The following is a 57,671-nucleotide window of genomic DNA, read 5'->3' as shown; positions in this document are numbered from 1 at the left end:
CCGACACCGGTCACCCGAGACGCCGAATGGGGACGAAGATCATGGATCACGGCACGCATCACACCGCCACCGGGCACGGGCACGCCTCCTGGGCGACGGCGGCGAAAGCGACGCTGCACTGCCTGACCGGGTGCGCCATCGGCGAGATCCTCGGCATGGTCATCGGCACGGCCCTGCTGTGGGGCAACGTACCGACCATGATCCTCGCGATCTTCCTCGCCTTCGTCTTCGGCTACTTCTTCACCCTCTTCGCGGTGATGCGCGCGGGCCTGTCCCTGAGGACCGCGGTCAAGGTGGCGCTGGCCGCCGACACGGTCTCCATCGCGGTGATGGAACTGGTCGACAACGCGATCATCGCCCTGACGCCGGGCGCGATGGACGCGCACCTGTCGGACGGGCTGTTCTGGTCGGCGCTGCTCGGCGGCTTCGCCGTGGCGTTCGTGGTCACCACGCCGGTGAACAAGTGGATGATCGGCCGCGGCAAGGGCCACGCCGTCGTCCACGCCCATCACTGATCCCGGAGCACCTAGCGCTCGCGGTCCAGGACGCGGCGGGCCGCCTCGGCCTCCGCCGCCGACGGGGACAGCTCGTCGAGGGAGTCGAGCTCGGTGTCGGACTCCAGCTCCCGTTCCCAGGCCGCCGCCAGCCGTTCCTGTTCCTCGCGCGGTCTGCCGCTGACGGCCTCCCGGTGGTGAGGGTCCAAGGCCGTGAGGAATCGTCCGACCGGGTCCGTGGGCATGCCGTGCTCCTTGTCGTTCGGAAGGGGCCGCGCTACCGACCCAGGATGGCCAGCCGGCCCCGGGACGGCCGCCCGACACGGCCTGCGACCACCCTGATGGCCCCGCCCCGCCGACGGCGGCCCGCGCGGGACCACCGGTGCCGGGCCGGTCGGGCTCCGCGGGGCGTCCCACCCGCCGAGCGCCCGCTCCACCGCCCCGCGCCACGGCGGTGCCCGTCCCGGGACGAGGCCCCCGGGACCCGTTGTCAGAGCCCTGCCCTACAGTTCCCGTCACTTGATCACTGCGGGTGCGGGAGGCACGCATGGGGTGGGTGTCGGCAGGCGACTACGAGGTCGCCCTCGACGACGGCAAGGTGGTGTGCCGCAACGCGGCCGGACGGCGGCTGAAGTCCGTACCGCCCAAGATCGCCGACGATCCGGCGGTGGTGGGGCTGCGTCAGCTCACCGAGTGGCTGGAGCGGCACGAACGGCAGTGCCTGGCCGATGTGGAGCGGTGGATGGTGCGCTCGCTGCCGGTGCCGTTCGCGGTCCTGGCGCGGGTGTGGCCGGACCCCGCCTGGCAGGCCGCCCTCCGCGACGTGGTGGTCACGGGCACGGACGGCGCGGTGGCCGGATTCCTGCGGGACGCCGATCCCGAGCGCGGCCTCGGCCTGGTCGACCTCGACGGCGACACCGTCCGTCTCACCCCCGGCCTGGTCCGCCTGCCGCACCCCGTGCTCCTCGACGACCTGGAGGAGCTGCGGGAGTTCGCCGTCGAGCTCGGCGTCGAACAGCGCGCCCAGCAGCTGTTCCGCGAGGTGTGGCACCGGCCCGCGGCACTCGACGCCGAGGCCGCCTCCGTCGAGGACTACGCGGGCGGCGCCTTCAAGGAACTGCGGTTCCTGCACGGCCGCGCGACCCAGCTGGGCTACCGCGTGCGCGGCGGCCACGCCGTGTGCTCCGTGGTGGAGGACGGCCACGCCGTCGAGGCCCGGGTGTGGGTCGGCGACTACGACGGCTACGAGGAGACGGAGACCGGCCCCCTGGTCTTCACCGACCCGGCCGGCCGGGTGCTGAAGCTCGGCCGGGTCGGGCCGGTGGCCTGGTCGGAGGGCATGCGCATGGCGGCCGCGCTGTACGCCGGACGCGACATCGAGGACGAGGAGCGTGCGGCATGACGACGTACGACGGATTCACCTACGACGAGACCACCTCCGCCGCGCTGCTCGACGCCGGCGCCGTACTGCCCCCGGGCACCACCGACCGGGAGGACGCCGACGTCCTCACCGTCCGCACGTACACGCACACCGCGCTGGACGAGCGGAAGGTCGTGCGGCTGGTGCCGGGCACGCTGGGCGAGGCGGAGGACCTCGCCCTGGACTTCCTCGGACTGGTCCGCGAGCCGGAGACCCGCGAGGTCGGGCAGGTGCGCCGGGAGACCCTCGGCTTCCCCGCGTGGGCGCTGGTCAACGACCCGGCGAACGGGCACCACGCGCTGGCGCTGGTCAAGGACGTCGAGCGGCTCGCCCGGCAGGCCAAGTCCCGCCCCGGCACCGCGAAGGAGGGCTTCGAGGCGCTCGGCGAGCGGCTCGGCCGGGCCGTGCCGCACTTCCTGCCCACCTTCTACGAGCAGGCCGCCCGCGTCTTCCTCCAGCACGAGAACACCACCTACGCGGCGGCGTTCTTCGGCAAGGCCCGCGACGCGGAGCGGGTGCACGCGCTGACCGTGGACGAGGAGCGGCAGCGGGCCGTGTTCCTGGAGTTCGCCTTCGCCGGGGCACTGACGGTCAAGGCGCTCAAGGAGCACGTGAAGGCCCTCGCGGCGCGGCTCACCCCGGCCGAGGCCTGGGCCCAGTTCCGGCAGCTGACCGTGGAACGCTGCGCGGCCGGCATGCCGCCGTACGCGTCGCTGCCCCAGGACGCCCGCGCCCTGATCAAGGCCGCAGGCCTGGACCGGGTCACCGAGGAGTGCGCCCTGGTCGCGGACCTGCTCGCGTCGCCCGCGGCGGTCCGGGCCCCCGCGTCCTTCTGGGACACCTACCGGGCGACCCTCGTCGTCCTGGCCGAGCAGCAGCCCGCCGTACGGGGGCGGCTGCTGGAGATCATGCCGGCCGGGCTGGGCCGCTCGACGCAGGACGACGAGTTCTGGCTGGCACTGCTCGCGGAAACCGGCGCCGACCGGCTGCTCACGGCCGAGGACGGGGCGGTGGAGGCGGTCGACTCGGCGGACTGGCTCACCCGCTGGGCCCTGCACCGCAAGCACGGCGGCACGGTCAGCGACCGCTCGCCCGCCACCCTCGCGCTCGTGGAGCGCATGGCTCCGCGCCTGCGCGAGCAGGGCCGTCCCGTCGACCTCTTCACCGGCCGCTGGCACGCCGGCGCCGACCTCGACCTGCTGGACCTGTGCGTGGCGCAGGACGTGCCGCTGGCCCCGCCCGGGGCCGACACGGACGTCCACCTCGACCTCGGCCGGTGGCTGAAGGACACCCGGCCCGGGCGGCGCGACCTGACGGCCGTCGCGGCGGACCGGCACGGCCGCCGCATGCTCTACGACGCCGTCGGCAACCAGCACCGCCGGCACACCGGCCGAGGGCTGCTGGAGGGAATCGCCGGCCACCCCGTGCTCGCCGACGTGCTCCGCGAGTGGCTGGACGACGCCGCCGGCGAGCTGGACGGCGCGGCCGGCCTGGCGGCCGCCCGCGCGGCGCTCGAGCGGCTGAGCCCGTTCCGCGGGATCGCCGCACGGATCAGCCCGGGGGCCGTCGCCCGGGCCGCCGCACTCGACATCGCCCCGCTGCTCGGCAACACCCTGCGCGCCGGCATCCCGGACGAACTGGGCTGGCCCGCCCTCGACGAGGCGCTGCGCCGCCTCGACGCCGAGACCCGGCGCGACAGCGAGGACACCCTCGCCGTCCACGAGGCATGGCCGGCCCTGATCCTCTCCCGCAGGCACAAGGCGATCGTCGTGGGACCGCAGGACGTCCTGCTGGAACACGACCTGCGGCTGCCCGTCGAACTGGACCGCTGGCAGCGCCCGTCGTTCCGCTACACCGACGGCGAACTGCTGGTGATGTGGCGGCAGGACAACAAGCAGTACGGCTACTGGTCGGCCCGCCCGACCGAGGTGTTCCCGCTGGGCGGCGAGAAGCTCCCGCACTGGTACAGCAGCGGTGACGCCGGCGAGACCTCGATCCCGCTGCCGGACGGCGGCCGTGCCACCGGCGGGCGCGCCCTGCACGCCGGTGACACGGTCCTGCCGCCCGCGCGCCGCATCCTCGGGGACGGCACCTCGTACTGGCGCCAGGGACGGCAGGGGCCGCGGCAGGTGTGGCTCGAGTACGACCCGGCCACCGGCACGCACGGCCGCGCCTCGCTGCCCGCGTTCCTGCGCTCCGGCATCCGCGAGGGCGCCACCCTGCTCCAGCAGGACTGCGCGGTGCTGCCCCTGCAACCCGGCCTGGAGCACAGCCCGTTCGGCACGGACGGCACGGTCCTCGGCCGCTGGGTGCGCACCGAGGGCGAGGGCGACGAGGCCCGCACCGTCGTCGGTACGCCGGACGGCCGGACCGTCACCCTGCCGACCGGCCGGACACCGGGCGTCCCGGTCGGCGCCCTGCGGCTGCCCGGCGGCGTCGAGCCCCTGGTCGTCGCCCACTACCATCACCGTCAGGTCACCCTGTACACGACGGACGACACCACCGGTGTACGGGAACTGGGCCGGCTGGCGCCGCTGCAGCGCGGCGGCGAGTTCGCCGCCGGCACGCGGCTCGTTCCGCCGGTCGACTTCTGGCACGCGCTGCGGCCGCGCGACGAGAGCGCCTCGGCGCTCCTGCGGGCGCTGAGCGACGAGCAGGCCGGGGAACTGCTGCGGGCCGGGGCCCGCGCGCTGGCGGAGCGGCAGGCGAAGGTGGCGGCCATCCGGGCGAACGCGGCGCCGGGGGACGGGAACAGTGCGGAAACCACCACCGGAAAGCCCGCCGTCCCGAGCGCCGACGAGGTCCTGAGAGAGATCGTCTCCCGTTCTCTGCCCGCCCTCACCGAGCCCCATGTGCTCACCGGCGTCACCTCCCTCGTGCACGCGGTGCTGCGTCTCGCGGAGTCCGTCGCCATGTTCGTGGCGCCTCCGGCGGAGCGGCCCAGGACGGAGCCCCGGCGTGTCGAGGGCATGTTCGCCGACTACAGCCCCGAGAACGGCGACGACCAGACGCTGCGCGAGGCGACCGCCGGTCTCGCCGTGCAGCACGGCTGGTGGAGCGAGCAGCGGTGGAGCGTGCTGCGTCAGATCCGCGCCGTCAACCACGTCCTGTCCGGGAAGCCCGCCGACGGCAAGCCGCTGCCCGGCACCGCCCGGCTCACCGGCCCCGCCGGCGGATGGCACAGCGACGAGTTCACCGTCCCGGAGATCGGTGCGCAGTGGCCGTCCCTCCTGGACGTGCTGCGCCCGCTCGCCTACCGGGCCGCCACACCCACCCTGACGGAGGCGCACCGCACGGCCCTGCTGCTGTTGTTCGAGGCGATCACCGAGGGCCCGCTGGCCGCACCCGGAGGCGCGCTGCGCGAGGTCGTCCTGAGCGAGCCGCGCGGCAAGCAGGAACGCGCCGGTCAGGTGCTGCGCCGGGAGGGCCGCACCGTCGTCGTCCTCGGCTGCCAGAACGTCGACCACCGCGCCGGACGGGTCAACTGGCTGGCCCTGGACCACGATCCGGCCGGCGCCTTCGGCGCCGTCGCACACTTCACGCTGGAGCGGGAGACCGCGCACCCGCCGGTGTTCCCGGCGGACGCGCTGACCGCCGTCGCCGGCCTGGTCCGGGACAAGGGCGCCGCGCCCTGGCAGCCGGAAGCGCCCGCCGCCCTGGCCGCCGCCACGCGGGACGGGCTGGGCCCGGTGCAGGCGGCCCTGCTGCTCGCCGGGCGGCCGTCGCAGCTCACCGACGAGGTGATCGCCGCCACCGGGCTGAAGCCGCGCCAGAAGCAGCTCGGCGACGCACTACTGGGCTCGCTGGAGCCCGGCGACCGCCTGGCGCTCATCGGCGCGCTCCTCCCCGAGAACCCCGGTGACCTGTGGACCGCCGGACCGGACACGGACGCGGCGGGCCGCGTGTGGGCCCAGCGCCTCGACGGGGTCGTCCGCCTGCCCGAGGACCTCGCCGCGGAACTCTCCCCGGCCGGTGTGCCCACCGACTCCGTCGAGGAAGTGCTCAACCCGCACCGCACCCCCTGGATCAGCCGCACCACCGTGCAGCGACCCGACAAGGACGGCAACCTCGTACCGGACGACCCCCGGGCCCTGCCCGGCCGGTACCACCTGACGCGTGCCGTGGCCGCCCTGGCCGGGCTCGCCTACTCCCTGCCGTACGGGCACCCCCTGCGCGCCGCCCTGCCCGGAGGGCTCACCGCGCTGCGCCGCCGCGTCGCGGACCCCGCACTGCTGCTCGACCTCGACCTGGAGTGGACCGAGAAGGGCACGCCGACCGCCGCCGAACTGCGCAAGGCGTACGGACTGCCCGCCACCGGCGGCGCCGACGCGCACGGACTGACACACGTCGGCGAGGCACTGGTGCTGCGCCCCTGGTACGGGGACCAGGAAGCCGTCCTGGTCCGCACGAGCGCCCTCAGCACGGTGGACGACCCCCTGTTCGGACTGATCGAGGGAATCGTCGGACCCGGACGGCGCGACGGCATGCACGCGCTGCGGACCATCCTGGGCGACGAACTCGCCCGCGCCCTCGCGGCCGGAACGGACCCCGGGGGACCCACCGGCTACGCCCAGGACCCGACCCTGAGCGTCCCCGCCCTGGTCACCGAGGTCGCCGAAACCCATGGCCTCGGCGAGGACGCGGCGGCGCTCTACCTGCAACTGCTGGCCCTGCCCGACCCGACGGACCGCAACCGCGCCCGCTGGACGGGCTGGAAGCCCGCCCGCACGAAGAAGGCCCGCACCGAACTGGCCGCCACCGGCCTGGTCGTCGAGGCGAAGCGGGCCCGCGCCGGACGCACCCTCTTCCTGCCGTGCGGCTGGCTCGACCTGAAGTCCCCCGCCCAGCCGGTGGAGGTCTGGAAGCAGGGCCTCTACCCGGTCCACGACCGCTCCCAGGCGGTGCCGCTGATACCGGTACCCGAGCTGTTCAGGCGCGCCTGGGACCGCGTCCGCGCCGGCGACGCACCCGCCTACGAGGAACTCACCACCCGCGCCACCCGCAAGGGCCGCCGCCGATGACCACCGTCCACCCGCACCCGGAAGAACCCGCACCGATGACCACCACCCTGTCCCCCTCCCCGGCCCGCCAGATCGTCCCGCCCGAGGACCGGTACGCCACCGAACTCGCCTTCCTCGCCGCGTACGACGACGGGCCGCGCCCGCCCGCCTGGCGGCTCAGCCCGCGCGCGGTCGTCACGTTCGTCATGGGCAGCGGGGGCCGGGCCCTGAAGCTCCCCGACGGCGCCGGGGCACCCGACGGAGTCCCGCACCGCCTGGTGATCGAGGACAAGTTCGTCGGCGACCGGGCACTGGTCGAGCGGTGCGTGGTGACCCTCGCCGGCGAGCGCGGTCTGCTGCTCGTCGGCGAGCCCGGCACCGCCAAGTCGATGCTGTCGGAGCTGCTCTCCGCCGCCGTGTGCGGCACCAGCGGCCTGGTCGTGCAGGGCACCGCCGGCACCACCGAGGACCAGCTCAAGTACGGCTGGAACTACGCGCTGTTGCTGGCACAGGGCCCCTCCCGCCGGGCGCTCGTGCCGTCCCCCGTCCTGACCGCCATGTCCCGGGGCGCGATCGCCCGTGTCGAGGAGGTCACCCGCTGCCTGCCCGAGGTGCAGGACTCGCTGGTGTCGTTGCTCTCCGAGCGCCGGATCGCCGTGCCCGAACTGGCCGGCACCGAGGACGCGCTGGCGCACGCGGCACCCGGCTTCAACCTCATCGCCACCGCCAACCTCCGCGACAAGGGCGTCTCCGAGATGTCCGCGGCCCTCAAACGCCGCTTCAACTTCGAGACCGTCGGCCCCATCGGCGACCTCGACGCGGAGACCGCGCTGGTGCGCGGCCAGGCGCGGGCGTCCGTGGAGCGCGCCGGGGCGCCGTTCCAGGTCGACGACGCCGTGCTGGAGGCCCTGGTCACCGCGTTCCGGGACCTGCGCGAGGGCCGGTCGGCGGAGGGCTGGGAGGTGGAACGTCCGTCGACGGTGATGAGCACCGCCGAGGCCGTGTCCGTCGCCGGCGCGCTCGCGCTCGCGGCGGCCTACTTCCCGGGCGACCGCGACGTCCTCGGACTGCTGCCCGGGCACCTGCTCGGCGTGGTCCGCAAGGACGACCCCGCCGACGCCGCCCGGCTGCGCGGCTACTGGGACGGTCCCGTCCGGCGCCGTGCCGAGCAGGGCTCCGCCACCTGGCGCACCCTGTGGGACCTGCGTACGGTCCTGGAGGGCTGACGGCCGTGTCCCTCTCCCACGGGGCCGCCGCCCCGGACGGCCCGCCCGTCCCGCCCGACGAGGCGCTCGCCGCCCTCACCGGCCCGTCCGCGCCCTACCTCGTCGGCGTACGGCACCACGCGCCCTCCCTGGCCGCCGCCGTGCCCGCGCTGCTGGACGAGGCGGAGCCGGAGGTGCTGCTCGTCGAACTGCCCGCGGAGATGCAGCAGTGGCTGCCCTGGCTGGGGCACGAGGAGACCAGGGCCCCCGTGGCGCTCGCCGCCGCCCCCGGCGAGGGCGGCGACGGCGGACCGGCGTTCTACCCGTTCGCCGACTTCTCGCCCGAACTGGCCGCCGTGCGCTGGGCCGCCCGGCACGGCGTGCCCGTGGTCGCCTGCGACCTGCCGCTCGCCGACCGGGCCTGGTCCGGGGGACGCCGGGAAGCGGGGCCGCGGGCCGCCGGCCCCGGTCTCGCCACCGCGCTGCGGACCCGGCTGACGGGCCGCCCCGGGGACGACCTCTGGGACCGGCTCGTCGAGGCGACCGCCCCCGGCTCCCCGCCCGAGGCCCTGCGCCGGGCCGCCCTGCTCACCGGGTGGGCCCTGCGCGAGGACGCGGTCGCCTCGGGCGGCGTACCGGAGCTGGACCTGCGGCGCGAACGCTGGATGCGGGCCCGGCTGGCCGAGGCCACCGCACGGGGCGAGCGGGCCGCCGTGGTGGTCGGCGCCTTCCACGCCCCGGCGCTCGTACGGCAGGACGCGGGGGAGGAGGACGGAACAACGCCCGCGGACCCGCAACGGCCCGTGTGGAACACCTCGTTGATCCCGTACACCTACGCCCTCCTCGACGAGCGGTCCGGCTACCCGGCGGGGATCCGGGACCCGGAGTGGCAGGACATGGTCCTGCGCGCGGCGGGCGACCCGGCCGCGCTGGAGGAGGCGCTGACCCGGGCGGCCGTACACGTCTGCGCCGAGCTCCGGGGCCTCGGCCACCCCTCGGGACCGGCCGACGCCCGGGAGATCAGCCGGCTCGCCTCGGACCTCGCCCGGCTGCGGGGCCTGCCCGCGGCGGGCCGCGGCGAACTGGTCGAAGCGGTCCAGACGGTGCTCGCGCAGGGCGAGCCGTACGGGCGCGGCCGGGCCGTGGCGCGGGCGATGGAGCGGGTGCTCGTCGGCACCCGCACCGGGCGTCCCGCCCCGGGGGCGCCGCGCAGCGGACTCGTCCCCGCGGTCGAGGCCGAACTGGCCCGGCTCGGCCTGCCCGGCCCGGAGGAGGGCGGCCCCGGCCCCGCACGGGACCTGCGGCTCGACCCGCTGCGGTCCGACCTCGACCGGCGCCGTGAACTGCTGCTGCGCCGGCTCACGGTGTGCGGCGTGCCCTACGGGGAGGCCAGGGAGGTCGTCGGCGCGGGCGGCGCCGAGGCCCTCACCTCCCGCTGGGAGGTGCGCTGGACCCCCGCCACGGTGGCCGTGCTGACCGCGGCCGGCGTGCGCGGAGTCACCCCCGCGCAGGCCGCCGAAGGAGTCCTGCGCGAACGGCGGCGCCAGGAGCGCGACGAGGGCGGGCCGACCGCCGCGCAGGCCCTCGAAGGGCTCGAACGGGCGGCGGAGTGCGGCCTGACCGGGCTCGCGGACGAACGGCTCGACGACGTCGCCGACATCCTGCCCCGGGCCGGCACCCTCCCGGAACTCCTCGCCGGACTGGCCCTGCTCGACCGCCTGCGGGCCGGTCATGTCCCGGGGCTCCCCGCCGAACCGGACCGTGAGACCCGGGCGGCCGCCGCCGCGGAGCTGCTCACGGCGGCGGCGGTGCGGCAGGTCGACGGACTGACCGGGTCCGAGGACCCCGCCGACGCCCACGCCCTGCTCGAACTCTCCCACCGGGCCGACCCGCTGGGCGGCATCCGGCTCGCCGACGCCCTGGACCGCCTGTCCACCGACGGCTCCCCGCTGATGCGCGGCGCCGCCGGGGCCGTACGCGTCCTGCTCGGACACGAGGACGCGCGGGTCTTCGGCGACCGCGTGGCCTCCTGGGTCGACGGGGCCACCGCCCCCGACTCCCGCGCCGCCCTCACCGCCCGGCTCGGCGGACTGCTGACCGCCGCCGGCCCCCTGCTGGAGGCGGCGGCCCCCGCGCTGGAGCCCCTGCTCACCCGGGTGACCGAGCTGCCCGACCGGGCGTTCCTCGACCGGCTCCCCGCGCTGCGCGGCGGCTTCGACACCCTGAGCCCCGCGGCCCGCGACCGCCTCCTCGCGGCCGTCGAGGAACGCCTCGGCACCGCGCACGTCGCCGACACGGACGACGTCGCCCCGGCCGCCCTCGCCACCTGGACCGCAGCGGACTTCGCGGCCCGCGGGACCCTGCGGTCGCTGGGCCTGCTGCCCCCACCGGGCGGCGGTTCGTCGGAGAGCGCGCCGGAACACCCGGAGCGCGGTGCCCCGGAGGCCGCCGGGGAGCATGACCTCGCCCCCGCCGACCGCTGGCGCCTCCTCCTCGGTCGCCGCGCCGACCGGCTGCCGCCGTCCGCGTCACCGCTCGCCACCGCGCTGGACGAGCTGTACGGCAGCGGACGCGGCGAAGGCAGCCGGGGAGACCTCACGGGCCCGGGAACCGGCGGGGGACGTCAGGCGCCGTACCCCGGAGTGCGGGAGTGGTCCGAGGAACTGGCCGCGCTGTTCGGGCCCGGCATCCGGGAGGAAGTGCTGGCGGCGGCCGCCGCGTCGGGCCGCAAGGACGTCCTCGCCGAGCTGGACGCGGACAGCGTGCGGCCCTCGGTGGACCTGCTGCGCACCGTCCTGCGGCACGCGGGCGGACTGCCCGAGGCCCGGCTGGCCGCACTGCGCCCGCTCGTACGGCGGCTGGTCGACGCGCTGACCCGGCAGCTGGCCACCCGCCTGCGCCCCGCCCTGCACGGCACCGCCCTGCCCCGCCCCAGCAGACGTCCCGGCGGCGGCCTGGACCTGCCCCGCACCCTGCGGGCCAACCTGGCGACCGCGCGCCGTGCCCCGGACGGCACGGTCCGGGTGATCCCCGAGCACCCGGTGTTCCGCACCCGGGGACGCCGGGCCGCCGACTGGCGGCTCATCCTGGTCACGGACGTGTCGGGGTCCATGGAGGCGTCCACGGTGTGGGCCGCGCTGACCGCCTCCGTCCTGGCGGGGGTGCCGACCCTCTCCACCCACTTCCTGGCGTTCTCCACGGAGGTCATCGACCTCACCGGACACGTGGACGACCCGCTGTCGCTGCTGCTGGAGGTCAGCGTCGGCGGCGGCACCCACATCGCCGCGGGACTGCGGCACGCGCGCGAGCTCGTCACCGTGCCGTCGCGCACCCTCGTCGTGGTCGTCAGCGACTTCGAGGAGGGCTACCCGCTCGGCGGTCTGCTCGCCGAGGTCCGCGCACTGGTGTCGGCCGGCTGTCACGTCCTGGGCTGCGCGAGCCTCGACGACACCGGCCGGCCCCGCTACTCCACGGGAGTCGCCGGTCAGCTGGTCGCGGCCGGCATGCCCGTCGCCGCCCTCAGCCCGCTCGAACTCGCCCGCTGGGTAGGGGAGAAGATCGCATGAGCCCGGACCTGCCTCCGGTCGTCCCGTCCGTCACCGCCGAACTCGTCGCGGCGCTCTCACCCCGGCTCCGCAAGCGGCTGGACGCGGGCGTGACCAAGCTCCTGGCGCGTCCGGCCGTCCGGGAGGGCGACACCGTGCGGATCGCCGTCGACGACGAGACCGACGTCGTCCTGCGGGCGCCCGGCGGGACGGTGACCGGCGCGGACGCGATCCACTGCGGATGCCTGCTGGCCCCCGACTGCCTGCACCGCGCGGCGGCGGCCTCGGCCGCACCGGTCGCCGAGGAGGCCCCGGCCCCCGCCGAGGTCACGGAGGCGGAGGAAGGGACAGGGACGACGCAGCCGGAGCCCGACGCCGCCACCGCGGAACAACGCGCCGCGGCCCGAGCGGTGTTCGACGCGGCCGCAGCCGTCCTGGAGGCCGGCACGGACGGTGCCGGGGCCGTGCTCCAGGCGGAGCTCCTGCACGCCGCGCACACCGCCCGCCTCGCCGGCCTGCCACGGGCCTCGGCCGCGGCGGTCTCCGTGGTGACCGGGGTGCGCGCGGCCCGCTCCGCCGACCCCGGACACCGCCTCACCGACCTCGCCGGCGCGCTGGCCGGTGCCCTGGGCGTCGCCCACCGCCTCCCGCACGCCACCGGCCCGGACCTGACCGAACTGCGCGGCACGGTCCGGCAGCCGTACCGCCCGGACGGCTCCCTGCGGCTGTACGGGCTCTTCTCCGAGCCCGTCCTCACCGCGACCGGATACGCGGGAGCGGTCACCTGGACCGCCGACGCCGACGGACGCCTGTACACGGTGTCGGACGTGGCACCGGGCGGGCCCGCCCGGGCGACCGGCGCCGCCGACCGGGCCGTACGGATCGGTGACACCGCCCTGACCCACCGCGAACTGTCACGCGCGGGACTCGCCGTGTCCGGGGCCACCGTCTCCCCGACGGGCCGTCTCGGCGCGGGGGCGGGGGTGCGGGCGGTCCGCGCCTCCGGCGCCGCCTGGCGCGCCGAGCCGCTGGACCGGTTGTGGGCGGTACCCGCCGCCGAGCAGGTGGCCCGGGCGCTGAACGGCGGGCAGGACCTGCTGTTCCTGGAGGTGACCCTCGCGGGCACGGTGCGGGAGGCGACGGGCGACTGCCTGCTGGCAGACTGCGCGGGCCTGCCCCTGCGGCTGGCCACCGCCCACGACGATCCCGCACTCCCTCACCGCGACAACCTCCGCCTGCTCGCCGCCGCCGGAGGCAGCCGGCTGCGGATCGTCGCGCGCCTGGCACCGGGGCCGTATCCCCGCGCCCTGCTGCTCGCCGCCGAGCACCCCACCGATCCCGGCGCCCGGGTGGACCTCGGTCTGGACCGCCTCCGGCGCGCGGACCTGCCCGCCGGCGCGGTCGCGCCACCCGCCCGGGCCATGGCCACCGGCGACGAGGCCCCGCTGCACCTGCTGCGCCGCCGGGTCCACCAGGTGGTGCCGGGAGGCCGCCGTGTCCTCGCCCTCGCCGGGAACCGGCCGGGCGACGGCGCCCGGCTGCGCCGTCTCGGCCTCGCCACGGCGGGCGACCTCCTCGACGACCTCCACGCCGCCGCCGCGGACCGCTCCCGCGACACCTTCGGCCGCCTGCTCCCGGCCGACACCGGCCACTTCGCCCGGGCCTGGCTCGCCGCCGCCGTCTACACCGACGAGGTCGAACGGGCCCTGTGCGCGGCCGCCTGGGGGGCCACCGTGAACGAGGTCTCCTCGCCGGGCCGGACCCCGTGAGCCGGCCCGGTCCTCGGACGGGGCCGAGCCCCGCAGTGGGCGCTCACCGGAACCGAGGTTTTTGAACGTGTTCAATTCGACGGTAGTGTTGCCCTCACACGGAGCGGGAGGGCTGGATGAAGATCGTGATTCCCGGCGGGACCGGACAGGTGGGCACCGTCCTGAAGCGCGCGTTGACCACAGCCGGGCATGAGGTCGTGGTGCTGACCAGACGGCCGACGGGGCCCGGTGAAGTCCACTGGGACGGTGAGACCCCGGGGCCGTGGACCGAGGTGATCGACGGCAGCGATGTCGTGGTCAACCTGGCCGGCCGCAGTGTGAACTGCCGCTACACCCCCGCCAACCTCCGGGCCATGAGGGACTCGCGGGTGTTCTCCACCCGTGTCGTGGGCGAGGCGATCGGCGCCGCGGCGCACCCTCCGCGGGTCTGGCTCCAGATGAGCACCGCCACCGTCTACGCGCACCGCTTCGACGCGCCCAACGACGAGGACACCGGCGTGATCGGCGGGGCGGAGCCCACCGTGCCGGGCTACTGGTCCTACAGCGTCGACATCGCCAGGGCCTGGGAGCGGGAACAGGAACGGGCGGCCACTCCGCACACCCGCAAGGTGGCCCTGCGCACCGCCATGGTGATGAGCCCCGACCGGGGCGGCGTCTTCGACGTCCTGTCGTGGATGGCCCGCCTCGGGCTCGGCGGACCGGTCGCGGGCGGCGCCCAGTACGTGTCGTGGATCCACGACCACGACTTCGTCCGCGCGGTCGAGTTCCTGGCCGACCGGGACGATCTCGCCGGCCCGGTGAACCTGGCTGCCCCCGACCCCCTGCCGCAGCGCGCCTTCATGCGCGCCCTGCGCACCGCGTGGCACATGCCGCTGGGGCTGCCCGCGACGCGAGGGATGGCCGAAGTGGGCGCGTTCGTACTGCGCTCGGACACGGAACTCCTGCTCAAGAGCCGGAGGGTCGTCCCCGGCCGCCTGCTCGAGGCGGGCTTCGGATTCGCGTACCCGACGTGGCCGGAGGCGGCCCACGACCTGACACGGCGCCGACGCGGCGTAAACGGCCCGGTGCGCGCCGCGACGCGCTGACCTGCTGGTGCCATGGGTGCCGGTCGGCCTTCGGCGCCGGGCCGGTGCGGCATCCACGATCCGGACGGCCCGGCGACAACATGCCCCGTGCATCTACCGTCGTTCAGGGTGACGACGTCCGAGGGCGAGAGGAGTTGCCGGATGGCCGGGCCGACGGTGGAGGACACGGAGGGCGGGCCGGGGACGGCTGTGGTCCTCCTGCGGGACGTGCGCGTGGGCCGCCGCACGACCGACCACCTGATCCTCGACGGAATCGACTGGACCGTCCGGCCCGGAGAGCACTGGGCGCTCCTGGGGGCCAACGGCGCCGGGAAGACCACCCTGCTGCGGCTGCTCGGTGCCCTGATGCACCCCACGACCGGCAGTGTCGAGGTGCTCGGCAGCAGGCTGGGCCGGGTGGACGTCCGTGACCTGCGCGCCCGTATCGGGCATGTCACCGCCGCCCAGCGGGTGCCCGGCGAACTCACCGCCCACGCCGTGGTGCTGACCGGGCACACCGGTACCGTCCAGCCGCTGTGGCGGATGTACGACGACGAGGTCCGGCGGCGGGCCCACAGGCTCCTGGCCGAACTGGACGTCGAAGAGCTGACCGACCGGCCGTACGAAGTGTGCTCGGGCGGCCAGCGGGCCCGCGTCCTGATCGCCAGGGCGCTGATGGCGGACCCGGCGCTGCTGCTCCTGGACGAGCCGTTCAACGCGCTGGACCTGCCGTCCCGGGAAGACCTCATCGAGGCCGTCCACCGACTGGCCGAGGGACGCCCGCGACTGGCCACCGTGACGGTCACCCACCACTTGGAGGAGCTCTCCCCGGCGGTCGGCCACGCCCTGCTGCTGCGGGAGGGCCGGATCCTCGCCCGGGGGCCCGTCGCCGAGGTGCTGACCGACGCACGGGTGACGGCCTGCTACGGCCGCGACATCACGGTGACCCGGCGCGACGGGCGCTGGGCGGCGTACTCGCGACGGCGGACCGAGCACCCGGCCGTCTGACCCCCGCGCCGGGTTCCGGGGCCGTGTGCGTGTGAGAAGCGTGTGAGGCCGCCTTTCGCGCCGGGTCGCCGACGGCTAGGGTTTCGGCGGAGCGAGTCACCCACGAGGAGCTGAGACATGGTCGGTTTTCCGAGCGCGCGTTGACGCTGTCGGCCGTCCGGCCTGTCATCGCGTGCTGCCCTTGACGTTGCGGCACAGCGAGCCTTTCCCCGCCCGAACCGCCGGTGCGCCTTTCGTGTGCCCGGTGGCGGGCCTCGTTGTCGGCAACCCGAGGGATTCCCGTGCCGTCCGCTTCCCGTGCCGTATCCGATTCCGGTCGCTCCGTTCCGTCGGGCCTGTGGCGGGACGCCGACTTCCGCAGACTCTGGACGGGCCAGACCGTCTCCCAACTCGGTGAACACGCCAGTCTGGTGGTCCTGCCGCTCTTCGCCGTCCTGACGCTGAACGCCGGTGCCGACCAACTGGGCGTCCTTCGCGCGGTGGGGCAGGCACCGATCCTGCTGCTCTCGCTCTTCGCCGGCGCGTGGGTGGACAGGTGGCGCACCCGTACGACGATGGTGCTCACGGACGCCGGCCGGGCCCTGGCCATGGGCGCCGCCGCCACGGCCGGCCTCTTCGGCCTGCTCGGCCTGCCCGTCCTGCTCGCGGTCGCCTTCGCGGTCGGGGCCCTGTCCGTGTTCTTCGACGTGGCATACCAGGCGTCTCTCGTCCGGCTGGTGGAACGCGACCAACTGGTGCGGGGCAACAGCGCGCTGGAGGGCAGCCGGTCCGCGGCGCAGATCGGCGGTCCCGCTCTCGGCGGTGCGTTGGTGTCCCTGCTGTCGGCGCCGGTCGCCGCCGCCTCCAGCGCGCTGTTCTTCGCGCTGTCCTTCCTGTCGGTCCGGCGGATCCGCCGGACCGAATCGGTCCCCGGGCGCGCGGAACACCTCCCTCGGGTCTGGCGGCGGATCCACGAGGGCCTGCGTTTCGTCGCCGGCGATGCCCTGCTTCGGAGCGTGTGCCTGGCCTCGGCCGTCTTCCAGTTCTCCTTCGCGGCCGTGATGACCGCCTACCTGCTCTTCCTGCCGCGGGAACTGCACCTGCCGGGCACCGTCGTCGGGCTGGCGCTCGCGGCGGCGGGACCGGGCGCGCTCCTGGGCTCGCTGCTCGCCGCCCGCCTGCCGGGCCGCTTCGGTCACGGTCCGGTACTCGTGTGCGCGGCGGTACTCGGCGACGGCGCCTTCCTGTGCGTGCCCGCGCTGCACGGCTCCTCCGCGGTGACGGTCGCCGCCCTCCTCGCGATCGGCTTCGTGTCCGGGCTCGGCGGCCAGTTGGTGAACGTCACGGTCATGGCCGTCCGGCAGGCCGTCACCCCGGACGGGATGCAGGGCCGCGCGGCCGCGACCATCACGTTCGTCGGCATGGGACTGACCCCGCTCGGCTCTCTGGCCGGCGGATTCCTCGCGCAGCAATGGGGGCTGCGCACCAGCCTCCTGGTGACGGCCGCGGGCATGATGCTGTCCCCCGTGGTGATGGCTTCGTCCCCACTCCGACGCCTGGGACGGGAACTGCCGGCCCCGCACGACGCGCCACCGACGGCCGTCCACCCCGGACCCTCACGGGACACCCCTCCGCGACGCTGACGCGGCTCATGCCTGCCCCGGCCCCGGTGCCGTGGCAGGCATGCGGACGGCTCACACGGCGCCGGCCCCGCCCGCCCGCGCCACTTCAAGGCGTCGGCGAACAACGGGACGACCTCGTCGAGGGCGTATCCCACCGACAGCACGGAGTCGGTGGCGAACGCCTGGCTGATGTTCTTGCCGTCGAAGACGACGGGGTGCCCGTCCTCGACCGCCGGCAGCGACGTGTGGAGCGGGTCGGACGAGAGCTTCGACGCTCCCGGCCGGCGCTCGTCCTGGACATCGACGAGATCCACCTGCACTGCCCGCAGTCCCTGAACCGCTCAGGACTGTGGACCACCGGATGAGTCGTCAGGCGGCCCGGTGGACGACGAGCTTGAACTCCGCCAGGACGACGCTCCGCGCCACACCGTCGTCATGGGTGACCCGCACGGCGAGCGGAACGGCCGGGTCGACGAAGACGCCCCAGTGCTTCGTCCAGCACTGCATGCCGGGACTCGGCGGCCGGTGCTCCGTCGCCGTGGTGTCGCGGGGCGCCGGAGTGAGGCCGAGCGGATCCCGGACGAACTGGTCCCGCAGTTCGCCGTAATCCCCGGCCTCCCACTGGATCATCGCGTACAGGACGCCCCAGCCGGCCGTGCTGGGCCATATCAGCCCGGACCGGTCGTCCGAGTCCCAGTCCGTGACCACGTACCCGTCCGGCTGGTTCACCTGGTGCATGGAGAACCGGTCGGTGGACTCCGCGGACCCGAACGGGAACCGTACGACCGTGTAGGGGCTGTCGGCCGGGACCGACTGCGGAGTGTCCCGCTTCAGGGAACACACCTGCACTCCGGGCGAATCCGTCACGTCGATGGACATGGTACGAATCTGCCCGTTCCCGGGCGGTTCGATGCGGCCCGGCCGTCCGGGCGTCAGGCCGTGTGGGCGTAGGCCGGGTACGTCAGGTAACCGGCGTCGCCTCCCTGGTAGTAGGTGGCCTCGTCGACGGGCGCCACCGGGAGGCCGGTACGCAGCCGCTCGACCAGGTCGGGGTTGGCGATGAAGGCGCGGCCGAAGCTGATGAGGTCGGCCCCCAGCCCGAGCCAGTGGTCGGCCTCGGCCCGCCCCGTCTGCTTCGCCCCCATCGGCAGCACGGGGTTCATGACGAGGGCCCCCGGCCAGGCCCGGCGCAACCCGACCAGCACCTCTTCGCCGGCGGTCGCCTCGAGGTGGACGTAGGCCACCTCCAGACGGGCCAACTCGGTCAGCAGCGCGGCGTAGAGCTCGGGAACGTCGGTCTCCGCCACGCCCCAGAACGTCCCGCCCGGGGAGAGACGGATACCGGTCCGTGCCGCGCCGACGGCCTCGACGGCCGCGGACACCGCCTCGACGGCGAAGCGGATCCGGTTGGGCACCGAGCCGCCGTAGCGGTCCGTGCGCAGGTTGGCGTTCGACGAGAGGAACTGCGAGATCAGGTAGCCGTTGGCGCCGTGCAGCTCCACGCCGTCGAAGCCGGCGTCGACGGCACGGCGCGCGGCCCGGCCGTACGACAGGGCGTGCTCGGGGACTTCGGCGGTGTCCAGGGCACGCGGCATCGGCGCGGGCTTGGGCCCGGTCGGGGTGAACACGTCGCCCACGGCGGGAACGGCCGACGGTCCGACGGGCCGCATCCCGGTGGTGTCCGGGTGCGACACCCGCCCACCGTGCATGAGCTGGGCGAAGATCCGGCCGCCGTTGGCGTGCACGGCGGCGGTCACCGGACGCCACGCGGCGACCTGCTCATCGGTGTGCAGTCCCGGTGTACCCGGATTCGACTGTCCGATCAGGCTCGGCTGCACCCCTTCGGACACGATCAGCCCGGCCGTCGCCCGCTGCGCGTAGTACGTCGCCATCGAGGGCGTCGCCAGACCGTCCGCGGTGGCCCGCACCCGCGTCATCGGGGCCATCACCACCCGGTTGGGCAGCCTCAGTTCACCGAGCTGAAAACTGTCGAGAAGATGCGTCACGGCAGACTCCGTTGTGATCCGTAGCGCCCGCGTCTCGGGCACGGCGGTTACGCTAAAACCTCACATTGGTGTGAGAGGCAAGTCCGGTGCCGCGAGGCCCGGCGGGGAGGACGGCATGCGCATCGGGGAGCTCTCGTCACGCTCAGGGGCCAGCGTCAGGTCCCTGCGCTACTACGAGGAACAGGGGCTGCTCACCAGCACCCGCAGCGCCAGCGGACAGCGGCACTACACGGACGACGAGGTGGAGCGGGTCGCGTTCATCCAGCGGTTGTACGCCGCGGGCCTGTCCAGCCGCACCATCGTCGAGCTGCTGCCCTGTGCCTACGCCCCCAGCGAGGAGAACTCCGACGCCGCGCTGGAGCGGATGGCCCTGGAGCGCAGTCGGCTCTCCGAGCACATCGCCGACCTCCAGAACACCCGGGACATGCTCGACGAACTGATCACCACGGCCCGCACATACCGGGACGGCCTGCGCACCGGCACCCACGACCACGTGCGGGCGTCGCTCGCCGAGCACGACGCACCGTGCGAGGTCGCGCTCTCCGCCGCAGACGACCGAATCGAGTGACCGTCACGTCGTTTCCGCCACACGCCGGGTGACCGCGCTGTCTTTCCCGGCACGGACAGGAACGCGCGGCGTCGACGAAAGGTCCCGGTCCCACACACGGCACGTGGGCGTCTCGGGGCAGTCATGGGGGTCGTCCTGGCACCGGGCGGCACGGGGAAGCGCCATGAGCCCACCGGGCAACGCGCCTCCGCCCCGCCGTCCCCGAGCGCGCGCACCGGATGTGGGGAAGCCGCATCGGACGCCTTGATCTTCGCGCGCGGTCTGCTGGAGGAAGGGCAGCGCGTCGAGTCAGGCGAAGGCGACGTCATCATCGTTCCGTGCGGTCCGGGACGCACGGGAGTGGAGCTCCGTACCCCCTCGGGACGTGCGTAGGTCCTGCTGACCGCGACAACCCACCGGAGTTTCCCGGGCCGAACCCGCTGAGGGGTTCACCGGCGTGCGGCGCGGTTGTGGCGTACGGAGGAGTAGAACGACGCGCCGATGAACGTGACGCCGATGAGGCCGGTGACGATGTCGTCGATCTCGTACCGGATGCTGACGAGGAGGACGAGGGCGAGCGCGCCGATCGCGTAGTGGGCGCCGTGTTCGAGGTAGACGTAGTCGTCGAGGGTGCCCTGGCGGACCAGGTAGACCGTGAGGGACCGCACGTACATGGCGCCGATGCCCAGGCCCAGGGCCATCAGGACGATGTCGTTGGTGATGGCGAAGGCGCCGATGACGCCGTCGAAGGAGAAGGACGCGTCCAGGACCTCCAGGTAGAGGAAGGTGAAGAAGGCGGCTCTGCCCGCCAGGGCGACCGTCGGTCGCCCCGCCCCGGCGTCCTCGGACCCTCGCCTGGTGTGCTCCCCGGCCTCCTCGTCGGCCAGCCTGCTCTCGAAGAAGCCGGAGAGCCCGCCCACGATCAAGTAGGTGATCAGGCCCGCGACGCCCGAGACGAGAACCGTCTGGGCCTTGTCGGCATGACCGCCGCCGTGCTGGTGGGCGTGGACGGCGAACGTCAGGGAGGTGACGAGGAGGACCCCGAGGGCGACGCAGACCGACAGCATGTCGATCCTGCCGAGCCGGGCCAACGGCCGTTCGACCGGGCCGAGCCACTTGACCTCGCGGTCCTCCAGGATGAAGTCGAGGAAGATCATCAACAGGAACATCCCGCCGAACGCGGCGATCGACGGATGCGCGTCGGTGACGAGCTCCTGATAGCGGTCCTTGTCGGTGAGCGCGAGGTGGACGGCCTGGGGCGGTGCGAGCCGGGCACTGACGGAGACGATGACGACGGGGAAGAGCAGCCGCATGCCGAAGACGGCGATCAGGATGCCGATGGTGAGGAAGATCTTCTGCCAGAAGGCGCTGAGCTTCCTGAGGATGCCGGCGTTGATCACCGCGTTGTCGAAGGACAGCGACACTTCCAGAACGGCGAGGACGGCGACCAGTCCCAGCGCCGTCCAGCCGTCGTACAGCACTCCGGCGGCCAGACCGAGGCCCGTGACGGCGAAGGCCCAGCGGAACGTCCTCAGCAGCACACGGCGCTCCCTTCTCCCTCGTCGTGCTCGTCGCCGGACGACGGGCCCCGTTCCAGTGCCCCTCTCGGGGATGTCTACTACGCCGGTGCCGCGGAAGAGCGGCCGACACCGCGCCGGCGGTCCGTCGACCGCACGCGGGTCACCGCGCGACGTCCAGGACGAGCTTGCCGCGGGTGCGGTTGGTCTCGCCCCGGCGGTGCGCCTCGGCGGCCTGCTCCAGCGCGAACACGTGCTCGACCTCCACCCGGACCGCTCCGGAGTCGACCAGACCGGCGATGGTGGTCAGGGCGGCGCCGTCCGGCTCGACCAGAAGCGGGCTGGTGCGCACTCCGGCCTGCCCGGCTGCGGCGGCGAGCGCCGGGGAGACGCCGCCCGGGACGGAGACCACCAGGCCGCCGGGCCGGGTCACCGCCACCGACCGCACGTCGGTGGCGTCCGGGCCGCCGATCAGGTCGACGACGACATCGACGGCACCGGCCACGTCCTCGAACCGCTGCCGGGTGTAGTCGATCGTCTCGTCGGCGCCCAGCTCCTTGAGCCAGGCGTGCCGGGACTCACGGGCGGTGGCGACCACTTCGGCACCCAGGTGCCTGGCCATCTGTACCGCCAGGTGCCCGACGCCGCCGGCCGCGGCGTGCACCAGTACCCGCTGACCGGCCTTGACGCCCGCCGTGTCGACCAGCGCGTGCCACGCGGTGAGCGCCGCGAGGGGCAGGGCGGCGGCCTCGGCGTGCCCGATCGAGGCGGGCTTGCGCGCGAACTGGCGGGACGGCGCCGTCACGTACTCGGCGTAACCACCGGCCGGGCGCGGGAACCAGGGCATCGCGTACACCTCGTCACCGGGCGCGAGCGTGGTGACGCCGAAACCGACCTCCTCGACGACTCCGGAGACGTCCCAGCCGAGGACCAGCGGCAACGTCTGCAGTCCCGCCATGCCGTGTCCCGCGCGGGTCTTCCAGTCCACCGGGTTGACCCCGGCGGCGTGCACCCGCACCAGCACCTCGGTCGGCAGCGGTTCGGGACGCGCCACCCGCCCGACGGCCAGCACCTCCGGCCCGCCGAACTCGCTGATGGTGACGGCACGCATGGTGTGCTCGCTCATGCTCTCCTCGTTCCTGTCCGTTCCGCCTGTGCGAAGACCGGGCCGAGCCCGGTGATCACCAGCTTCGTCGCGTCGCCCCCGGCGGAGTGAGTGGCTGGAGGGTCACCTGTCGTACCATTCCGGCCATGGCGCATCGCATTGCCGTTCTCGCTCTCGAAGGTGTCCTCGCGATGGACCTCGGTATCCCCGCGCGCGTGTTCGACGCGGCGCGCGATCCGGCCGGCGCACCGCTGTACTCCGTGACGACCTGCTCGCTCGGCGGTCGGCCGGTCCGCACCCACGAGGGCTTCCGGATCGTCGTCGACGACGACGAGTCCCTCCTGGAACGCGCGGACACCGTGGTGATCGCCACCCAGGAACCCGAGAGGCATCTGCTCGCCACCGGCGAGCTGCCCGCGGAGGTCGCCGGGGCGTTCGCCCGGATCGGTCCGCGCACCCGCATCGTCAGCCTGTGCACCTCGGCGTTCCTGCTCGCGGCGGCCGGGCTGCTGGACGGTCTGCGGGCCACCACTCATTGGGTGCTCTGCGACGCGTTCGCCCGGCTCTTTCCCCGGGTCGAGGTCGATCCGGACGTCCTGTTCGTCGACAACGGACGCGTCCTGACCTCGGCGGGCGGGGCCGCCGGCATCGACGTGTGCCTGCACCTGATCCGCCGGGACCACGGAGCGGCGGTGGCCGGCGCGGCGGCGCGCCGGTGCGTGGTCGCGCCGTGGCGCGAGGGCGGGCAGGCGCAGTTCATCGAGCACCCGGTGCCGAAGGACATCGACCGTTCCACTTCGGCCACCCGGCAGTGGGCCCTGAACCGGCTGGCCGAACCCCTCACGCTGGAGGACATGGCCCGGCACGCGCACATGAGCGTACGCACCTTCACCCGGCGGTTCCGCGACGAGGTGGGCACCAGCCCCCTCCAGTGGCTGTTGCAGTCCCGGCTGAACCAGGCGCGCCGGCTGCTGGAGTCGACCGACCTGACCGTCGCGCGCGTGGCCACGGCGAGCGGCTTCGGCGACGCCGTGGCCCTGCGCAAGCACTTCGCCACCCACCTGGGCCTGTCCCCGCTGGCCTACCGCCGTGCCCACAACGCCCCGGACCTGACAGCGACGGGATGAACGACCTCGAGTGACGCCGGGGGCGCCTGCGGTGTGTCCCGGGTGAGGGCGTCAAGACCATGTGCGGGTGCTCGAGGACGCCGTCCCACGGCCGTCCACGGGCGGGGACATGGCGACCCGTCCGGCCCTCGGCCAGGCGGCGGACTTCAACGGCGCCGACGGCGTACGAGGCGGCGGAACGCCTTCGGCCCGCCGGCCGGTGCGGGCAGTGCGCCCGCCACCGCGTCGGCCAGCAGTGAGCCGACGGTCTCGGCCGCGCAGGCGCGGTTGGCGCCGATGCCTCCCGAAGGACCGCGCTTGATCCAGCCGACGACGTACGTCCCGGGCCTGCCGGTCACCCGGCCGCGCTCGTGCGGCACGGTCCCGGTGGCCTCGTCGAACGGCAGCCCCGCCTGGGCCACCCCGCGGTAGCCGATCGCCCGCAGCGCCAGGCCGGCCGGAATCTCCAGCTCGGCGGTACCGCCGGTGACCCGCACGGCACGCGTGTCCTCGCCCCCGCACACCGCCACCGGGGAGGAGTGGAAGCGGAACACGATACGCCGCCGCCCATCTGCCGCACCCGGCGGCAGGGACCAGTCGACGGTCTCCCGCGCCACACCCCGCAGCACCGCCGCTTTGTCCTCCGGACCGGCGGCGTCGATCGCCGCACCGATGCGGGGATCGTGGTCGTCGATGAGCAGATCCACCCCGGGAAGGTGCTTCAGGGCGAGCAACTCGGGTCTGGTGCACGCCGCGTGCTCGGGTCCGCGGCGCCCGAGCAGCACGACCTCGCGCACCTTGCTGCGGCGCAGTTCCGCCAGCGCGTGGCCGGCGATCCCGGTGCCGGCCAGCGTCTTCGGATCGGAGACCAGGATCCGCGCGACGTCGAGGGCGACGTTGCCGTTGCCGACCACGACGACACGCTCGCACGACAGGTCGACGGCGTCCGCGGCGACCTCCGGATGCGCGTTGTACCAGGCGACGAAGGTGGTCGCGGAGACGCTGCCCGGCCGGTCCTCGCCCGGAACGCCCAGCCGCCGGTCCGTGGCGGCGCCCACCGCGTAGATCACCGCGTCGTGGTGGGCGGCGAGTTCCTCCGCGGTGACGTGGGTGCCCACGTCGAGGTCCAGGTAGGTCCGCGCGCGCGGGTGGGTGAGGAAGCGGGCGAAGGTCTCGCCCACCTTCTTGGTGGCCGGGTGGTCCGGTGCCACGCCGTACCGGACGAGCCCGCCGGCGACCGGAAGCCGGTCGACGAGCGTCACCTCGGCCCGGGTGTGCAGCAGCAGGTCCTTGGCGGCGTACATGCCGGCCGGGCCGGTGCCGACGATCGCGACCCGCAGCGGCCCGAAGTCCGAGGGCAGCACCCGGTCGAAGGACGGCTCGCCCCAGGCGTGGAAGTTCGGGCCCGAACGCGCCGGTGTTCCCTCCTCGGAGGGCTTCGTCCCGTCCTGCTCGAAGTAGGCCGCGTTGATCCGCGCGTACTCCCGCTGCCCGCCGGTCAGTCGGTCGATCGGGAGGACGGCGTCCACCGGGCAGGCGTCGGCGCAGGCACCGCAGTCGATGCAGCTCTTCGGGTCGATGTACAGCATCTCCGTGCTGCCGAAGGCCCGTTCCCCGGGCGTGGGGTGAATGCAGTTGACCGGGCAGACGGACACACAGGTGGCGTCGTTGCAGCAGGTCTGGGTGATCGCGAAGGCCATGGTCGTCCACTCCGCTGAGGGCCGGGGCAGGTGCAGGGTGCGGGTCGTCAGATGAGGTGGGCGCGCTGGTAGAAGAAGAGCGCGGGCCTGGTGAGCAGCCCCACCGAGTCCAGGAACTCCATCAGGCCCGAACAGCTCGCCCGCATCATCGACTTGTGGTGCTCGTTGGCCTTCGCCTCGCGCAGCGCGCGTGCCTCGTCCAGGCCGGCGTTCGCGTAGACCTTCCGGTTCACCATGCTGGTGACGATGACGTAGGCCGCGACGGCGATCAGCAGGGCGTGGATCCGGCGGCGCAGCCGTCCGGCACGCGCGAGGTGCCTGCGCGTCTCGTCGCGGGCGAACTTCATGTGCCGGGACTCCTCGACGACATGGATGTTGTTGATGGTGCGGACGAAGGGCACGACCCGCTCGTCGCGCATCCAGTCGCGCTGCATGACGTCGAGGACCTCCTCGGCGACCAGGATCGCCGCGTACGCGGCCTCGCCGAAGGCGACGGTCTTGAAGAACCGGCCGAGTTCGAGCGCGACCCGGTGCGGCCGGTAGGCCGGCGCCTGGAGCTTCTTGGCCCCGCGGGCGAACATGATCGAGTGCCGGCACTCGTCGGCGATCTCGGTGAGCGCCCACTGGACGGTGTCGTCCGTCGGATCCTTGGCATAGATGTCCCGCAGCACCATCTGCTGCAGGATCATCTCGAACCAGATGCCGGTGCTGGCGACGGACGCTGCCTCCTGGCGCGTCAGCGCCTTGCGCTGCGCGTCGGTCAACTCGTCCCAGTACGCCGTTCCGTAGAGCGTGCTCCACTCCGGGCTGGCGCCGTGGAAACTCGTGTCGAGCGGCGTGTCCCAGTCGACCTCGGTGAGCGGGTCGTAGGAGAGCTGCGCGGACGAGTCCAGCAGTCGCCGGGCTGTGCCGTCGTCGGAGGGCCGGTTCCCGGCGGCCTCCGACGGGGAGGTGTGGGTGGCCATGCTGAGGGCTCCTCGAATCGAGTCCGGGCACTATTACCACGGGTAACGATCCCGTCTTGCTGACGAACTGTATAGCAAGAGGAGCCGTGTTCCTACCCCCGAGTAGTGAAGGGTGGCCACGGGAGTACCGCTCGATACGGCCCGGCCGCTGCCGGCCGCCGCGTCGGTGATGACGGCATCGTCGTAGGAGCGGCCGACCGGGGCGACCGGGCCCTCGATCGTCTTCGGCCGGTCGGCCCGGCGTGCTTCACCGGAGCCGGAGCTGCCGCCGTTCGCGGAGGCCGTGGACGGCCCGGCGGCCATGAGGGCCGCGGCGGGGGCGAGGACGGCCGGGGGCAGTGCCCGCCGGGCGGCATGCGGTATTCCCCCCACGGCCACACTTTCCGTGAGGGGAACGACTGCTGTGACGACACCGCACGCCGCCGGTCGGCCCGGCACCGCCGGACGGTCCGGGCGAGTGAAGATCACCGGGCTTGCCGCCCGTCGTCAGCGCGGCCGGACGTGCCCCGCGGCCACATCGGTCCCGCGGCCACATCGGTCCCGCGGTCACATCGGTCCCGCGGTCACTCGACTCCGCTGGGAGTGGGCTGCGGTGTACGGCCCGCGAGGGCCTCCTGCAGCCGCTGCGTGCCCTGCTCGACGGCCGCGGAGGTGGTGTCGTGGTCGGCGCCGCCGGTTCCGCCGTTGGTGACCGTGATCGCGTTCGCGCCGATCTGAACGGCGGCCACGTCCAAGGTGAGGGTCACGGGCTCGTTCCCGCTCGTGCCTTTCACCGTCACGGTCAGTCCCTGCCTCGCGTCACCTTCCTCGGGCAAGGACATCTCGGTGACCTGGACGGTGCGTTCACCGGTGTCACCACCGGTCAGAGTGAACTGGTCGCAGGTGTCGGGAAGCGACCGCAGCCACTTCATCGACTCGTCGAGGTCGGCCTTCTGGTAGGCGGCGACCTGGTAGAGCAGCCGGGAGTCACCCTCCTGGAACCCGTTGAGCGCCGACGCCCCGGAGGGGCGGCCCAGCAGGGTCTCGTCGTACAGCGAGTCGATCAGCCTCTGGCACTTCGAGGCGTCGCTCTTCCCCTCGAGGAACGCGGCCACGTCGACCTGTCCGATGAGCAGGGAGTCCCGCCAGCCCCGCGGGTCATCGACCTGTGTCCAGTTGTCCTCGATGTCCGCCTCGGTGATCAGCGCGTTCCGCGCGCCGGTCTCGCCGAGCTCCGAGGTGGGCGACGAGGTCGGCGACGGGGACATGGGGGACGGGGACGTAGGCGTGGACGTGGGTGACTCGGTCTGCGCTGCGAGGGCCCGCTCGACGGCCGCGTCGGCGGTCTTCGACCCGGCCGACGCGCTGTTGTCCGCGCTGGAACAGGCCGCCGTGGTGAGCAGTGTCCCGGTGGCCAGTACGGCGGCCAGGACACGGGACGAGCAGACGATCGGGCGAGGGGTGGTCACGAGTGCCTCCTGAGGATGGGACGAGCGCCCCGGCGCCGACCTGCCCCGGGCGCTTTCCGCCCTTGTCCTCCCACCGCATCACCGGTCCGCCCGGGCGACCAGCGCAGCGGAGGCACACGGGTGAGAACGGGCCCCGCGACGCGCCCGAGTATCCGGGGAGCCACCGGGAAGAAGCGACCCCGAGCGCGCTTCCCGGCGTCCTCCCGAGGACGCTGATACGTTCCGTTCGCTACGGCCTGTCCTGGAAAGGAACCAGCCACGTCCCCCACCGACAGCGGGCCCACGCCCCCTTCCGAAGCGGTCAGGCGTCACCCCACCCTGTTCCGTGCCGTCCGGCGCCGGCGGAACCCGCCGCTGCGCCGGTCGGACATCACGGTGACGGACGAGCGGGCGGTCAAGCGGGCGGTGAAGGCCGCCTCGCTCGGCAACGCCATGGAGTGGTTCGACTTCGGCATCTACGCGTACCTGGCCGGCACCATCGGCCGCGTCTTCTTCCCCTCCGGCAGTGACACCGCGCAGTTGCTGTCGTCCTTCGCCGCCTTCGCCGTCGCCTTCCTGGTGCGCCCGCTCGGCGGCATGGTGTTCGGGCCGATGGGCGACAAGATCGGCCGCAAGAAGGTCCTCGCGCTGACGATGATCCTGATGGCGATCGGCACCGCCGCGATCGGCATGCTCCCGACGTACGCGGCCGTCGGCTTCTGGTCACCCCTGCTGCTGATCCTCTTCCGGTTGCTGCAGGGATTCTCCACCGGCGGCGAGTACGGCGGTGCCTCCACCTTCATCGCGGAGTACGCCCCGGACAAGCGGCGCGGCTACTTCGGCAGCTTCCTGGAACTGGGCACGCTGGCCGGGTACACCGGCGCGGCGGGCCTGGTGACGGCCCTCACCGCCTGGCTCGGCACCGACACGATGGACGCCTGGGGCTGGCGCGTCCCGTTCCTGCTCGCCGGGCCGCTGGGCGTCGTCGGCATCTACCTGCGGCTGAAGCTGGACGACACACCGGCCTATCTGAAGCTGACGGAGGGCAACGTCCACCTCACCGAGGCCGCGAGCTCGGTGGAGACCACCGCCCGGGGCGACCTCGCCAAGATCTTCCGGCGGCACTGGCGGACGCTGGTGCTGTGCATCGCCCTGGTCGGCGCCTACAACATCACCGACTACATGCTGCTGTCGTACATGCCGACGTACCTCTCGGACGAGCTGCACTACAGCGAGACCCATGGTCTGCTGATCCTGGTGGCCACCATGGTGGTGCTGATGCTGATCATCAACCAGGTGGGCCGGCTGAACGACCGGTTCGGCCGCAAGCCGCTGCTGATGACCGGCATGCTGGGCTTCTTCGTCCTGTCCGCCCCGGCGTTCCTCCTGGTGCAGCAGGGCAGTCTGCTCGCCGTCTCGGCCGGCATGCTGATGCTCGGCCTGTCGTTGGTCTGCCTGCTCGGCACCATGTCGGCGGCGCTGCCGGCCATGTTCCCGACGCCGGTGCGCTACGGCTCCCTGTCGGTCGGCTACAACCTGTCGGCGTCGCTGTTCGGCGGCACGACACCGCTGGTCATCACGGCACTGATCGGCGTGACCGGCTCGGACATGATGCCGGCGTACTACGCGATGGCCGCGGCTCTGGTCGGTGTCGTCGCGGTGGCCTGCATGAAGGAGACGGCCCGGCAGCCGCTCGAGGGTTCGCCGCCCTCGGTGCAGACGGAACAGGAGGCGGCGGAGCTGGTGCGGTCGCAGGCACCGACACCGAAGTTCTGACGGCGGCGGGCCGAGGACGCGGCGGCGGTGGCTTCGCCGGGGTCACAGGCCGGTGACCTTGCCGCTCGCCGAGACGTCGTAGACAAGGGTGACAGTGCGGTGGCCGCCCGGGGGCAGGGGGACGTTCCAGCGGACGATGCCGTCCGCGTCGACCGCGTCGGGCACGGGAGAGCAGTCGTCCCGGCGCAGGCGCACCTCCACCGCCGAGACCTCGGAGACCGGGACGCGCTCCCGGACGACGACCGTCCTGTCGTCGTGCTCGCCGGGGGCGGAGAACCGGGAGAGGTGCAGCCGGACGGTTCGGGTGAGGACGGTCCGCTGGGTGATTCCGGCGGTCTCGCGGGTCTCCTCGGTGTGCCGCAGCACCCGGTGGTCGTCCCGGCTGCCGAAGGCGAGCTCGAGGGGGGTGCCGGGGGCGGTGAAGCCCAGGGTGCCGCGCCCGCTGAATCCACTGCCGCGGACGAGGTCGACAGGCCCGGCGAGCAGGGCGTGGCCGGACAGGTTGTCGCACCGCACCACCTGGCTGACCAGGGGCGACAGTTCGGGCGAGCAGGCGTACTCACTTCTCGCCGGTGAGGTGAAGGAGGAGAGCGGCACACGGTGGGCGCGGCCGTCCGCCGGCACGGAGACCGGTGCGGGGGAGTGGAGCACACGCACCTCGCCGCCGTCGTCCACGCCCGGCAGTCCCAGCACGGGGGCGGGACCGAGGTCCGTGATCTCCTCCTCGCGCAGGTCGACGTGGACGGTGCGGCGCTCCGCGGGGGAGCGGTCCTCGAGCGTCAGCCGGTCCTCGCTGAGCCGGGGCGGTTCCGCGGCCCGCGCGGAGCGGGCCGTCGACAGGGTCAGCCGTACGTCCGACCAGTCCTCGCCGGTGCGCTGCCAGACGATCGCGTCCGTGTCCAGCGTGAGGGAGTCCCCGTCGAGCACGGCCCGGTAGGCGGGCCGCCACACCGCGCACGGCGTGAGGTGGCTCAGCCGCAGCACGGCCTGCCCGGCGGCCGGGGCACGCACGGTCAGCTCGATGTGGCCGACCAGCTCGGCGGGTTCCGTCTCGGAGAGCTGCATGGCCCGCTGGGTCTCGGAGAGTTCGGTGGCCACGTCGGCCAACTTGGCCTCCACCACGCGCAGTCGCTCGCCGTGGGAGTCGCGTTCGCCGTCCACCCGGTCCAGTTCCCGGGCCCAGCGGTCTCGTTCCGCTTCCCCGAAGCCGGTGCCCTCGCCGATCTCCCGCAGCAGATCGGTGGCGAGCCGGCCGAGCAGATCGACGCGGATGCGCAGCCGGTCACGCCGCTGCTCCAGGTCCGTCCGCTCCTCTTCCAGGGCCGTCACACGCCGGCGCAGCGCGGAGTCGTCGTCGGTGGGCCGCGGCCCGCGCGGCGTCCAGCTGCGGACGATCCGCGCGTCGAGCACGGTCGCCGGGTGGCCGGCGGTCAGTTCGGCGTGGAGGGTACGGTCGACGGCCAGCGCGCTGACCGGTCCGAGACGCAGTCGCTGCGTACCGGCCCGCAGATCGAGCACGGCCGTACGCTCGACGTGAGCGCGGTCCTCCGTGCAGGTGACGGCGGTGACGGGGAGGGGAACGAGCCCCGAGGACGTAGACATGCTGTGTCAGCTCCTGCGGTTGCCGCCGGTGAGGGCCTTGCCGGCCGGGATCCGGATTTCGTAGCCGCCGTCGAGGGCGGCGGTGCCGCCGGCGGGCAGCTCGATCCGCCACAGGCGTGTGCCCGGTGCGTGGCGCTCAAGGCCTGCATCGCCCCCGGGCGCCGTCCAGTCGGCTCGTTCCTCGATCCGTACGTCCGCGTCGGAGGTGACGGGCACGCGCTCGCGCACCTCCACGGAGACGGGCACCGGAAGGCGGTTGGCCAGCTCCACATGGACGCGGTGGTCGAGCACCGTGACGTTGTTGCGCAGCCCCGCGGTCGATTCGCGCAGATTCACCCGGCGGGTGACCCCGATGGCCTCGGCCGGTCCGAGCCCCACCCGGCACGCACCGCCCGGGGCGAGTGTGGGCAGGGCGGCGGTCAGCAGGAAGTCCTCGTTCACGGTGACCTCCACCGGACCGGCCAGCAGGGCCTGACCGGTGGCGTTGGAGAGCACCAGCGTCGTGTACACGGTCTGCTCCACGGACGGGACACAGAGGTACTCGGTGCGCAGGCCGACCGGGATCTCGCCGACGGTGACGGTGTGCCAGGTGCCGTCCGAGGGGATGTCGGCGGGGGCGGCGGCATCGAACCGGTGGTCGAAGGAACCCGCCGACTCGCGGGGCCGCACGGCGTGTCCGGGAAGGGGCAGCGCGCCCACCGTCTCGGCGCGGCGGCGGTACTCGGCGGTCACCGGGTCGAAGCCGGAGCCGGGGAACAGCCTGCCCCGCCGACCGCCCTGTTCGTCCGGGCCGCACAGGACGAGCGCGGAGTAGTCGAGCTCGGCGCCGTCCGGCTGCGGCGGACCGGCCACGGGCACGGGCGGCGTGGGCACGGGCGGTGCGGACGCGGCGGGCGGCGGCGCGGCCCCGGGGGCCGCGGGAACAGCCGGGGCGGCGCCGGGTGCGGCGGGCCGCGCGGCGGTACGCGGCCTGCCGCCCGGCCGGGCCGAGGCCGGGGCCGGCGCCATGGCACCGCCGAAGGCCGGAGGCGAGGCGCCCTCCGGCAGCGGAAGGGGCGGCGGCGGAGGAACGGGACCGGGCGCGGCACCCACCATGACCGCGGGCGCAGGTCCCGTGTCGGGGCGGGGGCCTGCCGCGTCGTAACCGGCGAAAAGATCGGTCAGCCCTGCCGGGTGCTCACGCCAGCCCGAAGGCGCGGGGGCGGACTGGCTGCGTCCGATGCGGACCGAGCGGAGCCGGGGCAGGTCGGTGCGACGGCGCAGATCGGCGGTGGCCAGGGCGATGCGGACACCGGTCCAGTCCTCACCCGTGCGCTGGGCGACCGAGGCCCGCAGCACCAGGGATCCGTCGCTCTCGCCCGCACGATGGGTGAGCCGGTAGGCGGGCACCCAGACGGCGCCGGGCACCCCGTACTCCACCTCCAGCTCCACCTCCGCGCCGCCCGCGCCGTCCAGCGTCAGGACCGCGCACATCGAGCCGGCCACCGGTGCCGAGGGCACATCGGTGGAGGCACGGGAGATCCTGTCCACGACGACCGCGAGCTCGTGCTCGGCCCGGCGCAGCTCCTCCTCCAGCTCGCGGAGCCTGCTGTGCAGCCCGGTCAGGCGCTCGTCGACGAACGCGGAGAGTTCCAGCCACGCGTCGACCGGGGTACGGCGGTGCGGGTCGTCCCGCTTGCGGGCCGGCGGCACCGGACGGAGCGCCGCGACCTCCTGGATCAGTCCCCGTTGCCGGTCCCGGCGACCCCGTGCCGCCGCACAGTCGTCGCGCAGCCGTTCCTCCTCGCGCCGCAACTCGTCGGACGGCTCGGTGTCGAGGAGTTCGGCCTCCACCTCCACCCGGGCCTCGGTGACACGCACCCCGGACGCTCCGACGACGCGGGCCCGCAACGAGCCCGGATCCAGCGAGCGGGGCAGTCCCGCCACCCGCACGTGTCCGCCCGCCGGCACCGTGCCCCGGGCCAGGCGGCGGCAGAGCGCGCCCTGCGCGTACACCACCACCGAATCGAGAGTCGACGCCCACCTCGGGACCGTCCCAGCCGTCATGCGTTCCCCCACCCAGCCGTGTCCGTGCCGAGGGCAGCCTACGCGGTGATCCGTCGCCGGTCCTGCCAGGTCCCGATGCCGGCACGGACCACGCGCGCCGGGCAGCCCGTTCCGGGGCCCGGGGAAGGTTCGGGCCGGACGACGGCCGGCTCACCGGGTGACGGCCCGCCGCCGGGTGCCGCCTCACCAGATCAGGCACCAGTACGCGCCGTGGTGCCCGATGCCGATACGACTGTTCCGCGGAACCAGGCCGGGGTCCGGCTGGCCCACGGACGCCATCGAGCAGACGGGGTCGCCGACCGCGTCGGCGATCGCCATGCGGTGGGCGGCGGCCGTCGCGGCCGGGGAGGTGTACCACGTGGTGGTCGCCCGTTCGTCACCACCGGTCGCCGGTGTCGGCCTGTGCGTCCTGGCGGACGGCGTCGGTACGTGCTTCGAGGGCGCCGGCCGCGTCGTCGGTGTCCGTGTCGGCGCCGGGCGGGCGGATGATGACGAGGGCTTCGGCGTTGCGGGCTTGGGTGGTGGTTCGGGTGTGGTGGATCGCTGTGGTGGTTTGGGTGTGGCGGGCTTGGGTGGTGGTTCGGGTGTGGCGGATCGCTGTGGTGGTTCGGGTGTGGCGGGCTTCGGCGGTGGTTCGGGCATGGCGGACCGTGCCGAGGGCGTGGGTGCCGGGGAGTCCGGTGAGAGCCGGGGTGTCGCGGACCGCGTCGGTGGCGGTGGTGTTGCCGGTCCCGTCTTCGGAGTGCGCATGGTCGAAGCGCCGGTCGAGGTCCGGCGGGGCACCGGTTGGCGGCTGGGCGGCGCCGGCCGGGTCGTGGGCCGCTGTTCCGGCGGTGCCGGCTCGGTTGCCGTCCGCCGTGCCGGCGGGAGCGGTTCGCTGGTCGGTCTCTGCGCCGGCGGGGTCGGTCGGGTCGGTCGGGTCGTCGGCCGCCGGCCCGGCGAGGTCGGCTGACGGGGCGGGGACGTCGTCGGCCCGGGCGACAGCGTGGGCGTCGGCGTCCGCCGTGCCGTGCTCGACGGCTCTGTCGCGAACGTCCAGGACGGCAACGGGTCCAGCGTCGGAAGGGACAGGTCGTCCGAGGCCGAGGGCGTGGGACCGGGCGTGCCGCCGTCCTGCGCCACCAACGCCCACACGCCGATGCCACCGAGGACGAGCACAGCGGCGCCGCCTGCGATCCACGGGGCACGCCGGGGCGGGCGTCGGTGACGGTTCATGGTCTTACTGTCCTATGCGACCTGGCGGGGCGCCTGTCACGTCGCCAGGACGTCGTGCTTTCCGCCCGTCCGAGTGATACGGAGATCTCTCCGGCTTCCTTCCGAACGGGGTGGCTCCGGGTGCGCCACGCCGACCCGGGTTCGAGCCCGGGGTCATGCGAATCCGTCCATGGGCCCGTCCAAGGGCCGTCGTGGAGCCGCCCGGCAGCCGCGGCCTTCGCCGAGTTCACCATCGGCGGCGGAACCTGGCCCGGCTGAGCCTGGAGGAGACGTACGGTCCGGTCGTTGCGCCTCACCTGTCCGGCGCATCCCGCACCGGGAACACCGAGTCTGGGACGCTGCCGCCGATCGTCCTGCCCCGTTTGCCGCGGATCCCCGGCAGACGCATCGTAGGAAGTGGGGGGAGGGCCTGCCGCAGGGCCTCTTGTCCGCCGCGGCGCCCGCTTCCCCGTCTCGCCCCTGCCGCACCCCACAGGCCCGGGCGGTGCGAAGAGGGAAGGACCTCGTCATGCCCCATCCATGGATGCCCCGAGCCCTCAAGGAGGACGTCGGGGACCACGCGCCCTGTGACCCCGAGTTCCCGGCACGGGCGATCGCGCACATCACGGCGGACAGGGAGGCCACTGCCGGGGCTCCTCTGGATCTGGTCCCTTTCGGCAACCTCAAGGGCTTCTTCACCGGCGGCGGCAGAGACCGGGCTCCGCACATCCTCTGGGACCCCTTCACAGGAGCGTTCGCCCAGTTCTTCCCCGCCACCTCCCGAAGCAAAGCCCTGGCCGACACGGCCGGTGGTACCCGTACCAACCGGGCCGGCAAGGTCGTCCTCCAGATCGAGGCCTTGTTCTTCCCCCACTGCCGCGTCGACGGCAAGGTGTTCGCAAGGCTGGTCGACACCCCTTGCAGGGGCTGGGACGATCTTCACGCGTGGATCAGTTCCTGGGGCGTACCGGACGTCTGGCCCATGGGCCCTCCGACCTCCCTGTCCCGCCGTACGTGCCCGGCCGACAAGTGGAGGTCGCGGGGCGGGTGGTACGCCCATGCCCATGTCCCGGAGAACGACCACGTCGACCCCGGTTCCTGGCCGGCGTTCGGGTCACGACCGCCCGGACCGCCCCCTGAGGAGTCCCGGTTCGAGCCGTTTCCCGGGGCGGCGTTCTTCCGGGCGGGACGCACCTCGCCCGTCATCGCGGCAATGCACGACCGACTCGTCGCCGAAGACTGCAACCGCTACACGTCCGGCACCGACACCGACGTGTGGGGACCGGGCGACGTGAGGTCCTACACCGCCTGGCAGCAGAAACTGGGTCTCGAGGGCAGCTCCGCCGACGGCGTTCCCGGCCGGTTCAGCTGGGACAGGCTGGCCGTCCCCGACGTCTGAGGTGGTGCGAGCGCCGCGCCGGAAGGGCCCGGGGCCGGAACCGGCGGACGGATCGTCAGAAGACCCGTACGTCAGCGTACTTCCAGGGTTTGCGCGCCACTTCCATCGGGCGCATGGTGGAAGAGGAGCGACTGTGACAGCCGGCGGCGCACGGCCCGGGAGGACCGTGGCTCCCCGGCAGGGGCGCCGCCGCGCCTGCTGGCAGGTCACTCCTTGCCGGCTTCCACGCCGATCGGCCGCTTCCGGCGCCGGTACGGTGACATCTCGCGCATGCGGCGGACGAACCCGCACCGTCATCCGGCGCCTTGCCGAGCCCTGTGGAAAGGAGAGGGCCATGCCCGCGACGGCGCCGTTCCCAGGAGCGGGATTCTTCCACAAGGGACAACGCAGCCCTGTGATCGCCTTGATGGGCAAACGCCTGGTGGCGGAAGGCTGCGGGAAGTACCGGACAGGTCCGGGCCCCGAGTGGACCGACGTCGACCAGCAGTCGTACGCCGCCTGGCAGCACAAGATCGGGTTCGAGGGAGCCGATGCCAACGGCATCCCGGGCAGGACGAGCTGGGACCGGCTCCGTGTTCCGCCGGCCCCGACGCCCGGTGGTGCCCGCGCCGCGTCTCCCGTACCGGGGCACGGCGTCACGACCCCCCACGGGAAGAAGGGGCCCCACTGGATCCTGGGCCGTCACACCGGCGCGGACTACGCCGCTCCGAAGGGGAAGCCCTGTGTGGCGGTGCGCAACGGTTCCATCGTCCGCAGTGGACACGAAGACCGCGGTTTCGGTGACTTCCTCGTGTTGCGCGTCGGCACGTTCGACTTCTACTACTGCCACCTCTCCGAGAAAACGGTGACAGGGGGCCCGGTCAAGGCCGGTCAGAAAATCGGAGAAGTCGGCTCCACCGGGAACGCCACCGGCCCTCATCTCCACTTCGAGAAGCGCCCGGCCGGCGGCGGCTTCGGCTCCGACGTGCCCCCCGTCTGGTAACCGGGAGAGCCCGCCGGCCCGTCAGCGGTTCTCGCGGCTCCTCGCCCGAGAGCGAGCGGAGGGGAGGGCGTCGACGGGTGGCACCGGTGTCACCGGCGTACCTCAGCCGATCCGGGCCGTGTCCTCGACCGGACGGCGGTAGACGCCGTCGCTCCGGTGCAGATGGCGCAGGTCGACGAGGTAGCGACGCAGGGTCACGTGGTCGGGTCGGCCCCCTTCGCACCAGACGCGGAGCCTCTCGTCGACCTCGCTCTCCGCGTACTCCCGGCCCGGCTCGAACGTGCGCTCGGCGATGTGGCGCAGTACGAGCTTCTTCCGGTTCCACCGCGCGGGAAGCTTCACCAGCCGTCCGTCCCGTACGAACGTGCGGAGCAGCGTCTCGACCCGCTCGTCCCCGGTGCCGTGGTCCTGCGCGGGCCGGCGCCCGGCCGCCTCGCGCGCCAGGCGGCGGAACGAGTCGTAGGACACCACGAGTCCGTCGGTGTGCGCTGCGACGGCCTCCCGTTCCTCGAGCCGGCGCAGCGCGAGGAGGGCCTCCCTGGCCGGCAGCCCGGTCCGTTCGACGACCTCGGCGGCGCTCGTCGCGCCCAGCGCCACAGCGGCGAAGACCCGCACCCGGGTCTCGTCGGCGAACAGCCCGGCCACGTCCTCGCCCGTCATGCCCCGTCTCCGTTCCTCCGGGAGCGGCCTCCCGGACACTGTTCCGGGACGCTACCCCCGCGGCCCGGCGACGCGCCCGTGGTTTTCCGTGTGCGCAGCGCCGGCCCGGCCCGTCAGCCGCCCGGGCCGGAGCGCACGAAGAGGCGGAACGGGTGGCCCGCCGGGTCGCACAGGGCGCGCACCTCGGCCTGGGGCTGGAAGTCGGCCAAGGCCGCCCCCGAGGCGAGGGCGTGCTCGACGGCCGACGACAGGTCGTCCACCTCGATGCGGTGCTCCTGCCCGGCTTCAGCGGAGCGAACTTCATCGGAGCCGTCGGACGACGTGGGATCTTCACCCGCATGGGCATACGGGGAAGGCAGGAAAGCGGGCGAAGGCACATGCGGCCGGGCACACGGGCGGCGGGCGGGGCACCGACCCGGCCGGCAAGGAGGTCACGATGACAGGACCGGAGCACACGGAGGTCCACGGGCTGTCCGTGCCGACCGCTTCCGCCGCGCTGGAAGCCATCGGCGCGGGCGCCTACGTCGTCGACGAGCAGGGCTGCATCATCGCCGTCAACGCCCGCGCCGAGGAACTGCTGGGCCGGCCCGCCGCAGAGCTCCTCGGCCAGGACGCGCACGACCTGCTGCACCGCGGTCCGCAGGGGCAGCAACTGCCGAGGACCCAATGCGCGATGCGACAGGCGTTCCACGCCGGATATCCCGCCCAGGCCGATGAGGACTACTTCGTACACGCCGACGGTTCGGTGCTGCCGATCTCCTGGCTGATCACCCCGTACGGCATCGGCGACCACCGAGTCACCACACTCGTCGTCTTCCACATCCCCGAACGCCCACGGGACACCGGCCCGCGACCGGAGCCGACGGGCCGGTCGCTGCCGGAACTGCAACGGCTGGCCCTGCTGGCCGAGACCACCACGCAGCTGACCTCCACCCTCGACGTCGACGAGGCGCTGCAGCGGCTGGTGGCCCTGGTCGTGCCCCGGCTGGCGGACTGGGCGGTCGTCGACCTGATCACCGAACGCGACGAGGTGTGGCGTACCGTCGTGGTCCACGCCGAGGGCGACACGCTGGTGCAGCGCGAGGACCTGCAGGGACCGATGCCGCCGATTCCCGAGGAATCCCCGATGCCCCTGTCCAGAGCCCTGCGCGGCGTCTCCTCCACCCTGGCCGGTCCGCGGACCTACCAGGGGACACCGGATTCCGGCATCGCGGTCGAGCAGGGCCGCCTGTTCCAGGCCACGGGGATGCACTCCGCGGCCATCGCACCCATCCGCAGCACGCGCGCGGTCCTGGGCGCGCTGACCCTGGGCCGTACCGAGACTCCGGCGGCCTTCGCCCCCACGGACCTGCCGCTGATCGAGGACATCGCGCGCCGGGCCGGCCTCGCCCTGGACAACGCCCGCCTCTACCAGCGCCAGCGCAAGGTGGCCGAGACCATGCAGAACCACCTGCTGCCCCAGATGCCGGGCGTCTCGGGCCTGGAGATGACCGTCCGCTACCTGCCCGCGCCCGACGCCTCACATGTCGGCGGCGACTGGTACGACGCCTTCCCCTTGTCCGACGCGTCCACCGCCCTGGCCATCGGTGACGTCGTCGGCCACGACCTGGAGGCGGCGGCCGGCATGGCACAGGTCCGCAACATGCTCCGCGCCTACGCCTGGTCCCAGCACGAACCCCCCAGCCGCATCGTCGAACGGCTCGACGAGGCGATCCAGCACATCACCGACGTCGCCATGGCCACCATGATCTTCGGCCGGATCGAAGCGGCCCACGACGGCCACTGGCAGCTGTCCTGGACCAACGCGGGCCACCCTCCGCCGCTGCTGATCAGCCGGGACGGCCTGACGAGCTACCTCACCGACGGCCACGGCATCCTCCTGGGCACCCAGGCGGGCCTCCGGCGCCCCGACGCCACAGTGCTGCTCCCGCCGGGATCCACCCTGGTGCTGTACACGGACGGCCTCATCGAAGCGCCCGGCCAGAGCCTCGACACGGGTCTGAACCGGCTGCGCCGGCACGCCGCCGCCCTCGCCCACCGCTCCCTCACCCCGTTCACCGACCAGCTGCTCCACCGTGTCCGACCCGCCGACAACGACGACGACGTCGCCCTCCTGGCCCTGCGAGTCCCCAAAGGCTGAGCCCGCGGGAGAGCTTCGGAGGACCGACCGGCTCAGGCGCGGCGCGCCTCGCCCGGGCGGACGGGCGCCGGTGGAGGACCGGTGGGGCGGCGGCCCGACTGCGACGCTCGAGGCCCCGGCTCGCGGCAGGACGACGCCACTCACCGGTCGGCGGTACGTGTGGCGAAGTCCTCGTCGGTGATGGCGCGGACCACGCGGCAAGGGGCGCCGAGCGCGACGGTCATCGGGGGAATGCTGCGGCTGACGACGCTGCCGGCGCCGATGACCGACCCGTATCCGATGCGGACGCCGGGCAGGACCACCGCGTTGCTGCCGATCCACACCTTGTCCTCGATCACGATCGGCTCCGAGAACCGCCCGAAGTCGGTACGCCGTGCGGGATGCACCGGGTGTCCCGTCGTGGTCAGTGTCACGCTGGGCGCGATCATCACACCGTCACCTATGCGGATGTCGACATCGTCGACGAAGGTGAGGTTCACGTTCCCGAAGAAGTCGTCGCCGATGTGGACGTTGCTGCCGAACCCGGCGTGGAACGGCGGCAGCAGCACCGTGCGTTCACCGACCGACCCGAAGATCGCGGCGAGTAGCGACCGGCGCTTCTCCGTCTCACTCGGCGGGGTGTGGTTGTACTCGAAGATCTCCTCGGTGCGGCGCAGGGGAGCCTGGAAGGCCGCTTCCGACTCGGTGTAGACGAGCCCCTCGGCGATCCGGGCCAGGACCTCTTTCTCGTGCGCATGCGTCACAGCGGAACGACTCCGTTCGTCCGACCTCCGGGTCCGGACCCGGCGCGTCCTCGGCCGGCCGCGCGCACCGAGCCTATGCCTTCGGATCTGGACCATGGCGGCTCCATCCCGCATCATGGCGCTTACATGACATGCCATGCGTCGCGATGACGACCGGGACGGTGACCGTGCGCGGCTCCCTGGGCAAGGCACTGCTGACCGCTGTCCTCCTGCCGGCGCTCCTGGCGCCCGCTCCCGCGGCGGCGACCCCACGACAGAGCGTCTCCCGCGCGGAAGCCACTGCCGCCGCCGCGGACTGGACGGCGCCGCTCAGCACACGGGGCCGCTGGATCGTCGACGCGGACGGGGACCGGTTCAAGCTGCGGTCCGGCAACTGGCACGGTGCCAGCGGCACGTGGAACGGCACCGGCAGTGCGGACGAGGACGCCAACCACCACGCGGGGGAGAACGCCGGCCGGATACCGCTCGGCCTCGATCGCGCCCCCATGGCCGAGATCATCGCCGGCTTCCGGGAGATCGGGATCAACAGCGTCCGGCTGCCCTTCTCCAACGAAATGATCCACGACACCCGCCCCGTCACCGACGCCGCGGTCGCCGCCAACCCCGCCCTGAGGGGGAGGAACCCGCTCCAGGTGTACGACACCGTGGTCCGCGAACTCACCGGCTCCGGCCTCGCGGTGATCCTCAACAACCACACCAACACCACCCGTTGGTGCTGCGGAGTGGACGGCAACGAGCGCTGGAACGCGAGCCGGTCCACGGAGGCGTGGGAGGAGGACTGGCTGTTCATGGCCCGCCGCTACCGGGACAACAAGCGCGTCGTGGGCGCGGATCTCTACAACGAGGTCCGCCGCGACGTCTGGGACGACCCCAACTGGGGCCTCGGCGACGACCACGACTGGTTCACCGCCTCCCAGCGCCTCGGCGACCGTCTCCTGACGGAGGCCAACGCCGATCTCCTCATCGTCGTCGAGGGCATCAACTGGACCGGCATCCCCGTCGACGGGTTCGCACACGGGCGCCCCGCCCTGGAGCCGGTGCGTCATCTCTCGCACACCCTCGTCGACTCGGGCAAACTCGTGTACTCCGCCCACTTCTACGGCTACACCGGCCCGAACCACAGCGGCGCCACCGGGATCGGCGAGACCACCGACCCCCGCTACCGGGACCTCTCGCCCGCCGAACTGGTCGACGTGCTGAACCGCCAGGCCTTCTTCGTCACCGCCGAACAGGACCGGCACTTCACCGCCCCCGTCTGGATCAGCGAGTTCGGCGTCGGCGGCCGTGAGGAGACGGGTGCCGCACAGCGCGCCTGGTTCGAGAACTTCGTCGACCAACTGATCCGCGCGGACGCCGACTTCGCGTACTGGCCGCTCGTCGGTTGGCACGAGAACCGCCGGGGCAACGGCTGGGCGCTGCTGCACTGGGATTCCGCGGGCCGCCGCATGGGTGTCCACGACGGCGACGACTGGCGGTCCGCGGCGTGGACGCGGCTCGTCGGGGCCACCGGCCGATCCGGCCGTGTCGCCCCCGCGGCCGACTGGTCGATGCTCAGCCCCGACCACACCGACTTCGTCGCCTCACGCCGCATGCGCGCGCTGCCCGACTGGGACTCCGGCGCGCGCAAGGCCGTCTGCCCCGACGGGCAGCGCCTCCTGGGCCTCGGCCACACCGGCAACCGGGGCCTGTGCTCCGACGTGACCGCCGGACCGCTGTGGGATCCGGACGGCGGGCACGAAGTGGTCAAGGACGAGCGGTACGTCCCGCCCGGCGGGGACTGGGCCTCCGAATACACCAAACTCCAGTGCCCCGAGGGCCTCTTCCTCACCGGTTACAGCGTCCGCGGCGCCGCCGTCTCGGCCGCCCTGTGCGCGAAGGCGGTGCCCGGCGGGATCACCGGCACGAGCGGCCGTACGGTCTGGTTCGACCGGAGCGACAACCGGGGCGCCCTGCCCAAGGGCGGCGACTTCGCGCACGGCCACCACAAGGGCCAGTGCGCGGACGGCGAGTACGCCGCTGGCATCGCCTACACCGGCCGTATCGGCTCCTCACGGACCCCGGACGCCCTGTACTGCCGCGAACTCGGCTGACACGTTCCTCAGCCGAAGCCACACCCCCCCCCGGGCCCACGGCGCGGCACCGGCACTTTGTCCCATGCGAGGAAGAAGGCACGGGACTGTGTGCGAAAGGGGTTACGCGTTCACGCGAGGCCCGCTAACTTCCTTGAAATGGACCGGTCATAACTCCGTCCGGGGTGACGGGCCGGTGTTCGACGGCGCGACGGCGCGCGCCCGTACTCCTTCACGGCAGGCCCCCGCGGCCTGCCGCCACCCCCCATATTCCTGGAGACTTCCGTGCGCACGAAACCGCTCGGACACAGACGTGTCCGCATGCTGCTGACGGCCGTGGCGTGTGCCATGGGCCTGGCGCTGCCCGTGGGCCCGGCCGCCGGGGCCCCCACCGCCGCCGCCCCGGCCGGACCCGGCGGCGCAGCCGCGGCGGCCGAGGACTTCCAGCAGGTCACCCTCGCCAAAGGCGTGGCCGAAACGGGCGAGCCCATGACACTGGCCGTCCTGCCGGACCGCTCGGTGCTGCACACCTCGCGCGACGGCACCCTGCGACGGACCGACGCGGCCGGCACCACCACCGTGGCGGGCAGGCTGGACGTCTACAGCCACGACGAGGAGGGCCTGCAGGGCGTCGCGGCGGACCCGGGCTTCTCCACCAACCGCTTCGTCTACCTGTACTACGCCCCCGAGCTGAGCACCCCGGCCGGCGACGCCCCCGCGGACGGGACGGCATCCGACTTCACCCCCTTCGACGGCGTCAACCGGCTGTCCCGGTTCGTCCTGCGGACCGACGGCACCCTCGACGTGGGCAGCGAGAAGAAGATCCTCGACGTGCCCGCCTCCCGCGGCCTGTGCTGTCACGTCGGCGGCGACATCGACTTCGACGCGGCGGGCAACCTGTACCTGTCGACGGGCGACGACACCAACCCCTTCGCCTCGGACGGCTACACCCCCATCGACGAGCGCGCCTCCCGCAACCCCGCCTACGACGCCCAGCGTTCCTCGGGCAACACCAACGACCTGCGCGGCAAGATCCTGCGCATCAAGGTGAACCCCGACGCGACGTACAGCATCCCGGCGGGCAACCTCTTCGCACCCGGCACCGCCAGGACCCGGCCCGAGATCTACGCCATGGGTTTCCGCAACCCCTTCCGGATGAGCGTCGACAAGGCCACGGGCACCGTCTACGTCGGTGACTACGGCCCCGACGCGGGTACCGCCAACGCCTCCCGCGGCCCCGGCGGACAGGTCGAGTTCAACCGGATCACCAAGGCCGGCAACTTCGGCTGGCCCTACTGCACCGGCAAGAACAACGCCTACGTCGACTACGACTTCGGCTCCGGCGCCTCGGGCTCGGCCTTCAACTGCTCGGCGCCGAGGAACACTTCACCGCGCAACACCGGCCTGACCGACCTGCCGCCCGCCCAGCCCGCCTGGATCCCCTACGACGGGGCCTCCGTCCCCGAGTTCGGCAACGGATCCGAGTCGCCCATGGGCGGACCCGTCTACCGGTACGACGCGAACTCCGCCTCCGAGGTGAAGTTCCCCGCCGAGTACGACGGCGACTTCTTCGCCGGCGAGTTCGGCCGCCGCTGGATCAAGCGGATCGAGGCCGGCGGCGACGGGACCGTGCAGGCCGTCAACTCCTTCCCGTGGAGCGGCACCCAGGTGATGGACATGGCCTTCGGCCCGGACGGCGCCCTCTACGTCCTGGACTACGGCACCGGCTACTTCAACGGCGACGCCAACTCGGCCCTGTACCGCATCGAGCACGTGACCGGCGGGCTCGCCCCGGTGGCCCAGGCCAAGGCGAACACCACCTCCGGCACAGCACCCCTCACCGTCGGCTTCTCCTCGGCCGGCAGCTCCGACCCGGACGGGGGTGCGCTCACCCACGCCTGGACCTTCGGCGACGGCGCCACCTCCACCGCGGCCGACCCGTCCCACACCTACACCACCAACGGCCAGTACACCGCGACGCTGAAGGTCACCGACCCCACCGGCAAGTCCGCCACGGCCTCCGTCCAGATCACCGTCGGCAACACCGCCCCGACCGTACGGCTCGACACACCCGCCGACGGGCGGATCTACGACTTCGGCGCCGCCATCCCGTTCAAGGTCACGGTCACCGACCCGGAGGACGGCACGATCGACTGCGCCAAGGTGAAGGTCACCTTCATCATCGGTCACGACAGCCACGGCCACCCGCAGACCTCGGCCACCGGCTGCACCGGCACCCTGCAGACCCTGGCGGACGGCGAACACGACCCCAACGCCAACATCTTCGGCGTCATCGACGCCGAGTACACCGACAACGGCGCGGGCGGCCAGCCCGCGCTCACCGCGCACGACCAGCACATCACCCAGCCCAGCCACCGGCAGGCCGAGCACTACGGTGACTCCGCCGGTGTCCAGGTCGTCAACCACACACCCGCGCACGGCGGCAAGACGGTCGGCGAGATCCACAACGGCGACTGGATCTCCTTCACGCCCTACAGCCTCGACAACGCCACCGGCTTCACCGCCCGTGTCTCCTCGGGCGGCAGCGGAGGCACCCTCGAAGTCCGCGCGGGCTCCCCGACCGGCACCGTGCTCGGCACGGCCACCGTGCCGGTCACCGGCGGCTGGGAGACCTTCCAGGACGTCACGGCGTCCCTGACGGGCGGGCCGGCCGGCCCCACCACCCTGTACCTCGTCTTCAAGGGCGGCAGCGGCGCCCTGTTCGACGTGGACGAGTTCTCCTTCACCACCTCCACCGGCGGGACCCGTACCGGCGAGGTGAAGGGGGTCGGCGGCAAGTGTCTGGACGTGGACAACGCGGGTACGGCGGACGGTACGGAGGTGCAGATCTGGACGTGCAACACGACGGCGGCGCAGCGGTGGACGGTGGCCGATGACGGCACGCTGAGGGCGCTGGGCAAGTGCCTGGACGTCTCCGGTGGTGCGACCGCGGACGGTACGAGGGTCCAGTTGTGGACGTGCAACGGGACGGGGGCGCAGAAGTGGGCGGCCCAGTCGGACGGCACGGTCCGCAATCCGCAGTCCGGCAAGTGCCTGGACGCCTCGGGCGGCACGTGGAACGACGGTACGCCGGTCCACCTGTGGACCTGCCACACCGGCCCCAACCAGAAGTGGACCCTGCCGTAGAGAGGAGGCGACCCACGATGCGCACCCTGTTCAAGACAGCGCTCAGCCTGTGTGCCGGCGCCGTGCTCTGCCTGACACCCCAGACCGCGGCCCTGCCCGGCGCCGCACCGGCGGCCCTCGACACCGCGGACCGCACGGCCACCGCGGCGGCCGACCCGGCGTACGAGATCCTCGTCTTCTCCCGGACGGCGGGCTTCCGCCACTCCTCGATCGACGAGGGCATCACGGCCCTGCGCGACCTCGGAGCGGCGAACAACTTCACCGTCACCGCCACCGAGGACCCGGCGGCCTTCACCACCGCCAACCTGGCGCGGTACCGGACCGTGGTCTTCCTGTCGACCACGGGCGACGTCCTGGGCCCCGCCCAGCAGACCGCCTTCGAGCAGTACCTCGGCACCGGCGGCGGATACGTCGGCATCCACGCCGCCGCCGACACCGAGTACGACTGGCCCTTCTACGAAGGACTGGCCGGCGCCCTCTTCCAGTCCCACCCCGCCATCCAGCCCGCGACCGTCGAGGTCGAGGACCGGGCGCACGACGCCACCGCGCACCTCGCCGGAACCTGGCAGCGCACCGACGAGTGGTACAACTACCGCACCAACCCCCGCACCACCGCCCACGTCCTGGCCTCGCTGGACGAGTCCAGCTACTCCGGCGGCTCCATGTCCGGCGACCACCCGATCGCCTGGTGCAAGGAGTACGCCGGCGGCCGCGCCTTCTACACCGGCGGCGGCCACACCGAGGAGTCCTACGCCGACCCCGCCTTCCGCCGGCACCTGCTCGGAGGCATCCGCTGGGCCGCCGGCACCACCCAGGCCGACTGCCGCCCGGAGACCGGCTACACGCCCCTGTTCGACGGCACCGGCACGACCGGCTGGAAGCAGGCGGGACCGGGCGGCTTCACCCTGGCCGACGGCACCCTCACCTCGCACGGCGGACTGGGCCTCTTCTGGTACGACGCCGAGGAGTTCACCGGCGACTACTCGCTGAAGCTCGACTGGAAGCTGAACGGCGACGACAACTCCGGTGTCTTCGTGGGCTTCCCGGCCTCCGACGACCCCTGGTCGGCGGTGGACAACGGCTACGAGATCCAGATCGACGCCACCGACGCGGCCGACCGCACCACGGGAGCCGTGTACGGATTCCGGTCCGCCGACCTCGCCGCGCGCGACGCGGCGCTGAATCCGCCGGGGGAGTGGAACACGTACGAGATCCGCGTCACCGGGGAGCGGCTGGAGGTCTTCCTCAACGGCCGGAAGATCAACGACTTCACCAACACCGACCCGGCGCGCAGCCTGGCCCAGGGCCACATCGGCCTCCAGAACCACGGCGACGGCGACGACGCGGCCTTCCGCAACATCCGGATCAAACAGACCGGAACTCCGACCGACCCGCGTACCGGCGAGGTGAAGGGGGTCGGCGGCAAGTGTCTGGACGTGGACAACGCGGGTACGGCGGACGGTACGGAGGTGCAGATCTGGACGTGCAACACGACGGCGGCGCAGCGGTGGACGGTGGCCGATGACGGCACGTTGAGGGCGCTGGGCAAGTGCCTGGACGTCTCCGGTGGCGGGAGTGCGGACGGCACGAGGGTCCAGTTGTGGACGTGCAACGGGACGGGGGCGCAGAAGTGGGCGGCCCAGTCGGACGGCACGGTCCGCAATCCGCAGTCGGGCAAGTGCCTGGACGCCTCGGGCGGCACGTGGAACGACGGTACGCCGGTCCACCTGTGGACCTGCCACACCGGCCCCAACCAGAAGTGGACCCTGCCCTGATCCCGGCAACTTGTCCGCCCCGCCCGCCGCTTGGTGCTTTCGTCCCGGGGTAGCCGATAGGTCGTCAGGGACGAACAAGGCAAGGTGTGCAAGGAGGCCGGTCATGGGAGCGCGTCACGAGGACGGCGGACAGGAACTCGGTGACCTCGAACCGGGCACGCGCCAGCGCGCCCAGTTACGCGCACGCGTCGCCGACATCGCCTCGACGGCACTGTGCGTGGTGCTCGGCCTGTGGGTGGTGTGGAGCGTCGTCGGCGTGGCACGCGGAACGGCGGAATGGGCGTACAGCGTGGTGGCCTGCGTGCTGCTGGCCGCCGCGCTGACCGCCCGGACGGTGGGCGCCCGGCGCGGCAACGTCCGGACCGGACGGTAGGGGGCGGCGGTGGAACGGCTCAACACCTTCCTCGGCCGCCACATCTGGGCCCAGATACTGCTCGTCGTCCTCCTGGGCTGGGCGGTGATCATGCTGATGTCACCGGGGGAGCCGGCCCTCGTGGTGCTGGCGCGGGCCGCCGTGACATCAGTGGGCGCGGTGGCCGTCCTACTGGTGCTGCGGGCCAGGGAGAAACGCGTGGCCGGCGGCTCGGGCGACCGTCTGGTCACCCTGGACCGCCGGCTGCGCCACGGGGAGATCCCCTCGTCGCCCGCCGACCGGGAGGCCATGCTGGACCTGGCGGAGCAGCGGCTGCGCCGCACCCGGCACCGGCGTCCCGCCCTGGCGGTCCTCTACCTGATGTACGCGCTGCTTGTCGCCGCGCCGCTCCTCCTGGGCAATGTCCGGCAGGCACTGGTCTGCGGGCTGCTCGGCGCGGTCTGCCTGCCGCTGCTGACCTGGCAGGGCGGCCGACAGGTGCGGCGCCTGCGCGAGGTGCGCGAGACCCTCCGCGGGAGCCGCGGCGGCGCGGGCGCCGGTGGTGAGGCGCCGGAGGAGCGGTACCACCGGCGGTCCTCGCACGAGGGGTAGTCTGCCTCCCCGTGTCCGAACTGCCTCCCTTCAGCCCCACCGTCACGCTGCTCACCGTGGGCCGGGTGCGGAAGGCTGCGTTCGCGCATCACCGTGCAGAGCGCGCACAGCGCGGTGGCGGCATCCGGTCCGTCGGCAGCGCACTGTTCACCCGATGACACGGGTCTCCGGAACGGTCCGTCAGCTTCCCGGGGCGAAGAAGTGCAGCGGGCTGTTCGGCTCGAAGCCGATCCGCGGATACACGGGAGCCCCGGCGGCGGTCGCGTGCAGCGTGGCGCGGGTCAGTCCGGTGGCCCGGGCGCCCTCGTACAGGGCCTTGCGGGTCACCGCCTCCCCGTACCCCCTGCGCTCCCATCGTGGATCCGTGGCCACCAGGACGACGAAGAGACGGCCGTCCGCCTCCACGGTCCCGGCGCACGTCACCGGCACGCCGTCCCGCAGGCCCAGGTAGGCGTGCACCCCCGTCCGCCACAGCTCCGAGCCCGCGAGGCCGTCGCGGCCGGCCTCCAGCGGCATGCCGTAGGCGCGCGAGTTGAGGTCGGCGTAGGCCCGCAGGTGTTCGTCCGTGGCGACCCGCACGAACGTCAGGTCCGGGTGCGCCGGTTCGGGGACCGGCAGCAGGTCACCGGCCATGCCGACGCCCGAGAAGGCGTGCACCAGACCGGCCCGCCCGGCCGCTTCGGTCAGGCGCGGGCGCGCCTCGGCGTCGAGGAGGTCCTCGAAGACCCACAGGAAGCCGGCGTGCCTCTTCGACCGCATGATGTCCGCCGCCTGACGCAGCCGCTTCTCCATGAGGTCCGCGTCCGTCCCCGCCTCGGTGAGCGTGACGCAGTTCCAGAAACCGAACCGGCACTCCGCCCAGCGCACCGCGATGCCCGGCAGGTCCCGTACGTCCGCGCTCGGATTCCGGTCGAGGACCAGCCCCCGCCAGACCGTGGCGAGCTGCTCCATCGATTCCACCGCGTCAGCGAAGTTCCGTGTCACCCTGTCTCCTCTGCTCGATCGCCGGCAGGGGCATGTCTGCCCACCGGAACCGACGGAGCACGCTCGAACCGGCCGGATCCGGCGTCATGGGTGACGCGGGACACCGGCAGGGCACCGGCGGCCGGACGGCCCTGCTCACGAATGGTCCGGAAGCCGGAGCCACTCCTCCCAGGTCACGTCCCGGCCGATGAAACGCGGCCGCTCGAAGGGCCAGTCCTCGGCGATCCAGCGCGGCACGAACGCGTCCAGAGCCCGCTCCAGCGCACCGCCCACCTCGTCGTCCACCACCCACCAGGAGATCTCGGCGTCCGCCCCCTGCTTCTCGGGCGGGTCGATGTAGACGCAGCCACGCAGGGCGGTGCGGTCCGCGTTCTCGATCGTGTAGTTGAACGATTCGTGCGCCTCGATCTCCGCGGCGTGCCGCTCCAGATCGGCGAGGTTCGCCTCGTACGACATCGTGGTGGACGGCCAGCCCCACGCGGGGCCGAAGATCGACCACAGCCGCTCCCGCGAACCCATCACCGTCGGATAGTCCAGCGGCGCGTCCGCGCCGCTGATCGGGCGCAGCCGGTGGCCTCCGCCGTCGGGTATGCCGACGTGGAGGGGGTGGACGAAGTCATGCGGAAGCCAGGTCATGAGCGTGAGCCAACCAGGCCGGGAAGGGCCGCGCAAAGGAATATCGCCGCAGCCGGCCGGTGTCACGTGGCACGGTGGAGTCCGTCCCGCGCGTCGGCCGCCGCTCCCGGACCGGACGTGGCGGGAGGCATGGGCGGCAGGCTCGCGGCGAGGCCCGGCAGCAGGACGGGCTCCAGCCGGACCCGCTCCTGCCGGCCCAGGTAACCCTCCAGTTCCGGCGGCCGGTAGTCCGGGTCCCGGTCGTAGCGCTCTTTGGCGGGCACCGCCAGGAACTCGTTGCCGTCGGGCTCGCCGTGGTCGTCCACCGCCTTCCCGAGCGGCCGGTGCAGCGGCCCGGCCAGTCGGTACAGGCCCGTCCGTGAGGTGTGGAGCGTGCCCGACGCGTCCGGCCGTACACGGAAGTCGACGCATTCCTCGGGCTTCATCACCCGGGGGCCCTCCGTGCTGAGCGCGTCGGCGTCGAACTCCAGCCCATGCCTGCGGGCGTGGTCGACCATCCACAGCAGGGCGATGTCGGACAGCCCCGTCTCCTTGTAGCCGCCACCGACATCGCTGTGCACCCCGGCGAACCACACCTGCTTCAGCTCCTGGCCCCGCGCGGCGGATCCGGGATGCTGGTGCCACAGGGCCGGCCGGAACGCCGAGCGCTGTTCGTCGACGGCCAGCGCGTGGAAGGCCGCCTTGACCCAGCCGCTCAGCTCGGTGTCGTGGAACGCCCAGCGGTGGTTGAACCGGTTCGCCGCCGGCTGCAGCCATGGGGTGTCCGGGACGGGGATGCCCAGGGCGCCGACCGTGTCCCACACCCCGACGAACCCGATCTCCGTCTCGTGCGCGTACGAGCGGCGGAACAGCGTGGCGGCCGCGCCGTTCGGCTGCTCGATGCGGTCGCGGTACAGAGCCCAGGCCTCCGGGATCCGGTCGGTGTGGTCCCGGCGCAGGATGCCGCTGTTGCGCACCAGCCCCGCCAGGCTGCGGGCGGTGAACGCACCGCGGCTGAAACCGAAGAGGAACAACTCGTCGTCGGGCTCGTACGTCTCGACGAGGAACCGGTAGGCGTTCACGATGTTCCGGGACAGCCCCACGCCGAAGGCGCCGCCACGCAGACGCTCCCACCGGTGGGTGCCGACCCCGCTGTGGTAGTAGACCCGCTGTTCCTTCCCGGCGGCGGTCCCGGGGCGCACGGACAGGGCGACCTTGGCGACGTTGGTCTTGCTCGGCTGGTCCGCGAAATTCCATGTGCCGTCGCAGCAGACGACCAGACGCTTGGCCATGACCATCCCTCCTCGCGAGAGCGTGGAGCGGCGCACAGCACCACTTCCAGGGTCCCACCGTCCGGCGCCCCGCGCCATACGGGGCGGTCCTGCGGCGTCCCGACGATCAGGATCGACGCGGAGGGCGCAGCGGGTGGAGGACCGATCTCGCCGCCGACTCCACTCGGTGCGGAGGCCATTGACGGAGAGGAATGCCGTCCCTAGCATGACGCCTCGACATTACAACGATGTAAAACGCTGTGCGGTCCATGCCCCGCCACGGCCTTCCGGCCGAGACCCGCTCCCGGAAAGGACCCCCTGTGCCCACCAGGCATCTCCTGCGTCCCCGCGGACACATCGCCCTGCTCGTCGCCGCCCTCCTCGGGCTCGTCCTGGGTCTTCTGCCGACGGCCGCCGCCCCGGCCGCCGCGGCCTCACCCGAGGCTCCCGAAGCGAGGGCCGCCGTCGCGGCGGCCGGCACGTTCCGCAACCCGCTCAACACCGGACCCGACCCGTTCATGACCCACTGGAACGGGAACTACCACCTCACCACGACCCAGGGCGACAGCATCAGAATGTGGCGCTCCCCGTCCCTGGGCACCCTGCTGACGGCCGACCCGATCACCGTGTGGACGGATTCCGACCCGTCCCGCAACCGCAACATCTGGGCCCCGGAGTTCTACCGCTTCGGTGACCGCTGGTACCTGTACTACACGGCCGACGACGGCGTCGACGACCACCACCGCCTGTACGTCCTGGAGTCGGAGCGCGACGACCCGGCCGGCCCGTACCACTTCAAGGCGAAGCTCGCCCCGCCCAACCACGCGAACGACTTCGCCATCGACGCGGGCATCCTCCAGCTCGGCGGCCGCCTCTACCTCGCGTACAGCGGCATCAACCAGTACCAGCACAACGGGCTCAACATCGCCCCGATGTCCAACCCGTACACCGTTTCGGGCAACGCCGTCGCCATCGACGCGGCCGGGGGGTGCCCCGAGGTGCGGGAGGGCCCGGAGTTCCTGTACCGCAACGGCCGGGTGTGGATGACCTACTCCGCGTGCGACACCGGCAAGCCGGACTACCAGGTCTGGATGATGTCGATGCCGCTGAGCGCCGACCCGCTCGTGCCGGGCAACTGGCGGCAGCACCAGGGCGCGGTGTTCTCCCGGGCCGACGACCGGGGCGTGTTCGGGCCGGGCCACCACGCCTTCTTCCGCTCTCCCGACGGCACCGAGGACTGGATCGTCCACCACGCCAAGACCACGTCGCAGAACACGTACGGCAACCGCACGACCCGGGCGCAGAAGTTCACCTGGCGGGCCGACGGCAGCCCCGACTTCGGCCGCCCGCTGGCCATGGGCGCCACCCAGGACCTGCCGTCCGGCGACCCCGGGTCCGGCAACTACTGGATCAACGACGACGGCCGCTCCAGCGGCCCCGGCGGCGTCACCTACAGCGGTACCTGGAACTCGGGCACGGGCTGCGCCACGCAGTGCTTCTGGAGCGACGACCACTGGAGCGACCGGACCGGCGCCACGGCGACCTTCTCCTTCACCGGCACCCGCATCGTCCTGCTCTCCGTCAAGGACACCGGCAACGGCTACGCGGCCGTCAGCGTCGACGGCGGCCCCGAACAGCGGGTGGACTTCCACGGCCCGATCCGCGTCGGCGAGGCGGTGCAGTACACCAGCCCACGTCTCGCACACGGCAGCCACACCCTCCGGATCCGGGTGACGGGACAGCACAACTCCCAGTCCGGAGCGTCCTTCGTGAGCGTCGACCGCGCCGAGGTCTACGTGAACTGAATCCACCCCGCCGGCCGTCGGTGAGTCGGTTCACCGACGGCCGGCCTTCGGCTCACGGCAGCACGCGGTACGTCACATGCGTGACCAGACTCGCCGACCGCGACGTCACCTGCTCCAGTTCCAGCGGCGGAACGCCTTCGAACAGCCGCGTGCCGGCGCCGAGGGTGAACGGCACGATGTGCAGCCGCAGCTCGTCGATCAGGCCGGCGGCGAGGTACTGGTTCACGGTGGTCGCGCCGCCCTGCACCGCGACATCGCCGTCACCGGCCGCCGCGCGCGCCTGCGCCAGTGCCGATGCGATTCCGTCGGTGACGAAGTGGTACGTGGTGCCACCGTCCATCGGCTGCGGCTCGCGCGCGTGGTGGGTGAGCACGAACACCGGGGCGTGGAACGGTGGATCCTCGCCCCACCAGCCGTTCCACCGCCGGTCCCACGCGCCGCGCACCGGGCCGAACATGTTGCGCCCCATGATGAACGCTCCGGCCGCGCTCATCCGGTCGACCTCGGTCCTGTTCTCCTCGGGCGTGTCGAACATCCAGGCGTGCAGCCGGCCGCCCGATCCGTCGCCGCCGTCGTCGCCGAACGGCCGTTCCTCGGTCTGGCCGAGCCCGGCCGAGTAACCGTCGACCGAGATCGTGAGATCGCAGATCACCCTGCCCATGTGTGTGGTCCTCCTGGTACGTGTCAGTGGTGGTGACCGCGGCGGCCGAGGGTCTCCACGGGGGTCGCGCCGGGGCGGGTCCACTGCGGTACGGGGCGGCTGGTCGGGCCCCAGGTGGCGTTCCCGTCCGCGTCCGAGCGCCAGGACCAGCACGGGCTGCCCCCCTCGGGCCGGTCCTCGGGGTTGTCCTCCCACGCCTCGCCGCGGCCGTAGGGCGTCATGTCGAGCAGGCCGAGGGAGCCGTTGACCCGCTCGTTGCCGCGGCCCGTCGTGGAGTAGGTGAGGAACGCGCGGTCGCCGTCGCGGAGGAAGCTGGTCAGGTACCCCATGTCGCCGCCGACCGGCGCCTCCACGCCGCGCACCGAGTACCAGGGCTGGGTGTAGCCCATGAACGCGACGTAGGAGGCCACCTCGTCCCAGGCGCCCGTGGTCAGGACGGCGAAGGAGACGCCGCGGGCGTTGAGGTAGACGGCGTCCTTCAGGTGCCAGGCCGTGGTGGTGCAGCCCTCGCACTGCCCCTGGTGCGGCGCGCCGTCGTACCACATGTGCTTGTAGACCACGAGCTCGTCGCGGCCCTGGAACAGGTCCAGGAAGGGGACCGGGCCGTCGGGTCCGACGACCTCGACCGTGCCGTCGAACTCCACCATCGGCAGCCGGCGGCGGGCCGCGGCGATGGCGTCGCCCTCGTGGGTGTGGGCCTTCTCGCGGACCAGCAGCTCGTCACGTGCGGCCTGCCAGGTGGCCAGGTCGACCACGGCCGGGCGTCCGGACAGGGCGGTGGTCGGGTCTTCCGGTGTGGTCGTCATGGGAGCCTCCGTGGTGTCTCGTGCCGGACAGCGCCGTACGACGACGCTCTACGACGGTCACCGGAAGAGACTCGCGCCGGGTCCGGAACTCATCGCAGCGGTGAACACCGTTTCCGGCGTACGGAAGCGGCGACGCCCGCGCGGCTACTGAGCCACAGCATGGGGGAGCAACCGAACGCCCCGCGGCCACGCCCCCCGGGGAAACGCGTCCTGATGCGGAACGTGCTCGAGGCGCGACTGTGCGCCCTCATCGGCGAGGGCTCGTCGGACCGGCCGATCTAGCCCTCCGCCTCGGCGAATCGGTCCAGTCCGAGCACGGCGAGCAGTTGCAGCTTCTCGTGGCCCTCGGTGCGCGGCGGAGCCGTGAGCACGAGCAGGGTCTGGGACTGGTCCTCGGTGAACAGCGCCTGGCAGTCCAGCTCGATCGCGCCGAGTTCCGGGTGGATGAGCGTCTTGTGGTCCTCGAAGCGCTGCGCGACCTCATGCCGCTCCCACAGCTCGGCGAACTCCTCGTTCGCCCTCTGGAGGGCGCGCACGAGTTCACCGGCCCGCGAACGCGGGCCCCGCAGCCCATGGGCGGCGCGCAGGTTCGCGACCTGGGCGCGGCTCTGCCGGTCGCGGTCGGCCTCGGGGTAGCGCGATCGTTCCGCGGGATCGGTGAACCAGCGGTAGATCGCGCTGCGGGCGAGACCCGTGTGCTTCGACGCGTCCCCGAGCAGGGCGGCGGCCATCCTGTTCTGCACCAGCGTCTCGCCCAGGTCGGTCAGAACGAGCGCCGGGGTGTCGTCGAGCCGGTCCAGCACCCGCAGCAGCGCGGGAGCGACATGAGGCGAGGCCGACAGCGGCACCGGTGCGTTGTGCCCGGCTATCCGGTACAGGTAGGTGCGCTCGTCGCCCGTCAGCCGCAGCGCCCGGGCGAGCGAGGCCAGCATGTGCTCGCTGGGCTGCGGCCCGCGCCGCTGCTCCAGCCGTGTGTAGTAGTCGGTCGACATCACGGCCAGGGACGCGACCTCCTCACGCCGCAGACCCCGGGTCCGACGGCGTGCGCCTGTGGGAAGGCCGAGGTCCTCCGGTCGCAGCGCCTCGCGGCGGCGGCGCAGGAAGTCGGCCAGAGCTGCACGGTCCATGGAGTCGATTATCGTCCGGCACCGGTGGGCGAGCCAGGGATCGCCGATCCCCCGACAACCGGTCTCTGCCCATGCGGCGGCGGACCGGCGACGATCGGGGCATGAACATCTCCGGAAACACCGTCTTCATCCCCGGCTCCACCAGCGGCATCGGTCTCGCCCTCGCCCTCGAGCTGAAGGCCAGGGGGAACACCGTCATCGTCGGCGGCCGGCGCGCCGAGCTGCTGGAACGGATCGCGGCCGAGCACCCCGGCATCGACACCGTGCAGATCGACACCACGGACGCCGCGAGCATCACCTCCGCCGCGAAGCAGGTGCTGGACCGGCACCCGGACCTCAACGTCCTCGTCACCATGGCCGGCGTGATGCGCGTCGAGGACTGGCGCGATCCCGCGTCGTTCCTCGCCTCCGCGGAGTCCACGGTGACGACGAACGTGCTCGGTCCGATCCGTCTGATCGCCGCGTTCGTCGAGCACCTGCAGGCGCAGCCGGACGCCACGATCATGACCGTCTCCTCGGGGCTGGCCTTCACGCCGCTCAGGGCCACGCCGAGCTACAACGCCTCGAAGGCGGCGATCCACATGCTCAGCGAGTCCATCCGGCTGCAGCTCGCCGGCACCTCGGTGAAGGTCGTGGAACTCGTACCGCCGTCCGTGCGCACCGCACTCCTGCCCGGGCAGGAGGACAACGAACACGCCATGCCGCTCGACGAGTTCGTCACAGAGGTGGCGGGCCTGATCGAGACCCGGCCCGACGCGAAGGAGATCCAGGTCGAGCGCGTGAAGTTCCTGCGCTACGGCGAGGCCCGCGGCGACTACGACCAGGTCGTCGAGACACTCAACGGCACCGACCCGCACGGGAAGTGAGCCGGAGCCGCTCGCGACCGCGCACTCGCCCCGGTCCACGCCGTCGACGCCGCCTGTCCGGTCGTCGTGGTCCGTGACGGACGGCGAGTGCGTGCTTCTCATCCCATGGTCCGTAACGGGCCTGATGAGGGGCTCGTCCGGGTGCCCTGGCGGTGCCGGTTGGGTTGAGAACGCACGGTGCCCGACAGAGTCAAGCTCAGCCCATGTTGGCGAATGTGAGCTCGGCCACGACCCAAAGGCCGAAGAGCTGGAGCCCCAGAGCGCCAACCGTCACTCCCAACGCGGCGCCGATGGTCAGTCGGCGTTGCACAAACCTGTATACAAAAAGCGTGACGGCTGTGACAAAGAAGAGCAGGATTACAGAAAGGGACATATCTACCTCTGTGGAAGGGTTGCGGCTCGACGGTACGAGCGCACCCGGATAACAGCGTCTACGAATCTCAACCGTCTAGACGAAGTCGGCCGTGAATTGGTTCACCGGGTTCTGAGCGCATCGGGATCTGCGGAAGACCCGCTACGACTTCGGGGGCGGGCGCCACCTTGTCCGACGGGGCACGTCGCACGCATGCGCAGCCGACAACACCAGGTCCTCCCTACGAGGCGCAACACCCCTGGAGCGCAACCGGCGAAACGGCACGCGGAGGAGTCAACCACTTCACGGCTCCGCCGCACAGGTCAAGGATGAGGGGCCGCGAAGTTTCCGGACAGGCACCCAGCCTCGGCTATTCAGCTGATTTCGCCCTGGAGCGGGACCGGTGACACGAAAGGTGCCCTGACCGGAAAACTCAACGGTGCGGCGGGCAGGGCTGGGGCGTCAGGCGGTTGCCGGGGTGAGGGTGACGTCGTGGCCGAGGGCCTTGAGCCGGCGGACGAGGTAGCGGCTCTTGCGGCCCGGGTCGGGGTTGCGGGTGTGGAAGTTGAGGTTCCCCCGAGATGCGGCGCGAGGTGACAGCAGGTCAGATGGGGATGACGAGAGGAGCTCTGACGATATCTGCCCCGAGGAAGTACCCGCTGGAGTTGAGTGAGAAGCCGTATCTCAACCGCTCATGGAATCTGCAAGTCGAACAGGGTTCCTGGTCGGGTGATCTTCCGGCCGTACGTGCATGAGGGCAGGGCCTCCTGGTAGCTCGGGGGTGCGATCCCGTTCCGAGCGGTTCCCGGAGGCCCTGTTGTCGTTGTTGTACGCGCCCGAGCCCGCCCGCTTCAACTCTCCCGCCCTGTCGTGCGATTGCCTCGCCCACGGACACGACATGCGCCACTGCCGCTACCGGGGACAGCCGAAGACCCATCTGCAACACGTACTCACGGCCGTCGCCGTGAACATCGAACGCCTCAGCGGCTTGCCGCCGACTGAGGAAACCCCCTCACCACGGCCACCGACCGCCTTCCGGACACTCCTGGACCAGCACGGCATCCCACGATCGAAGTCCTGCAGAACGCTGGGCAGTTGACCTCGACCGTTCCAAGATCCCCGACTGTGAGGATGGGGCAGCACCGCTCGAGGGTCTGACCCGATCCCCGATTGACGCTTCGGCTGTCCTCACTCTGAATCGTCGACCT

44 protein-coding genes and 2 pseudogenes are annotated in these 57,671 nt (G+C 72.8%); 25 read left to right on the top strand and 21 right to left on the bottom strand.

What is annotated here, in order from left to right; genetic code table 11:
* Window positions 1-41 precede the first annotated feature (41 nt).
* On the top strand, window positions 42-515 hold the full coding sequence (locus KUM38_RS29955; RefSeq protein ID WP_217133910.1) for a DUF4396 domain-containing protein: 474 nt from the start codon (window positions 42-44) through the stop codon (window positions 513-515).
* Window positions 516-526: 11 nt separating this feature from the next.
* Here KUM38_RS29955 and KUM38_RS29950 read toward each other — a convergent pair whose 3' ends face one another.
* Complete coding sequence (locus KUM38_RS29950; protein WP_217133908.1) at window positions 527-739, bottom strand: hypothetical protein; 213 nt, start codon at window positions 737-739, stop codon at window positions 527-529.
* A 302-nt stretch (window positions 740-1,041) separates the two neighbouring features.
* Between KUM38_RS29950 and KUM38_RS29945 the strand changes: the two genes are divergently transcribed.
* The 9 genes from KUM38_RS29945 to KUM38_RS43785 all read left to right on the top strand — a co-directional run bounded on the left by KUM38_RS29945 (window position 1,042) and on the right by KUM38_RS43785 (window position 17,471).
* A complete protein-coding gene (locus KUM38_RS29945) occupies window positions 1,042-1,896 on the top strand; it encodes a DUF4132 domain-containing protein (RefSeq protein WP_217133906.1) in 855 nt (284 codons plus the stop codon).
* Window positions 1,893-6,935 (top strand): hypothetical protein, encoded by a 5,043-nt coding sequence (locus tag KUM38_RS29940; protein WP_217133904.1) that lies wholly within the window; start codon window positions 1,893-1,895, stop codon window positions 6,933-6,935. Before KUM38_RS29945 ends, KUM38_RS29940 begins: the two co-directional genes overlap by 4 nt.
* A 35-nt stretch (window positions 6,936-6,970) precedes the next feature.
* Window positions 6,971-8,140, top strand: a complete 1,170-nt coding sequence (locus tag KUM38_RS29935; protein WP_217133903.1) for an AAA family ATPase — start codon at window positions 6,971-6,973, stop codon at window positions 8,138-8,140.
* Between the two features lie 5 nt (window positions 8,141-8,145).
* On the top strand, window positions 8,146-11,685 hold the full coding sequence (locus tag KUM38_RS29930; protein ID WP_217133894.1) for a DUF5682 family protein: 3,540 nt from the start codon (window positions 8,146-8,148) through the stop codon (window positions 11,683-11,685).
* Window positions 11,682-13,433, top strand: a complete 1,752-nt coding sequence (locus KUM38_RS29925) for a hypothetical protein (protein ID WP_217133892.1) — start codon at window positions 11,682-11,684, stop codon at window positions 13,431-13,433. The genes KUM38_RS29930 and KUM38_RS29925 overlap by 4 nt, the downstream gene beginning before the upstream one ends.
* A gap of 116 nt (window positions 13,434-13,549) precedes the next feature.
* Complete coding sequence (locus tag KUM38_RS29920; protein WP_217133890.1) at window positions 13,550-14,518, top strand: TIGR01777 family oxidoreductase; 969 nt, start codon at window positions 13,550-13,552, stop codon at window positions 14,516-14,518.
* A 141-nt stretch (window positions 14,519-14,659) separates the two neighbouring features.
* Window positions 14,660-15,505, top strand: coding sequence for an ABC transporter ATP-binding protein (locus KUM38_RS29915; protein ID WP_217133880.1), 846 nt, complete (start codon window positions 14,660-14,662; stop codon window positions 15,503-15,505).
* 281 nt (window positions 15,506-15,786) lie between these two features.
* Window positions 15,787-17,127, top strand: a complete 1,341-nt coding sequence (locus KUM38_RS29910; protein ID WP_217133878.1) for an MFS transporter — start codon at window positions 15,787-15,789, stop codon at window positions 17,125-17,127.
* Window positions 17,128-17,135: 8 nt separating this feature from the next.
* Window positions 17,136-17,471 (top strand): hypothetical protein, encoded by a 336-nt coding sequence (locus KUM38_RS43785; protein WP_217133875.1) that lies wholly within the window; start codon window positions 17,136-17,138, stop codon window positions 17,469-17,471.
* Between the two features lie 4 nt (window positions 17,472-17,475).
* On the opposite strand, the gene KUM38_RS29900 is transcribed toward KUM38_RS43785, so the two are convergent.
* Together KUM38_RS29900 and KUM38_RS29895 are read right to left on the bottom strand one after the other, a co-directional pair.
* A complete protein-coding gene (locus KUM38_RS29900) occupies window positions 17,476-17,985 on the bottom strand; it encodes a hypothetical protein (protein ID WP_217133873.1) in 510 nt (169 codons plus the stop codon).
* Between the two features lie 53 nt (window positions 17,986-18,038).
* Window positions 18,039-19,112, bottom strand: coding sequence for an alkene reductase (locus KUM38_RS29895; RefSeq protein WP_217133871.1), 1,074 nt, complete (start codon window positions 19,110-19,112; stop codon window positions 18,039-18,041).
* A gap of 115 nt (window positions 19,113-19,227) precedes the next feature.
* Here KUM38_RS29895 and KUM38_RS29890 point away from each other — a divergent pair.
* Window positions 19,228-19,590: pseudogene (locus KUM38_RS29890) on the top strand (MerR family transcriptional regulator); the annotation flags it as partial.
* 518 nt (window positions 19,591-20,108) lie between these two features.
* On the opposite strand, the gene KUM38_RS29880 reads toward KUM38_RS29890, so the two are convergent.
* Window positions 20,109-21,200: a DUF475 domain-containing protein gene (locus KUM38_RS29880; protein WP_217133859.1), complete on the bottom strand. Its 1,092-nt coding sequence runs from the start codon at window positions 21,198-21,200 to the stop codon at window positions 20,109-20,111.
* A 139-nt stretch (window positions 21,201-21,339) separates the two neighbouring features.
* Window positions 21,340-22,302: an NADP-dependent oxidoreductase gene (locus tag KUM38_RS29875; RefSeq protein ID WP_217133857.1), complete on the bottom strand. Its 963-nt coding sequence runs from the start codon at window positions 22,300-22,302 to the stop codon at window positions 21,340-21,342.
* Window positions 22,303-22,427: 125 nt separating this feature from the next.
* Between KUM38_RS29875 and KUM38_RS29870 the strand changes: the two genes are divergently transcribed.
* Window positions 22,428-23,408 carry a GlxA family transcriptional regulator gene (locus KUM38_RS29870; RefSeq protein ID WP_217133855.1) on the top strand — a complete coding sequence of 327 codons (981 nt, stop codon included), beginning with the start codon at window positions 22,428-22,430 and terminating at the stop codon, window positions 23,406-23,408.
* Window positions 23,409-23,554: 146 nt separating this feature from the next.
* Here KUM38_RS29870 and KUM38_RS29865 read toward each other — a convergent pair whose 3' ends face one another.
* From KUM38_RS29865 to KUM38_RS29855, 3 genes are all read right to left on the bottom strand, one after another.
* Complete coding sequence (locus KUM38_RS29865) at window positions 23,555-25,087, bottom strand: FAD-dependent oxidoreductase (protein ID WP_217133853.1); 1,533 nt, start codon at window positions 25,085-25,087, stop codon at window positions 23,555-23,557.
* Between the two features lie 47 nt (window positions 25,088-25,134).
* Complete coding sequence (locus tag KUM38_RS29860) at window positions 25,135-26,052, bottom strand: diiron oxygenase (protein WP_217133851.1); 918 nt, start codon at window positions 26,050-26,052, stop codon at window positions 25,135-25,137.
* Window positions 26,053-26,615: 563 nt separating this feature from the next.
* Complete coding sequence (locus KUM38_RS29855) at window positions 26,616-27,500, bottom strand: hypothetical protein (protein WP_217133843.1); 885 nt, start codon at window positions 27,498-27,500, stop codon at window positions 26,616-26,618.
* A 318-nt stretch (window positions 27,501-27,818) separates the two neighbouring features.
* Here KUM38_RS29855 and KUM38_RS29850 point away from each other — a divergent pair, with 318 nt between their 5' ends.
* Window positions 27,819-29,255, top strand: a complete 1,437-nt coding sequence (locus KUM38_RS29850) for an MFS transporter (protein ID WP_217134451.1) — start codon at window positions 27,819-27,821, stop codon at window positions 29,253-29,255.
* A 42-nt stretch (window positions 29,256-29,297) separates the two neighbouring features.
* Here KUM38_RS29850 and KUM38_RS29845 read toward each other — a convergent pair whose 3' ends face one another.
* The 4 genes from KUM38_RS29845 to KUM38_RS29835 all read right to left on the bottom strand — a co-directional run bounded on the left by KUM38_RS29845 (window position 29,298) and on the right by KUM38_RS29835 (window position 34,035).
* Window positions 29,298-30,857 (bottom strand): mucoidy inhibitor MuiA family protein, encoded by a 1,560-nt coding sequence (locus KUM38_RS29845; RefSeq protein WP_217133841.1) that lies wholly within the window; start codon window positions 30,855-30,857, stop codon window positions 29,298-29,300.
* A 6-nt stretch (window positions 30,858-30,863) separates the two neighbouring features.
* Window positions 30,864-32,903, bottom strand: coding sequence for a DUF4139 domain-containing protein (locus KUM38_RS29840; RefSeq protein WP_217133839.1), 2,040 nt, complete (start codon window positions 32,901-32,903; stop codon window positions 30,864-30,866).
* A gap of 183 nt (window positions 32,904-33,086) precedes the next feature.
* Window positions 33,087-33,221, bottom strand: coding sequence for a hypothetical protein (locus tag KUM38_RS43075; protein ID WP_302181302.1), 135 nt, complete (start codon window positions 33,219-33,221; stop codon window positions 33,087-33,089).
* A gap of 58 nt (window positions 33,222-33,279) precedes the next feature.
* Entirely contained in the window at window positions 33,280-34,035 is a 756-nt protein-coding gene (locus KUM38_RS29835) for a hypothetical protein (RefSeq protein WP_217133838.1), read from the bottom strand.
* 591 nt (window positions 34,036-34,626) lie between these two features.
* On the opposite strand from KUM38_RS29835, the gene KUM38_RS29830 reads away from it, so the two are divergent.
* From KUM38_RS29830 to KUM38_RS42385, 3 genes and pseudogenes are all read left to right on the top strand, one after another.
* The gene (locus KUM38_RS29830; protein WP_254397980.1) at window positions 34,627-35,496 is read left to right on the top strand and encodes a peptidoglycan-binding protein; all 870 of its coding nucleotides are present in this window, start codon (window positions 34,627-34,629) and stop codon (window positions 35,494-35,496) included.
* A 337-nt stretch (window positions 35,497-35,833) separates the two neighbouring features.
* Window positions 35,834-36,076 (top strand): annotated as a pseudogene (locus KUM38_RS42390) (peptidoglycan-binding protein); the annotation flags it as partial.
* 90 nt (window positions 36,077-36,166) lie between these two features.
* A complete protein-coding gene (locus tag KUM38_RS42385) occupies window positions 36,167-36,478 on the top strand; it encodes a M23 family metallopeptidase (RefSeq protein ID WP_308409101.1) in 312 nt (103 codons plus the stop codon).
* 102 nt (window positions 36,479-36,580) lie between these two features.
* On the opposite strand, the gene KUM38_RS29820 is transcribed toward KUM38_RS42385, so the two are convergent.
* A complete protein-coding gene (locus tag KUM38_RS29820) occupies window positions 36,581-37,138 on the bottom strand; it encodes a DUF2087 domain-containing protein (protein ID WP_217133830.1) in 558 nt (185 codons plus the stop codon).
* Window positions 37,139-37,251: 113 nt separating this feature from the next.
* Window positions 37,252-37,398 carry a VOC family protein gene (locus KUM38_RS42380; protein ID WP_308409093.1) on the bottom strand — a complete coding sequence of 49 codons (147 nt, stop codon included), beginning with the start codon at window positions 37,396-37,398 and terminating at the stop codon, window positions 37,252-37,254.
* 176 nt (window positions 37,399-37,574) lie between these two features.
* Between KUM38_RS42380 and KUM38_RS29810 the strand changes: the two genes are divergently transcribed.
* A complete protein-coding gene (locus KUM38_RS29810) occupies window positions 37,575-39,278 on the top strand; it encodes a SpoIIE family protein phosphatase (RefSeq protein ID WP_217133827.1) in 1,704 nt (567 codons plus the stop codon).
* 140 nt (window positions 39,279-39,418) lie between these two features.
* Here the strand turns inward: KUM38_RS29810 and KUM38_RS29805 are convergent, their stop codons facing one another.
* Window positions 39,419-40,021, bottom strand: a complete 603-nt coding sequence (locus tag KUM38_RS29805) for a sugar O-acetyltransferase (RefSeq protein WP_217133825.1) — start codon at window positions 40,019-40,021, stop codon at window positions 39,419-39,421.
* 146 nt (window positions 40,022-40,167) lie between these two features.
* Here KUM38_RS29805 and KUM38_RS29800 point away from each other — a divergent pair, with 146 nt between their 5' ends.
* The 5 genes from KUM38_RS29800 (at window position 40,168) to KUM38_RS29780 (ending at window position 47,976) form a co-directional block, all read left to right on the top strand.
* Window positions 40,168-42,111: a glycoside hydrolase family 5 protein gene (locus KUM38_RS29800; protein WP_217133819.1), complete on the top strand. Its 1,944-nt coding sequence runs from the start codon at window positions 40,168-40,170 to the stop codon at window positions 42,109-42,111.
* 300 nt (window positions 42,112-42,411) lie between these two features.
* Entirely contained in the window at window positions 42,412-45,237 is a 2,826-nt protein-coding gene (locus KUM38_RS29795; RefSeq protein WP_217134449.1) for a lectin, read from the top strand.
* Window positions 45,238-45,254: 17 nt separating this feature from the next.
* Window positions 45,255-47,012, top strand: coding sequence for a lectin (locus KUM38_RS29790; RefSeq protein WP_217133816.1), 1,758 nt, complete (start codon window positions 45,255-45,257; stop codon window positions 47,010-47,012).
* Window positions 47,013-47,115: 103 nt separating this feature from the next.
* Entirely contained in the window at window positions 47,116-47,385 is a 270-nt protein-coding gene (locus tag KUM38_RS29785) for a hypothetical protein (RefSeq protein WP_217133814.1), read from the top strand.
* 9 nt (window positions 47,386-47,394) lie between these two features.
* Entirely contained in the window at window positions 47,395-47,976 is a 582-nt protein-coding gene (locus tag KUM38_RS29780; RefSeq protein WP_217133812.1) for a hypothetical protein, read from the top strand.
* A gap of 180 nt (window positions 47,977-48,156) precedes the next feature.
* Here the strand turns inward: KUM38_RS29780 and KUM38_RS29775 are convergent, their stop codons facing one another.
* The 3 genes from KUM38_RS29775 to KUM38_RS29765 all read right to left on the bottom strand — a co-directional run bounded on the left by KUM38_RS29775 (window position 48,157) and on the right by KUM38_RS29765 (window position 50,867).
* Window positions 48,157-48,927: a GNAT family N-acetyltransferase gene (locus tag KUM38_RS29775; protein ID WP_217134448.1), complete on the bottom strand. Its 771-nt coding sequence runs from the start codon at window positions 48,925-48,927 to the stop codon at window positions 48,157-48,159.
* 168 nt (window positions 48,928-49,095) lie between these two features.
* Complete coding sequence (locus KUM38_RS29770; protein ID WP_217133810.1) at window positions 49,096-49,596, bottom strand: N-acetyltransferase; 501 nt, start codon at window positions 49,594-49,596, stop codon at window positions 49,096-49,098.
* 62 nt (window positions 49,597-49,658) lie between these two features.
* Window positions 49,659-50,867 (bottom strand): DUF2235 domain-containing protein, encoded by a 1,209-nt coding sequence (locus KUM38_RS29765; protein WP_217133808.1) that lies wholly within the window; start codon window positions 50,865-50,867, stop codon window positions 49,659-49,661.
* A gap of 248 nt (window positions 50,868-51,115) precedes the next feature.
* Here KUM38_RS29765 and KUM38_RS29760 point away from each other — a divergent pair, with 248 nt between their 5' ends.
* Window positions 51,116-52,651 carry a family 43 glycosylhydrolase gene (locus tag KUM38_RS29760; RefSeq protein WP_374227107.1) on the top strand — a complete coding sequence of 512 codons (1,536 nt, stop codon included), beginning with the start codon at window positions 51,116-51,118 and terminating at the stop codon, window positions 52,649-52,651.
* 52 nt (window positions 52,652-52,703) lie between these two features.
* On the opposite strand, the gene KUM38_RS29755 is transcribed toward KUM38_RS29760, so the two are convergent.
* The 3 genes from KUM38_RS29755 to KUM38_RS29745 form a co-directional block, all read right to left on the bottom strand.
* Entirely contained in the window at window positions 52,704-53,312 is a 609-nt protein-coding gene (locus KUM38_RS29755; protein ID WP_217133804.1) for a dihydrofolate reductase family protein, read from the bottom strand.
* 23 nt (window positions 53,313-53,335) lie between these two features.
* Window positions 53,336-54,118, bottom strand: coding sequence for a DUF899 family protein (locus tag KUM38_RS29750; RefSeq protein ID WP_217133802.1), 783 nt, complete (start codon window positions 54,116-54,118; stop codon window positions 53,336-53,338).
* 278 nt (window positions 54,119-54,396) lie between these two features.
* A complete protein-coding gene (locus KUM38_RS29745; RefSeq protein WP_217133800.1) occupies window positions 54,397-55,245 on the bottom strand; it encodes a helix-turn-helix transcriptional regulator in 849 nt (282 codons plus the stop codon).
* A 101-nt stretch (window positions 55,246-55,346) separates the two neighbouring features.
* Here KUM38_RS29745 and KUM38_RS29740 point away from each other — a divergent pair, with 101 nt between their 5' ends.
* Window positions 55,347-56,111 (top strand): SDR family oxidoreductase, encoded by a 765-nt coding sequence (locus tag KUM38_RS29740; protein ID WP_217133798.1) that lies wholly within the window; start codon window positions 55,347-55,349, stop codon window positions 56,109-56,111.
* A 1,103-nt stretch (window positions 56,112-57,214) separates the two neighbouring features.
* A complete protein-coding gene (locus KUM38_RS43780) occupies window positions 57,215-57,562 on the top strand; it encodes a transposase (RefSeq protein ID WP_374227106.1) in 348 nt (115 codons plus the stop codon).
* The last annotated feature ends 109 nt before the right edge of the window (window positions 57,563-57,671 follow it).

Source organism: Streptomyces sp. AC558_RSS880 (assembly GCF_019049255.1).
Taxonomy (GTDB): domain Bacteria; phylum Actinomycetota; class Actinomycetes; order Streptomycetales; family Streptomycetaceae; genus Streptomyces.
Note: the sequence above shows the minus strand (reverse complement) of the source record. Positions and strands in the feature narration are given on the sequence as shown.

What these genes read in the sequence shown, in the direction of transcription:
- KUM38_RS29800 (WP_217133819.1), top strand. Translation starts at nt 40,168, where the DNA reads ATGACGACCGGGACGGTGACCGTGCGCGGCTCCCTGGGCAAGGCACTG.
- KUM38_RS29765 (WP_217133808.1), bottom strand. Translation starts at nt 50,867, where the DNA reads ATGGCCAAGCGTCTGGTCGTCTGCTGCGACGGCACATGGAATTTCGCG.
- KUM38_RS29820 (WP_217133830.1), bottom strand. Translation starts at nt 37,138, where the DNA reads ATGACGGGCGAGGACGTGGCCGGGCTGTTCGCCGACGAGACCCGGGTG.
- KUM38_RS29770 (WP_217133810.1), bottom strand. Translation starts at nt 49,596, where the DNA reads ATGACCTGGCTTCCGCATGACTTCGTCCACCCCCTCCACGTCGGCATA.
- KUM38_RS29760 (WP_374227107.1), top strand. Translation starts at nt 51,116, where the DNA reads ATGCCCCGCCACGGCCTTCCGGCCGAGACCCGCTCCCGGAAAGGACCC.
- KUM38_RS43785 (WP_217133875.1), top strand. Translation starts at nt 17,136, where the DNA reads ATGCCTGCCCCGGCCCCGGTGCCGTGGCAGGCATGCGGACGGCTCACA.
- KUM38_RS29755 (WP_217133804.1), bottom strand. Translation starts at nt 53,312, where the DNA reads ATGGGCAGGGTGATCTGCGATCTCACGATCTCGGTCGACGGTTACTCG.
- KUM38_RS29945 (WP_217133906.1), top strand. Translation starts at nt 1,042, where the DNA reads ATGGGGTGGGTGTCGGCAGGCGACTACGAGGTCGCCCTCGACGACGGC.
- KUM38_RS29745 (WP_217133800.1), bottom strand. Translation starts at nt 55,245, where the DNA reads ATGGACCGTGCAGCTCTGGCCGACTTCCTGCGCCGCCGCCGCGAGGCG.
- KUM38_RS29840 (WP_217133839.1), bottom strand. Translation starts at nt 32,903, where the DNA reads ATGACGGCTGGGACGGTCCCGAGGTGGGCGTCGACTCTCGATTCGGTG.
- KUM38_RS29950 (WP_217133908.1), bottom strand. Translation starts at nt 739, where the DNA reads ATGCCCACGGACCCGGTCGGACGATTCCTCACGGCCTTGGACCCTCAC.
- KUM38_RS29830 (WP_254397980.1), top strand. Translation starts at nt 34,627, where the DNA reads ATGCCCCATCCATGGATGCCCCGAGCCCTCAAGGAGGACGTCGGGGAC.
- KUM38_RS29925 (WP_217133892.1), top strand. Translation starts at nt 11,682, where the DNA reads ATGAGCCCGGACCTGCCTCCGGTCGTCCCGTCCGTCACCGCCGAACTC.
- KUM38_RS29810 (WP_217133827.1), top strand. Translation starts at nt 37,575, where the DNA reads ATGACAGGACCGGAGCACACGGAGGTCCACGGGCTGTCCGTGCCGACC.
- KUM38_RS29845 (WP_217133841.1), bottom strand. Translation starts at nt 30,857, where the DNA reads ATGTCTACGTCCTCGGGGCTCGTTCCCCTCCCCGTCACCGCCGTCACC.
- KUM38_RS29920 (WP_217133890.1), top strand. Translation starts at nt 13,550, where the DNA reads ATGAAGATCGTGATTCCCGGCGGGACCGGACAGGTGGGCACCGTCCTG.
- KUM38_RS29790 (WP_217133816.1), top strand. Translation starts at nt 45,255, where the DNA reads ATGCGCACCCTGTTCAAGACAGCGCTCAGCCTGTGTGCCGGCGCCGTG.
- KUM38_RS29915 (WP_217133880.1), top strand. Translation starts at nt 14,660, where the DNA reads ATGGCCGGGCCGACGGTGGAGGACACGGAGGGCGGGCCGGGGACGGCT.
- KUM38_RS29870 (WP_217133855.1), top strand. Translation starts at nt 22,428, where the DNA reads ATGGCGCATCGCATTGCCGTTCTCGCTCTCGAAGGTGTCCTCGCGATG.
- KUM38_RS29860 (WP_217133851.1), bottom strand. Translation starts at nt 26,052, where the DNA reads ATGGCCACCCACACCTCCCCGTCGGAGGCCGCCGGGAACCGGCCCTCC.
- KUM38_RS29750 (WP_217133802.1), bottom strand. Translation starts at nt 54,118, where the DNA reads ATGACGACCACACCGGAAGACCCGACCACCGCCCTGTCCGGACGCCCG.
- KUM38_RS29955 (WP_217133910.1), top strand. Translation starts at nt 42, where the DNA reads ATGGATCACGGCACGCATCACACCGCCACCGGGCACGGGCACGCCTCC.
- KUM38_RS29875 (WP_217133857.1), bottom strand. Translation starts at nt 22,302, where the DNA reads ATGAGCGAGCACACCATGCGTGCCGTCACCATCAGCGAGTTCGGCGGG.
- KUM38_RS43780 (WP_374227106.1), top strand. Translation starts at nt 57,215, where the DNA reads ATGAGGGCAGGGCCTCCTGGTAGCTCGGGGGTGCGATCCCGTTCCGAG.
- KUM38_RS29865 (WP_217133853.1), bottom strand. Translation starts at nt 25,087, where the DNA reads ATGGCCTTCGCGATCACCCAGACCTGCTGCAACGACGCCACCTGTGTG.
- KUM38_RS43075 (WP_302181302.1), bottom strand. Translation starts at nt 33,221, where the DNA reads ATGGCGATCGCCGACGCGGTCGGCGACCCCGTCTGCTCGATGGCGTCC.
- KUM38_RS29795 (WP_217134449.1), top strand. Translation starts at nt 42,412, where the DNA reads ATGCTGCTGACGGCCGTGGCGTGTGCCATGGGCCTGGCGCTGCCCGTG.
- KUM38_RS29900 (WP_217133873.1), bottom strand. Translation starts at nt 17,985, where the DNA reads ATGTCCATCGACGTGACGGATTCGCCCGGAGTGCAGGTGTGTTCCCTG.
- KUM38_RS29940 (WP_217133904.1), top strand. Translation starts at nt 1,893, where the DNA reads ATGACGACGTACGACGGATTCACCTACGACGAGACCACCTCCGCCGCG.
- KUM38_RS29740 (WP_217133798.1), top strand. Translation starts at nt 55,347, where the DNA reads ATGAACATCTCCGGAAACACCGTCTTCATCCCCGGCTCCACCAGCGGC.
- KUM38_RS29785 (WP_217133814.1), top strand. Translation starts at nt 47,116, where the DNA reads ATGGGAGCGCGTCACGAGGACGGCGGACAGGAACTCGGTGACCTCGAA.
- KUM38_RS29935 (WP_217133903.1), top strand. Translation starts at nt 6,971, where the DNA reads ATGACCACCACCCTGTCCCCCTCCCCGGCCCGCCAGATCGTCCCGCCC.
- KUM38_RS29775 (WP_217134448.1), bottom strand. Translation starts at nt 48,927, where the DNA reads ATGGAGCAGCTCGCCACGGTCTGGCGGGGGCTGGTCCTCGACCGGAAT.